Origin of the sequence: Enterococcus sp. HMSC078F03, from assembly GCF_001811595.1 — a bacterium.
GTDB classification, from domain to species: domain Bacteria; phylum Bacillota; class Bacilli; order Lactobacillales; family Enterococcaceae; genus Enterococcus; species Enterococcus faecalis.
This window is the reverse complement of record NZ_KV805529.1, coordinates 57,672-111,093: the sequence shown is the minus strand read 5'-3', so window position 1 is coordinate 111,093 and position 53,422 is coordinate 57,672. Positions and strand designations below refer to the sequence as shown.

General features: G+C 39.2%; 64 protein-coding genes and 1 riboswitch (1 of these 65 running past the window's edge). Of the genes, 7 read left to right on the top strand and 57 right to left on the bottom strand.

The window, feature by feature from the left end; translation table 11 throughout:
* Positions 1-202: 202 nt before the first annotated feature.
* The 12 genes from lysS to pth form a co-directional block, all read right to left on the bottom strand.
* Positions 203-1,699 carry a lysine--tRNA ligase gene (gene lysS, locus HMPREF2810_RS00885; protein WP_002359372.1) on the bottom strand — a complete coding sequence of 499 codons (1,497 nt, stop codon included), beginning with the start codon at positions 1,697-1,699 and terminating at the stop codon, positions 203-205.
* A 93-nt stretch (positions 1,700-1,792) separates the two neighbouring features.
* A complete protein-coding gene (gene dusB, locus HMPREF2810_RS00880) occupies positions 1,793-2,791 on the bottom strand; it encodes a tRNA dihydrouridine synthase DusB (RefSeq protein WP_002356263.1) in 999 nt (332 codons plus the stop codon).
* A gap of 11 nt (positions 2,792-2,802) precedes the next feature.
* The gene (hslO, locus tag HMPREF2810_RS00875; protein WP_002383883.1) at positions 2,803-3,699 is read right to left on the bottom strand and encodes an Hsp33 family molecular chaperone HslO; all 897 of its coding nucleotides are present in this window, start codon (positions 3,697-3,699) and stop codon (positions 2,803-2,805) included.
* 161 nt (positions 3,700-3,860) lie between these two features.
* A complete protein-coding gene (ftsH, locus tag HMPREF2810_RS00870; RefSeq protein ID WP_002363441.1) occupies positions 3,861-6,017 on the bottom strand; it encodes an ATP-dependent zinc metalloprotease FtsH in 2,157 nt (718 codons plus the stop codon).
* A gap of 93 nt (positions 6,018-6,110) precedes the next feature.
* On the bottom strand, positions 6,111-6,656 hold the full coding sequence (gene hpt / locus HMPREF2810_RS00865; RefSeq protein ID WP_002356260.1) for a hypoxanthine phosphoribosyltransferase: 546 nt from the start codon (positions 6,654-6,656) through the stop codon (positions 6,111-6,113).
* An 18-nt stretch (positions 6,657-6,674) separates the two neighbouring features.
* The gene (gene tilS, locus HMPREF2810_RS00860; protein WP_080351395.1) at positions 6,675-8,063 is read right to left on the bottom strand and encodes a tRNA lysidine(34) synthetase TilS; all 1,389 of its coding nucleotides are present in this window, start codon (positions 8,061-8,063) and stop codon (positions 6,675-6,677) included.
* A gap of 85 nt (positions 8,064-8,148) precedes the next feature.
* A complete protein-coding gene (locus HMPREF2810_RS00855) occupies positions 8,149-8,628 on the bottom strand; it encodes a S1 domain-containing RNA-binding protein (RefSeq protein ID WP_002383880.1) in 480 nt (159 codons plus the stop codon).
* A 44-nt stretch (positions 8,629-8,672) separates the two neighbouring features.
* Complete coding sequence (locus HMPREF2810_RS00850) at positions 8,673-9,152, bottom strand: FtsB family cell division protein (RefSeq protein WP_002356257.1); 480 nt, start codon at positions 9,150-9,152, stop codon at positions 8,673-8,675.
* A 253-nt stretch (positions 9,153-9,405) separates the two neighbouring features.
* Positions 9,406-9,669 carry an RNA-binding S4 domain-containing protein gene (locus HMPREF2810_RS00840; protein WP_002356255.1) on the bottom strand — a complete coding sequence of 88 codons (264 nt, stop codon included), beginning with the start codon at positions 9,667-9,669 and terminating at the stop codon, positions 9,406-9,408.
* A gap of 14 nt (positions 9,670-9,683) precedes the next feature.
* Positions 9,684-11,273, bottom strand: a complete 1,590-nt coding sequence (locus HMPREF2810_RS00835) for a putative polysaccharide biosynthesis protein (RefSeq protein WP_002383878.1) — start codon at positions 11,271-11,273, stop codon at positions 9,684-9,686.
* 15 nt (positions 11,274-11,288) lie between these two features.
* Positions 11,289-14,828, bottom strand: coding sequence for a transcription-repair coupling factor (gene mfd, locus HMPREF2810_RS00830; RefSeq protein WP_010714993.1), 3,540 nt, complete (start codon positions 14,826-14,828; stop codon positions 11,289-11,291).
* A 19-nt stretch (positions 14,829-14,847) separates the two neighbouring features.
* Positions 14,848-15,414: an aminoacyl-tRNA hydrolase gene (gene pth / locus HMPREF2810_RS00825; RefSeq protein WP_002361556.1), complete on the bottom strand. Its 567-nt coding sequence runs from the start codon at positions 15,412-15,414 to the stop codon at positions 14,848-14,850.
* Between the two features lie 335 nt (positions 15,415-15,749).
* Between pth and HMPREF2810_RS00820 the strand changes: the two genes are divergently transcribed.
* Entirely contained in the window at positions 15,750-16,733 is a 984-nt protein-coding gene (locus HMPREF2810_RS00820; RefSeq protein WP_002356251.1) for an L-lactate dehydrogenase, read from the top strand.
* A gap of 233 nt (positions 16,734-16,966) precedes the next feature.
* Here the strand turns inward: HMPREF2810_RS00820 and HMPREF2810_RS00815 are convergent, their stop codons facing one another.
* The 5 genes from HMPREF2810_RS00815 to HMPREF2810_RS00795 all read right to left on the bottom strand — a co-directional run bounded on the left by HMPREF2810_RS00815 (position 16,967) and on the right by HMPREF2810_RS00795 (position 22,559).
* A complete protein-coding gene (locus HMPREF2810_RS00815) occupies positions 16,967-18,457 on the bottom strand; it encodes an aldehyde dehydrogenase family protein (protein WP_002383875.1) in 1,491 nt (496 codons plus the stop codon).
* 276 nt (positions 18,458-18,733) lie between these two features.
* A complete protein-coding gene (locus HMPREF2810_RS00810) occupies positions 18,734-20,245 on the bottom strand; it encodes a glucosaminidase domain-containing protein (RefSeq protein WP_002383874.1) in 1,512 nt (503 codons plus the stop codon).
* Positions 20,246-20,472: 227 nt separating this feature from the next.
* Positions 20,473-20,985, bottom strand: coding sequence for a transcription repressor NadR (locus HMPREF2810_RS00805; RefSeq protein ID WP_002356248.1), 513 nt, complete (start codon positions 20,983-20,985; stop codon positions 20,473-20,475).
* Between the two features lie 10 nt (positions 20,986-20,995).
* On the bottom strand, positions 20,996-21,841 hold the full coding sequence (locus tag HMPREF2810_RS00800) for a chorismate mutase (RefSeq protein WP_002383873.1): 846 nt from the start codon (positions 21,839-21,841) through the stop codon (positions 20,996-20,998).
* Positions 21,842-21,845: 4 nt separating this feature from the next.
* Positions 21,846-22,559 (bottom strand): NAD-dependent protein deacylase, encoded by a 714-nt coding sequence (locus HMPREF2810_RS00795; protein ID WP_002383872.1) that lies wholly within the window; start codon positions 22,557-22,559, stop codon positions 21,846-21,848.
* 172 nt (positions 22,560-22,731) lie between these two features.
* Between HMPREF2810_RS00795 and HMPREF2810_RS00790 the strand changes: the two genes are divergently transcribed.
* From HMPREF2810_RS00790 to HMPREF2810_RS00780, 3 genes are all read left to right on the top strand, one after another.
* A complete protein-coding gene (locus tag HMPREF2810_RS00790) occupies positions 22,732-23,028 on the top strand; it encodes a hypothetical protein (protein WP_002356244.1) in 297 nt (98 codons plus the stop codon).
* Between the two features lie 189 nt (positions 23,029-23,217).
* A riboswitch (Lysine riboswitch) is annotated at positions 23,218-23,392 on the top strand.
* A gap of 194 nt (positions 23,393-23,586) precedes the next feature.
* On the top strand, positions 23,587-25,170 hold the full coding sequence (locus tag HMPREF2810_RS00785; RefSeq protein ID WP_002381368.1) for an ABC transporter substrate-binding protein/permease: 1,584 nt from the start codon (positions 23,587-23,589) through the stop codon (positions 25,168-25,170).
* A gap of 11 nt (positions 25,171-25,181) precedes the next feature.
* The gene (locus HMPREF2810_RS00780; RefSeq protein ID WP_002376401.1) at positions 25,182-25,922 is read left to right on the top strand and encodes an amino acid ABC transporter ATP-binding protein; all 741 of its coding nucleotides are present in this window, start codon (positions 25,182-25,184) and stop codon (positions 25,920-25,922) included.
* Between the two features lie 44 nt (positions 25,923-25,966).
* Here HMPREF2810_RS00780 and HMPREF2810_RS00775 read toward each other — a convergent pair whose 3' ends face one another.
* Positions 25,967-26,551: an LOG family protein gene (locus HMPREF2810_RS00775; RefSeq protein ID WP_002383869.1), complete on the bottom strand. Its 585-nt coding sequence runs from the start codon at positions 26,549-26,551 to the stop codon at positions 25,967-25,969.
* A gap of 173 nt (positions 26,552-26,724) precedes the next feature.
* Between HMPREF2810_RS00775 and HMPREF2810_RS00770 the strand changes: the two genes are divergently transcribed.
* The 3 genes from HMPREF2810_RS00770 to HMPREF2810_RS00760 all read left to right on the top strand — a co-directional run bounded on the left by HMPREF2810_RS00770 (position 26,725) and on the right by HMPREF2810_RS00760 (position 29,105).
* Positions 26,725-27,216 carry a GNAT family N-acetyltransferase gene (locus HMPREF2810_RS00770; RefSeq protein WP_002376398.1) on the top strand — a complete coding sequence of 164 codons (492 nt, stop codon included), beginning with the start codon at positions 26,725-26,727 and terminating at the stop codon, positions 27,214-27,216.
* A gap of 90 nt (positions 27,217-27,306) precedes the next feature.
* Positions 27,307-28,662, top strand: a complete 1,356-nt coding sequence (gene brnQ, locus HMPREF2810_RS00765; protein WP_002383868.1) for a branched-chain amino acid transport system II carrier protein — start codon at positions 27,307-27,309, stop codon at positions 28,660-28,662.
* Positions 28,663-28,793: 131 nt separating this feature from the next.
* Positions 28,794-29,105 (top strand): heavy metal-binding domain-containing protein, encoded by a 312-nt coding sequence (locus tag HMPREF2810_RS00760; protein ID WP_002381365.1) that lies wholly within the window; start codon positions 28,794-28,796, stop codon positions 29,103-29,105.
* Positions 29,106-29,155: 50 nt separating this feature from the next.
* Here the strand turns inward: HMPREF2810_RS00760 and truA are convergent, their stop codons facing one another.
* From truA to tuf, 39 genes are all read right to left on the bottom strand, one after another.
* Positions 29,156-29,905: a tRNA pseudouridine(38-40) synthase TruA gene (truA, locus tag HMPREF2810_RS00755; RefSeq protein ID WP_002383866.1), complete on the bottom strand. Its 750-nt coding sequence runs from the start codon at positions 29,903-29,905 to the stop codon at positions 29,156-29,158.
* An 18-nt stretch (positions 29,906-29,923) separates the two neighbouring features.
* Entirely contained in the window at positions 29,924-30,721 is a 798-nt protein-coding gene (locus HMPREF2810_RS00750) for an energy-coupling factor transporter transmembrane component T family protein (RefSeq protein ID WP_002373841.1), read from the bottom strand.
* Positions 30,718-31,587 (bottom strand): energy-coupling factor ABC transporter ATP-binding protein, encoded by an 870-nt coding sequence (locus HMPREF2810_RS00745; RefSeq protein WP_002381364.1) that lies wholly within the window; start codon positions 31,585-31,587, stop codon positions 30,718-30,720. The genes HMPREF2810_RS00750 and HMPREF2810_RS00745 overlap by 4 nt, the downstream gene beginning before the upstream one ends.
* Positions 31,563-32,402, bottom strand: a complete 840-nt coding sequence (locus tag HMPREF2810_RS00740) for an energy-coupling factor ABC transporter ATP-binding protein (RefSeq protein WP_002359354.1) — start codon at positions 32,400-32,402, stop codon at positions 31,563-31,565. Before HMPREF2810_RS00740 ends, HMPREF2810_RS00745 begins: the two co-directional genes overlap by 25 nt.
* A gap of 201 nt (positions 32,403-32,603) precedes the next feature.
* Entirely contained in the window at positions 32,604-33,779 is a 1,176-nt protein-coding gene (locus tag HMPREF2810_RS00735) for an amidohydrolase (protein ID WP_002383864.1), read from the bottom strand.
* A gap of 15 nt (positions 33,780-33,794) precedes the next feature.
* Positions 33,795-34,994, bottom strand: a complete 1,200-nt coding sequence (locus HMPREF2810_RS00730; protein WP_002356229.1) for a DUF819 family protein — start codon at positions 34,992-34,994, stop codon at positions 33,795-33,797.
* A gap of 26 nt (positions 34,995-35,020) precedes the next feature.
* The gene (locus HMPREF2810_RS16180; protein ID WP_002383863.1) at positions 35,021-35,224 is read right to left on the bottom strand and encodes a hypothetical protein; all 204 of its coding nucleotides are present in this window, start codon (positions 35,222-35,224) and stop codon (positions 35,021-35,023) included.
* 45 nt (positions 35,225-35,269) lie between these two features.
* Positions 35,270-35,653, bottom strand: a complete 384-nt coding sequence (rplQ, locus tag HMPREF2810_RS00720) for a 50S ribosomal protein L17 (protein WP_002356228.1) — start codon at positions 35,651-35,653, stop codon at positions 35,270-35,272.
* A 73-nt stretch (positions 35,654-35,726) separates the two neighbouring features.
* Positions 35,727-36,665 carry a DNA-directed RNA polymerase subunit alpha gene (locus tag HMPREF2810_RS00715; RefSeq protein WP_002356227.1) on the bottom strand — a complete coding sequence of 313 codons (939 nt, stop codon included), beginning with the start codon at positions 36,663-36,665 and terminating at the stop codon, positions 35,727-35,729.
* Positions 36,666-36,745: 80 nt separating this feature from the next.
* The gene (gene rpsK / locus HMPREF2810_RS00710) at positions 36,746-37,135 is read right to left on the bottom strand and encodes a 30S ribosomal protein S11 (protein WP_002356226.1); all 390 of its coding nucleotides are present in this window, start codon (positions 37,133-37,135) and stop codon (positions 36,746-36,748) included.
* Positions 37,136-37,162: 27 nt separating this feature from the next.
* Positions 37,163-37,528 (bottom strand): 30S ribosomal protein S13, encoded by a 366-nt coding sequence (gene rpsM / locus HMPREF2810_RS00705; RefSeq protein WP_002356225.1) that lies wholly within the window; start codon positions 37,526-37,528, stop codon positions 37,163-37,165.
* 19 nt (positions 37,529-37,547) lie between these two features.
* Positions 37,548-37,664, bottom strand: a complete 117-nt coding sequence (gene rpmJ, locus HMPREF2810_RS00700; protein ID WP_002288710.1) for a 50S ribosomal protein L36 — start codon at positions 37,662-37,664, stop codon at positions 37,548-37,550.
* A gap of 32 nt (positions 37,665-37,696) precedes the next feature.
* Complete coding sequence (infA, locus tag HMPREF2810_RS00695; protein WP_002356224.1) at positions 37,697-37,915, bottom strand: translation initiation factor IF-1; 219 nt, start codon at positions 37,913-37,915, stop codon at positions 37,697-37,699.
* A 210-nt stretch (positions 37,916-38,125) separates the two neighbouring features.
* Positions 38,126-38,776, bottom strand: coding sequence for an adenylate kinase (locus HMPREF2810_RS00690; protein ID WP_002356223.1), 651 nt, complete (start codon positions 38,774-38,776; stop codon positions 38,126-38,128).
* A gap of 86 nt (positions 38,777-38,862) precedes the next feature.
* Positions 38,863-40,161, bottom strand: a complete 1,299-nt coding sequence (secY, locus tag HMPREF2810_RS00685; RefSeq protein WP_002383860.1) for a preprotein translocase subunit SecY — start codon at positions 40,159-40,161, stop codon at positions 38,863-38,865.
* Positions 40,162-40,602, bottom strand: a complete 441-nt coding sequence (gene rplO, locus HMPREF2810_RS00680) for a 50S ribosomal protein L15 (protein WP_002356221.1) — start codon at positions 40,600-40,602, stop codon at positions 40,162-40,164.
* 47 nt (positions 40,603-40,649) lie between these two features.
* Positions 40,650-40,829, bottom strand: coding sequence for a 50S ribosomal protein L30 (rpmD, locus tag HMPREF2810_RS00675; RefSeq protein ID WP_002356220.1), 180 nt, complete (start codon positions 40,827-40,829; stop codon positions 40,650-40,652).
* Positions 40,830-40,843: 14 nt separating this feature from the next.
* Positions 40,844-41,344: a 30S ribosomal protein S5 gene (gene rpsE / locus HMPREF2810_RS00670; protein WP_002356219.1), complete on the bottom strand. Its 501-nt coding sequence runs from the start codon at positions 41,342-41,344 to the stop codon at positions 40,844-40,846.
* Between the two features lie 20 nt (positions 41,345-41,364).
* A complete protein-coding gene (gene rplR / locus HMPREF2810_RS00665) occupies positions 41,365-41,721 on the bottom strand; it encodes a 50S ribosomal protein L18 (protein WP_002356218.1) in 357 nt (118 codons plus the stop codon).
* Between the two features lie 160 nt (positions 41,722-41,881).
* A complete protein-coding gene (rplF, locus tag HMPREF2810_RS00660; RefSeq protein ID WP_002356217.1) occupies positions 41,882-42,418 on the bottom strand; it encodes a 50S ribosomal protein L6 in 537 nt (178 codons plus the stop codon).
* 31 nt (positions 42,419-42,449) lie between these two features.
* The gene (gene rpsH, locus HMPREF2810_RS00655; protein ID WP_002356215.1) at positions 42,450-42,848 is read right to left on the bottom strand and encodes a 30S ribosomal protein S8; all 399 of its coding nucleotides are present in this window, start codon (positions 42,846-42,848) and stop codon (positions 42,450-42,452) included.
* 35 nt (positions 42,849-42,883) lie between these two features.
* Entirely contained in the window at positions 42,884-43,069 is a 186-nt protein-coding gene (locus HMPREF2810_RS00650; protein ID WP_002356214.1) for a type Z 30S ribosomal protein S14, read from the bottom strand.
* An 18-nt stretch (positions 43,070-43,087) separates the two neighbouring features.
* Positions 43,088-43,627 carry a 50S ribosomal protein L5 gene (rplE, locus tag HMPREF2810_RS00645; protein ID WP_002356213.1) on the bottom strand — a complete coding sequence of 180 codons (540 nt, stop codon included), beginning with the start codon at positions 43,625-43,627 and terminating at the stop codon, positions 43,088-43,090.
* 25 nt (positions 43,628-43,652) lie between these two features.
* Entirely contained in the window at positions 43,653-43,964 is a 312-nt protein-coding gene (gene rplX, locus HMPREF2810_RS00640; protein WP_002356212.1) for a 50S ribosomal protein L24, read from the bottom strand.
* 35 nt (positions 43,965-43,999) lie between these two features.
* On the bottom strand, positions 44,000-44,368 hold the full coding sequence (rplN, locus tag HMPREF2810_RS00635) for a 50S ribosomal protein L14 (protein WP_002356211.1): 369 nt from the start codon (positions 44,366-44,368) through the stop codon (positions 44,000-44,002).
* A gap of 57 nt (positions 44,369-44,425) precedes the next feature.
* Positions 44,426-44,692, bottom strand: coding sequence for a 30S ribosomal protein S17 (gene rpsQ, locus HMPREF2810_RS00630; RefSeq protein WP_002359348.1), 267 nt, complete (start codon positions 44,690-44,692; stop codon positions 44,426-44,428).
* Positions 44,693-44,715: 23 nt separating this feature from the next.
* Complete coding sequence (rpmC, locus tag HMPREF2810_RS00625; RefSeq protein WP_002383858.1) at positions 44,716-44,904, bottom strand: 50S ribosomal protein L29; 189 nt, start codon at positions 44,902-44,904, stop codon at positions 44,716-44,718.
* Positions 44,894-45,328: a 50S ribosomal protein L16 gene (gene rplP, locus HMPREF2810_RS00620; RefSeq protein ID WP_002356208.1), complete on the bottom strand. Its 435-nt coding sequence runs from the start codon at positions 45,326-45,328 to the stop codon at positions 44,894-44,896. The genes rpmC and rplP overlap by 11 nt, the downstream gene beginning before the upstream one ends.
* Before the next feature lie 2 nt (positions 45,329-45,330).
* Positions 45,331-45,987, bottom strand: coding sequence for a 30S ribosomal protein S3 (gene rpsC / locus HMPREF2810_RS00615; RefSeq protein WP_002356207.1), 657 nt, complete (start codon positions 45,985-45,987; stop codon positions 45,331-45,333).
* 66 nt (positions 45,988-46,053) lie between these two features.
* The gene (rplV, locus tag HMPREF2810_RS00610; protein WP_002356206.1) at positions 46,054-46,401 is read right to left on the bottom strand and encodes a 50S ribosomal protein L22; all 348 of its coding nucleotides are present in this window, start codon (positions 46,399-46,401) and stop codon (positions 46,054-46,056) included.
* Positions 46,402-46,422: 21 nt separating this feature from the next.
* Positions 46,423-46,701, bottom strand: a complete 279-nt coding sequence (rpsS, locus tag HMPREF2810_RS00605; protein WP_002356205.1) for a 30S ribosomal protein S19 — start codon at positions 46,699-46,701, stop codon at positions 46,423-46,425.
* Positions 46,702-46,743: 42 nt separating this feature from the next.
* Positions 46,744-47,574, bottom strand: a complete 831-nt coding sequence (gene rplB / locus HMPREF2810_RS00600) for a 50S ribosomal protein L2 (protein ID WP_002356204.1) — start codon at positions 47,572-47,574, stop codon at positions 46,744-46,746.
* Between the two features lie 39 nt (positions 47,575-47,613).
* Entirely contained in the window at positions 47,614-47,904 is a 291-nt protein-coding gene (locus tag HMPREF2810_RS00595) for a 50S ribosomal protein L23 (protein WP_002356203.1), read from the bottom strand.
* Positions 47,904-48,527, bottom strand: coding sequence for a 50S ribosomal protein L4 (gene rplD, locus HMPREF2810_RS00590; RefSeq protein ID WP_002356200.1), 624 nt, complete (start codon positions 48,525-48,527; stop codon positions 47,904-47,906). The genes HMPREF2810_RS00595 and rplD overlap by 1 nt, the downstream gene beginning before the upstream one ends.
* 25 nt (positions 48,528-48,552) lie before the next feature.
* Positions 48,553-49,182 carry a 50S ribosomal protein L3 gene (gene rplC / locus HMPREF2810_RS00585; protein ID WP_002356199.1) on the bottom strand — a complete coding sequence of 210 codons (630 nt, stop codon included), beginning with the start codon at positions 49,180-49,182 and terminating at the stop codon, positions 48,553-48,555.
* A 21-nt stretch (positions 49,183-49,203) separates the two neighbouring features.
* Complete coding sequence (rpsJ, locus tag HMPREF2810_RS00580; protein WP_002389727.1) at positions 49,204-49,512, bottom strand: 30S ribosomal protein S10; 309 nt, start codon at positions 49,510-49,512, stop codon at positions 49,204-49,206.
* Between the two features lie 349 nt (positions 49,513-49,861).
* Positions 49,862-51,028: an SAM-dependent methyltransferase gene (locus tag HMPREF2810_RS00575; RefSeq protein WP_002391607.1), complete on the bottom strand. Its 1,167-nt coding sequence runs from the start codon at positions 51,026-51,028 to the stop codon at positions 49,862-49,864.
* 300 nt (positions 51,029-51,328) lie between these two features.
* Positions 51,329-52,153: a bifunctional hydroxymethylpyrimidine kinase/phosphomethylpyrimidine kinase gene (gene thiD / locus HMPREF2810_RS00570; protein WP_002383853.1), complete on the bottom strand. Its 825-nt coding sequence runs from the start codon at positions 52,151-52,153 to the stop codon at positions 51,329-51,331.
* A 180-nt stretch (positions 52,154-52,333) separates the two neighbouring features.
* A protein-coding gene (tuf, locus tag HMPREF2810_RS00565; protein ID WP_002356194.1) for an elongation factor Tu crosses the window boundary here: on the bottom strand, positions 52,334-53,422 show its 3' portion. It continues 99 nt past the right edge of the window; only the last 1,089 of its 1,188 coding nucleotides appear in the window; its start codon lies off the right edge, out of view — the gene reads right to left on this strand; the stop codon is at positions 52,334-52,336.

Here is a 53,422-nt window from a genome sequence, read left to right as displayed (position 1 = left end):
ACTTTTTTTAAACTTTTTTTCAATACCGATTATTCTTTCTTATCCGATTAGATAAAGTTCGTTTTTTTATCAGATTACCCATTCTTTTTATTACTCATCTTCGATTTTTTTAGAAAAAAAGAATTGGTTTCAATTGTTTTTCTATTCTTTTTTATTTAATTTTTTGCGAATACAAAAAAAGATGCCCTTAAGGCATCTTTTTTTATCTCATTGTTGGGAATAATAATACATCACGAATTGATTGTGCATCGGTTAATAACATAACTAGTCGATCAATCCCAATACCTAATCCTCCGGTTGGTGGCAAGCCATATTCTAAGGCTTCGATGAAATCTTCATCTACTCCGTGTGCTTCATCATTTCCTTGTTCCCGTTCTTTTTCTTGTTCTTCAAAACGTTCACGTTGGTCAATCGGATCATTTAATTCTGTAAATGCATTAGCAAACTCTTTTCCGATAATAAATAGTTCAAAGCGGTCAGTGAAACGACCATCTTCTGGATTTTTCTTCGCTAATGGTGAAACAGCGACTGGGTGACCATAAATAAATGTTGGTTGTTGCAATGTATCTTCTACAAATGTTTCGAAAAATTCATTAATGATATGACCGACTGTCATCGCATCTGTAATTTCAACATTATGTTCTTTAGCCAACGCACGGGCTTCTTCTATCGTCATCTCTTGCCAAAAATCTACGCCCGTTTGTTCTTTGACCGCATCTACCATGTGTAGACGTTTGAAAGGACTTCCTAAGTCAACAGCTTGACCATCGTACGTGATATCAGTAGTTCCTAAGACTTTTTCCGCAGCATTACGAATAATTCCCTCTGTTAAATCCATCACATCTTGATAATCAGTATAAGCGGTATAAGCTTCTAGCATTGTAAATTCTGGGTTATGAGTGGTATCGATTCCTTCATTACGAAAGACACGACCAATTTCATATACTTTTTCCATGCCACCGACAATTAAACGTTTTAAATGTAACTCTAGGGCAATGCGTAAGTATAAGTCCATATCTAATGCATTATGGTGTGTGATAAACGGACGAGCAGCAGCTCCTCCTGCTTCGTTATGCAAGACAGGCGTTTCTACTTCGACATAGCCATTGCCATCTAGATAACGACGGATTTCGCTAATAATTTGACTGCGTTTCATGAAACGATCAAAACTTTCTTTGTTACTGATTAAATCCAAATAGCGTTGACGATAGCGTTGTTCCACATTCGTTAATCCATGGTATTTATCTGGCAATGGACGCAAAGCTTTAGTTAATAACGTAATTGTTTGAGCTTTAACAGTAACTTCCCCCGTATTGGTTTTCATTACTTGACCTGTCACACCAAAGAAGTCGCCTAAGTCAGCATGTTTAAATAGTTCATAGGCTTCGTCTCCAACTTGGTCCTTCCGAACATAAATTTGAATTTGGCCTTCACGGTCTTGCAAATGGGCGAAACCAGCTTTTCCTTTACCACGTTTTGTCATCATACGTCCAGCAACGCTGACTTCTGTATTCATTTCACTAAGTTCTTCTTTTGTATGATTATCATATTGTTCATGAAGTTCTGCTGAATTATGAGTGCGATCGAAACGTTTACCGAAAGGATCAATCCCTTCTTCACGTAAAGCTTCCATTTTTTCGCGGCGCACGAGCATTTGATCATTTAAATCCTCTAAATGCGCTTGTTGTTCTTCTGCCACTGTTGTTCCTCCATTCTTGATTTTAACCTATCCTAATAATGCCACAGTAATTCGAAAAAAAGCAAGCCGAATTTTACTTTCGGCTTGAATTTTTTATTCTTCTATAGTAGTTACAGCAACTTTGGAAATTTTCTCTACAAAGGCATCCAGTAAATCGACAACTGCTTGTTGTGTTTCGACTTGGTTAATCGCAACTTTCACTTTGGCTGCTCGCGAGATTCCTTTTAGATAGTAAGAAGCATGTTGGCGAAACTCACGGACCGCAATTTTTTCGCCTTTTAAATCCACTAATCGTTGTAAATGAACTTTTGCAATATTGATTTTTTCAGCTGGTGAAGGCTCAGGCATCAATTCGCCCGTTTCCAAGTATTCTTTCGTCCGTTGAATCATCCAAGGATTGCCCAAAGCAGCTCGACCAATCATCACACCATCCGCTCCAACATATTCTAACATGCGTTTAGCATCTTCAGGCGTTTTGACATCGCCATTTCCCATAAAAGGAATGGTTAAATGCTTTTTCACTTCCTTTAAAACGTCCCAGTTGGCTGTCCCTTCATACATTTGGACACGTGTTCGACCATGCATAGCAATTGCCGAAGCACCTGCTTGTTCGGCAGCCAAAGCGTTGTCTACAGCATATAGATGATCTTCATCCCAGCCTGTTCGCATTTTTACAGTGACAGGCAAAGAAACTGCCGAAGAGACTGCGTGAACCATCTCATGCACTTTATTCGGATCCAGCAACCATTTCGCACCAGCTTCAGCTTTAATTATTTTATTGACAGGGCAACCCATGTTAATATCAATAATCGCCGCTTGCGTATTTTCTTCCACAAACTTAGCAGCTTCCACTAATGTTTCTTTATCTCCACCAAAAATTTGTACACTTAAAGGATATTCTCGCTCATCAATATATAGCATTTCTAAGGTTTTTTTGTTTCTTAATTTAATCCCTTTATCACTAATCATTTCACAAACGACTAATCCTGCGCCAAATTCTTTTACAGTCACACGAAAAGCGGCGTTACTAATACCCGCCATCGGAGCTACGACAACACGGTTGGGGATTTCAACGTCTCCAATTTTCCACATAGTCTTTCCTCCTACTTTTGTTTCGTATTGCGAATCGCTTCATCGCGAAGTTCAATTAATTCTTCTTCACTATAGTGATATTTATTGTTACAGAATTGACAAACTGCTTCTGCTCCATGATCTTCATCAATCATCGCATTTAATTCATCGATCCCAACGGCAATCAAAGCGGTCGCAAATTTTTCTTTGGAACAGTCACATTTAAATTGTACAGGCATTTTTTCTAAAATTTCTACTTCGTCTTCTCCCAATAAGCGATACAAGACTTGTTCAGGTGTTTCTCCATTTTCTAGTAATTGTGAAATCGGTGGCACTTCCGCTAGACGCTGTTCAATAAAATCAATGATACTTTCATCGGCACCTGGCATTACTTGAATCATAAAACCACCGGCTGCTTTCACAGATTCATCCGTGTCCACCAATACACCTAAACCGATAGCTGAAGGAACTTGTTCAGAGACCGCCATAAAATATGTAAAGTCTTCACCGATTTCACCAGAAACAATAGGTGTTTGTCCAGAAAAGGTTTCTTTTAATCCTAAATCTTTAATGACTGTGAAAATTCCTTCGTTACCGACAGCGCCACGTACATCAATTTTACCTGTTGCATTCAACTTTAAGCTGACATGTGGATTTTTAATGTAGCCTTTTGTTTCTCCACGGCCATTACTATCGACAATAATAGCGCCAGCTGGGCCATTCCCTTGTACTTTTACAGTTAATTTATCGTCACCTTTTAAAGTCGCTCCTAGTAAAAGGGCTCCAATCAATGTGCGCCCTAACGCTGCGGTAGAAGAACTCCATGTATCATGTCTTCTTTGCGCTTCGCTAACAGTTTCAGTGGCACTGATGGCATATGCTCGAATTGAACCTTTATAACAAAGGGCTTTTACTAAATAATCTTCCATTCTTTTTCCTCTTCTCTTGGTGCTTTTTTGTCCATTAGTCAGATAATACTAGGAATCAGGTGTTTTTTCAACCAAATAATCTTCCTTCTATAGAATATCTTAATATTATAGAAGGTGCAGTATTCGTCATCTCGACAAATACTGCACCTTCTACTAATTGGTTATTTATAACGATCTTCGTAGTTATTGCGATCATATTCAGAATTGGAATCTGAATCTTTTTTCTCTTCAGATTGGACTTCTTTTTCTGTTTGTTCGCTTTCTACTTTGACTTCTTCTGCTTCATCATGTAATTCTTTTTTCGCTTCTTCAAAGTCTTGCTTTTCTTCAACTTGTTTTTGCGCTTCTTTTTCTTCTAAAGCACGTTTTGCTTCTTCGAATGTTTGCGCTTCTTTTTCACTAGGATAGTCGCTGTCAGCACCTTCAGGCATTTTACCTGTTTCAAATAATGATTTGATTGCTTTTGCATCTAATGTTTCATATTCTAATAGTTTTTCAGCGATTAGTTTATGTTGTTCACGGTGCGCTTCGATAATTTCATGCGCTTTTGTATGAGCATCCATTAAGATACGACGAACTTCCTGATCGATTTCAAACGCCACTTGTTCTGAGTAAGCTTTTGTTTGACCATAATCACGACCGACAAAGACTTGATGGTTCCCTTCATATTGAACAGGTCCTAATTTGTCGCTCATTCCATATTCAGTTACCATGCTACGGGCAATCCCTGTTGCTTGTTCAAAGTCATTTGAAGCCCCTGTTGATTGAACGCCAAAGATAATTTCTTCTGCTGTACGTCCACCAAGTAAGCCAACGATTTGTTCAAACATATCTTCTTTAGTCATTAAGAATTGATCTTCTTTTGGTAAAGCAATCATATAACCGCCTGCGCGACCACGAGGGATAATTGTTACTTTATGGACAACACGGGCACGGCTTAAGACTAAACCAACGATTGTGTGTCCCGCTTCATGGTAAGCCACCATTTCGCGTTCTTTTTTATTAATCACGCGATCTTTTTTAGCTGGACCAGCAATTACGCGGTCTTCGGCTTCATCCACATCAGAAGCATCAATTTTTTTCTTGTTACGACGAGCGGCAACTAAGGCTGCTTCGTTTAAGACATTTTCTAAATCAGCACCAGCAAAACCTGGTGTTTGTTGTGCAACAACTTTCAAATCAACGTCATCAGCTAACGGTTTGTTTTTCGCATGAACACGTAAAATCGCTTCACGACCTTTGACATCTGGACGTCCTACCAAGATTTGGCGGTCAAAACGACCTGGACGTAACAACGCTGGGTCTAACACGTCTGAACGGTTCGTTGCAGCAATTACGATAACTCCTTCATTGCCATCAAAACCATCCATCTCAACTAATAATTGGTTAAGGGTTTGTTCACGTTCGTCGTGTCCGCCACCCATACCAGCACCACGTTGACGACCAACTGCATCGATTTCATCGATAAAGATAATCGCAGGTGCGTTTTTCTTCGCTGTTTCAAATAAATCCCGGACACGGCTAGCACCGACCCCGACAAACATTTCAACGAAATCTGAACCTGAGATTGAGTAAAATGGCACACCTGCTTCACCTGCTACAGCTTTAGCAAGTAACGTTTTACCAGTCCCTGGAGGTCCTTCTAATAATACGCCCGCAGGAATCCGTGCGCCTAATTCAGCGAAACGACGTGGATCTTTTAAGAATTCCACTACTTCAACTAATTCTTGTTTTTCTTCTTCCGCACCAGCTACATCTGAGAAGCGGACACGGTTGGCTTTTTTATCGGCTTCTTTGGCTTTGGATTTACCGAAGTTCATCACACGGCCACCGCCGCCACCGCCACCGCCTTGTTGGCTCATCATCATGTAGAAGAAGAAGAAAATAATCACTAATGGTAAGAAACTAAACAACAGTGACAACCAAGCACCACTTGTTGATTGTTCTTTGACAACTAGCTTCACCTTGTTATTTTGTGCCGCATCTTGAATGCCAGCTAAGGTTGTATCACTAGGTAAAACGGTTGTTGTGAAGCCTTTTGACGACGCTTGCGTTGAGCCCCACAATGACAGACCACCTGTGTCTTTCACTTCTTGTTTTTCTTTATACTGACCTTCAATCCGGTAAACCCCATTGGTTGGTTGAATGGTCATGTCTTTGACTTTTCCGTCTTCCAATTGTTGTTGGAAGGTTGAGTAATCGATGTCTGGCGATTGTTGGTTGTTATTTCCAAAAATGAAATAGACAACCATGACCATGGCAAGTACTACTAAGACGTAGTATAAACCATTTTTCATGCCATTATTCTTTTTGTTCATGCCTGTCCTCCTTATGCTCATCATTACAATTCATGTTATTCTTTTATCAATCCTGACCTTTACATTGTAACACAATTAATTCCTTGATAGATATTAATTTGATTCGTAAACTTCAGGTTTTAAAACGCCAATATAAGGCAAGTTGCGGTACGTTTCTGCATAGTCTAATCCGTAACCGACCACAAACTCATTGGGCACATCAAACCCTACGTAGTCAGCTTTAATGTCTACTACACGGCCTTCTGGTTTATCTAATAAGGTAACAATTTTCACAGATGCAGCTTTACGGTATCTAAACAAATCTACTAAATACGCTAATGTACGACCACTATCGATGATATCTTCTACGATTAAAATATGTCTACCTTCGACATTTGTGTCCAAGTCTTTGACAATTTTTACTTCGCCTGAAGAAACTGTCGCGTTGCCGTAGCTAGATACATCCATAAAGTCCAATTCTAAATAAGTATTGATTTCACGAGTCAAATCAGCCATAAATGGTACTGCACCTTTTAAAATACCGACCACTAAAGGATTTTTCCCTTGATATTCTTCTGTCAGTTGCTTGCCAAGCTCTGCAGACTTCGCAAGAATTTCTTCTTTGGAGATTAGGACTTTCTCAATATCTTTTTCTATCATAGTGCGCTCCTTTCAGCATTACTCCTTTGTCTTAAAAAGGAGTCTGTAGTGTATTTTATCAGTTTCTAAAGGAATACTCAAATAGGAATTTGCAAATTTTGGTACCCAAATGATTTCCTCTTGCTCATCCGTAATGACCCAAGCACTCTCTCTCGCTTCATTTGGCACTTTTTGATCAATAAAAACTCTGCTTAATTTTTTCGTAAACCCTGGTTTTAATGTAATCCGATCACCACTTTGGCGATGACGAACGGTCAAAGGTGTGGCTGTGGTCAACGGGATTGCCAACAACTGGCCCGTCCATTGATTAATCTCTTCAGGAAGAGGAAACGGTTTGTCTGTCGCAATTAATCCTAGCCACTCGGTTTCCGATAAATAAATCCCCGCACCAGGTACTAATAAATGTGTAACTTCTTCTCGCAGTGCAGCCTGTTTTTGTTCTAAGCATAGCCAATCATAACTTTTAGCTAGTTGCCATTGCTGTTCTAACATAACCGAGCCTTGCGGTTGCCGTTCATCATTCAAAACTTTTAAAATTTGTGTCATCTGGCGTTGGTTTAACGAAACCCCTAACGGCACTAATGTTTTTTGGAAAAACGCGGTTAAAAAGAAGTGCTGGTACGCAGGCGTTTCTTTTAATAATCTCTTCAAAGGAATGCGCCAGCCTTGTTTGGTCGGTTCTACGGCTTCAGATAATTGAGGCTCAATTTGTTCCTGAATAAATTCTTGGGCAAAACGTTGTTCATTACTAAAAGAAGCAATCTGATCTAAGAATTGCGGATTTTCCTGCTTTAATAGCGGCAAAACCTGATTACGGAGCCGATTTCTCAAATATTCATTGGTTTGGTTCGTTTCATCCTCAAAATAAACGAATGCTTGGCGCTGTGCAAATTGATACAATTCTTCTTTTGGATAAATGAGTAACGGACGAATCAATTCCCCTGTCGCAAAAAGACGTCTCTCTTTAATGCCCGCGGAATGGGAAAAATTAGTCCCTCGAATCAGCTTCATTAAAATCGTTTCCGCTTGATCGTCTAGATGATGTGCCGTCATTAAGACTGCCGCGCCTTCAATTTCCATGACTTCTTTAAAAAATTCATAACGAAATGTGCGCGCTTTCGCTTCTAAATTCCGTTGCTTTTCAGGGTCTTCCCAACGTGTTTCATAATACGTTAGCTCTCGCTGCTGACAATAGGTAGCGAGATATTGCGCTTCCTGTGCCGACGCTTCTCGCAATTGATGATTGACATGTGCAACAACCAATTGTAATTGTTCTTTTTCTGCCACCTGTTCCATTAACGTCAAAAGGGCCATGGAGTCTACACCACCAGAAACGGCGACCACGATTGTTTGATGCGGTTGCCAAAATCCTTGTTCTTTTCCTCGTTTATAAAACTGCCAAAACATTGTTCGCCCTTCTTTCTTCCTTAGAATAAAAGAGGAACCGAGAAATAACCCATTCGTTATCCCCAGTCCCCCTATTTGTTTGTGCTTAGCCGCGACGTCCGCCACGTCCGCCACGTTTGCCTTCAGTATTACGTTTTAATGAAGATAAACGGTCATCACTATCTTTCAAGAAAGAGCTCATCAATGAGTCAAAATCTTGTTTATTGTTATTGTTATTTGCTTGTGGTTTATTGAAAGGCTTTTTGCCACCTGCGCGTGGATTACGGTCACGATTCTCATAATTGTTTTCACGACGTTGAAATTCACGTTTTGGTTGTTGCCCTTCTGCTGGCTCTTGTGCTTTACGGATCGATAAGCCAATTTTGCCGTCGTCACCAACTGAGGTTACTTTCACTGTTACTTGGTCACCTACTGTTAATACATCATGAATATCTTTAACGAATCCATTAGACACTTCACTGATGTGTACTAACCCAGTTTTTCCTTCTCCTAAATCAATAAATGCACCAAAGTTAGTAATCCCTGACACTTTTCCTGGCAATTTAGCTCCTACTTCGATTGACATAAAAAAATTGTTCCTCCTATTTTTTCCCTAATTATAATTGCAGTTTATTCAGCTGAAGACTTAGTTGTTTCAGTTGAAGACTGTGATTGACTATTTTTTTCTGAACTGCTCTTGCTTTCTTCCGCTCCAGAAGTCTGTGTTTTTTTCATTTGTTCTGGTGTGGGATAAATCTGTTCGCCTTCTTTTGAGAGAAGGAAACGGCTACGTGCTAATTTTGCCACATAATCATCATCTTTTAACAAAGCAACGTCTTTTTTTAAATCCTTGACCTTCTTATCAACTGCTACGGATTCAGCAATTGCATCTGCTCGTTCTTGTTTGAAAGCACCTAAGCGATGATAATCTTTCATCAATTGGATGCCAGAAAAGGCAAAAATAATGAAGGCCACGAGAAAAATCGCTGCCAAGCGTCTGCGTCTAAAAATCAATTGTTTCTGTTGTTTTTGGAATTCGACATACTGTTCTTTCGTGTAGTCATTTTCCAATGCCGCAACTTTCTTCGAGTTTTTTTCATTCTTTCCCATCGTCTCGCTCCACTCGCTTTGGATTGTCCGTTTTATTATACCAACATCTAAGAACCTTGTCTAATGTTAATTTCAGAGAAGTTAAAGAAAATCAAGCTTTTTTCTAAAATATTCTTTGCTTTTGAAATAACAGCGGTTGATTTATTAATTTTTTCAAAAGCGGCGCGTCTGTTTCATTAAAACGCTGAAAGGATGAAGCGCTTGGAATATTCATCTTTTCAATGAACTTGCCAAGCGCTCCATCCTCACCTGTTTATTCTTCAGAGACACGTGTTTCTGATTTTATTTCATACATTTTTGTGGCATCTTCTTTTTTCGTAGAGTCATTTAGTTGCAGGACTTCTACTTCTAAAATTCTGTTCCCAAATTGAATTTTGACAAGGTCACCAATCTTCACAGTACTAGAAGATTTGGCTAAGACTCCGTTGATTTGAATCCGGCCTTTATCAGCGACTTCTTTGGCAACTGTTCTTCTTTTAATAATGCGAGAAACTTTTAAAAATTTATCTAACCGCATCACATTCACCTCTTTTATTTTTTTTGTCTCATCCGTAAAATTTTTGCGCCATACGGTAAACTTAACCATTCACGTATCGTAAATAATTCTAACTTAATGATGGTGCTAATAAAAACTGTACCACCCACTGCAACACCTAAAACTGTAACGAAAAACGCTTGACTTCGGTGATGCACACCTTGGAACAAGATGGAGATAATTCCTTGATAGACCAGTAATGACAGCATCATGATTGCTAAACTAAGCAACAATTTTTTCAAAAAGCTTCGTTCTCGAACAAAACAATTAATCGCTGCATCCGATTGTCGGACTAAAACGAATAACGTCGCTAGTAACCCAAGAATAGTAGACCAACTAGCACCTAATGTTCCCCAACGAATGGTGAAAAAGCCCGTTGTCAGTAACTTCACTAATAAGCCCACACCAGCTGCCACTAAAGGACCTTTAAAACGATTGCGACTTTGTTCAATACTTTGGTAGGCCTGAATAATGGCCATAAAAGCGATGGATAAAACATACACCCCTAAAACATCGTTGCCTTTATAATCTTTAAAAAGCGTAAAGTTCATGTACGGCAATAACATCATCAGACCAATCGAAGCCGCCGATGCCAAGGTTGTGGTAAGACGCAAAAAGATTTTTGCAACTTGTAAAAATTGTTGACGGTCTTTTTTCATAAAATATTTTGTCAAACCTGGTAAAAAGGTCGAGCTTAAAGCTAAAGCAATTACCAACCCTAATTGAACTAGTGGTTGTCCTCTATCATAGACCCCTTTGTCCACTTTCGCAGCTAAATCAGAGAGCCCGAAAAGCATGAGGGCATTTTTTACTTTAAAGGAATCAATTAATTGAAATAGAATCAGAAAAGCACTATATAAAGAGACCAAACCACCCTCAATCATTAAACGTTTAAATAGTCCTGTGGTTTGAGGCATAATCTTCCATTGATGCAAGTATTCCGTACTTCCACTAAGAATTTTTCGATTGTAGTACCATAAGACAAGTACCGCTAAGATACCGCCAGCCAACGCACCACTCATGGCCACCGTCCCCGTTTGGTAAATGGAGCCACCAAAGTAATGATAGGACAACGCAGCTACTAGAATAACCCCGACACGCACAAACTGTTCCATCACCTGTGAAATACCACTAGGCACCATCAACAAATGACCTTGAAAATTCCCACGATAGAAAGAAAGAATTGGAACGAGTAAAAAGGTAAAGGAAACAACTTCCATTAATGGTTGGAGTGCAGCATCCCCCATACTAATAGCAATTTCTTGACTACCAAAGAAAAAGAAGGCCCAACAAGCAATCGCTAACCATAACACATAGGGATATAGTTGGCGCAACACTTGTTTTTGACTCCGAATATCTGGTTGTTCAGCAACAATTTTGGAAATAAATTGCGGTAAGCCTGACAATGCTAATGTCATCGCAATCCCATAGATTGGATAAACTTGCTGATACACGTAAAATCCTTCATCCCCTACAAAGTTCTGAAAAGGAACACGATAAAACGCACTCAACACTTTTGCAATGAAGGAAGCAATGGTTAACACAACGGCACCTTGCATCATTCGTTGCATTTCTTTTTGTGCCATCTTCTAGGCCTCCTTTTAAAGGGAATCCGTTTCTTGCGAATGTTTGTATTTTTCTTGTCGCAATGCGGTTGTAAAAGTAGCAATTTCTTGAATCCAAACAGCTTCTTTACAATCTTTCGGCAACTTCAAGGAAATAGTCATTTGTTCTTTCTCAACTGCTAGATCCGCTTTTAAGCTGGTTGCCGATAACGCTTCAAACAACTGCTCCACAGAGTATGTTTTTGTGCCAATTTTACTTAACACAAACTTGACTTTTTGGTCGCGTTTACGAATACTTTCTAACAAGGCACGGTCGCCATCCATTTTGATACGGCCAGTGGTTAATAAATGCGCCACTTCGTCAGGATACTCTCCAAAGCGGTCTAACAAGTCCGCTTCTAATTCTTCGTACATATCCATATTTTCTAATTGACGAATCCGTTTATAAATTTCAATTTTTTGTCGTTCGTCTGTAATGTACGTTCCTGGAATATAAGCATCAATGCCCAAATCAATCTCAACAGACGTTTTTTGGTCTTGGATATTTTTCCCTTGTTTACGAGCAACTGCCTCAGATAACATCTGCGAGTACATATCAAACCCAACCGAATCAATGAAGCCGTGTTGTTGGGCACCAAGAAGGTTCCCGGCCCCTCGAATGGAAAGGTCACGCATCGCAATTTTGAACCCAGAACCTAATTCCGTAAAGTCTTTAATTGCTTCTAAACGTTTCTCACTAACTTCGTTTAGGATTTTTTGCTGTTCGTACATAAAATAAGCATAGGCCACTCGATTGCTACGCCCCACACGACCACGTAATTGATACAACGTAGATAAGCCCATGTAGTCCGCATTTTCTACAAACAAGGTATTAGCATTAGGAATATCTACTCCTGTTTCAATAATCGTTGTAGTAACTAATATATCATATTGTCCTTCAATAAAATCAAACAAAGTATTCTCGAGTTGTACTTCTGTCATTTGACCATGTGCATACGCAATTCGTGCATCTGGAACTAGTGCTTGTAACTCTTCAACTTTTCGTTCAATCGTATCTACTCGATTGTATAAATAAAAGACTTGACCATCTCGGGCCATTTCTCGCTCAATCGCTTCCCGAATCGCCCCAGGATTATTTTCCATGACATACGTTTGGATCGGATAACGATTCTCTGGTGGGGTTTCGATGACGGATAAATCACGGACACCTAACATCGACATATGAAGGGTCCTTGGGATTGGCGTTGCTGTTAACGTCAAGACATCCACTTGTGAACGCAATTGTTTTAGTCGTTCTTTATGTTTCACTCCAAACCGTTGTTCCTCATCAATAATCAACAAGCCTAAATCACTAAAGTTAATATCTTGCGACAATAAACGATGGGTACCAATCACAATATCTACTTGGCCATGTTTAATTTTTTCAATTGTTTCATTTTGCTGTTTTTTCGTGCGGAAACGACTTAATAAACCAATTTCTACAGGAAAGCCCTCAAACCGCTCTTGAATCGTTTCGTAATGTTGTTGCGCTAAAATAGTTGTTGGCACTAAAAAGGCAACCTGTTTATTGTTGCTAACAGCTTTGAAGGCCGCTCGTAAAGCCACTTCTGTTTTACCAAACCCTACATCGCCAACTAACAAACGATCCATTGGTCGAGATTTTTCCATGTCGTGTTTAATTTCGGCAGCACTACGTAATTGATCATCTGTTTCAGAATACGGAAAAGCCTCTTCAAATTCTTTTTGATACGCATCATCTGGCGGAAAAGCATAACCTTTTTCCGATTCTCTTGTCGCATAAAGTAAGATTAAATCATCCGCGATATCTTCAATTTTCGAAGCAACTTTTCGTTTGGTTTTCGTCCACTCACTGCCGCCTAGCTTGTTAATTTTCGGCGTTTTAGACTCGGAAGCAACGAACTTTTGAATCAAGTTCAATTGTGTGACTGGAATAAATAACTTGTCATCATTTTGGTACAAGATAGTCATGTAATCTTGATGGACCCCATCAACTTCTAAGGTTTCCATACCAATATATTTACCAATCCCGTGATTCGCATGAACGACATAATCGCCCGTTTTTAAGTCGCTATAACTTTTCAAACGTTCCGCATTAGAGATTGTTTGACGACGTGCCCGTTTTTTGGTCGTTGTATGAAAAATTTCTTTTTCCGTAATCGCCACGAGCTTGTTTTTAGGTAATTCAAACCCTGTTTGTAATGCACCTTGGACAATTTGGACATGCCCATCTAACAGCTGATCCCAATTGCTTACTACGCTAGGTATATCAAAGTCCTGAAATAGCTCTTCGACTTTTTGAATCCGTTCTTTCGTAGGAACAAAAACAACGACCGTTTGGTTTTGCTTTTGCCAACGGTCCACTTCCGCTTTTAGCAACGGCATTTGACCGAAGAATTGTTGCATTGAACGATATTGAAAATTATGGACTTCTTGGAAACGAAGATTCCCCATTCCTTTTTGAAAAAGTGAAAAGAAGGTCGTATTTCGTGCAGTTTTTCGCAATTGATCATGAAAGTCTACGCCAAAAGTTTGTTCAGAAAACACGCGCATTTCTTCAATTTTCAGGGTTTGCCATTCCGCTTCCTCTCTAGCAATCTCTCGCTCCGTTTCCATCATACGAGAATAATCATCCACAAAAAGCAAACTATTTTCTGGTAAATAATCTAACAGCGTAGTTTTTTGTTGGTACAGAAAATCTGTATAATAGTGAGCATTTTCTGTAGGAATTCCTTGTTCCCAAGAAGACAGCAACTGACCAAAATATTCTTCTAAAAAATCGGTCTCCGTTTGATCTTTAGCTGTCGCTAAACGTTTTTCTAGAGCATCTTGTAACCTCATCATGCCATGATTCATATCTGACTTTGAGAACACTAAATCAGTCATTGGTGAAATCGTTACTTCTTCAAGATTTTCTAATGAACGTTGGGTATCCGCTTCAAAATAACGGATTGAGTCGATTTCAACATCAAACAGTTCCACACGAACAGGGTATTCGGCATTTAGCGGATAGACATCAATAATGCTTCCACGAATACTAAATTCGCCGGGTTTTCCGACCATCGATTGGCGTTCATAGCCCATTAACACTAAGCGTTGCGCGAGGATTTCAGGTTCTACTTCTGTCCCGATTTCCCAATGGAGTTGCGCATTTTGCCACGTTTCTTTCGTTGGCAAATATTTTCGTAGTCCAGCTACTGGCACGACCACAATTCCTGCATTCGCTGTCATCAGGAAATTTAACGCACTCACTCGATCTGCGCGCGCTTCTGGTGAAGAAAAGGCCATTTCGGCGGATAACACTTCATCTACTGGAAATAGATGAACTTGTTCTGAAGGTAAAATATTTAAAAAATCATCTACTAATTGATTGGCATAGTATAGGTTTGGGACCGCAATAACAATTTTTTGATGCGTCTTTTGTAAAGCGCCTGCCATCAGTAATGTTTTAGCAGAGCCTGATAACCCAGTAATTAGTTGGCGCGTTCCTGTTGTCATTAGTTGACTGCGCCATGATTTAGCAATTTCTGTTTGGCTAATTCGTTCGATAATATTCAAACAAGGGCCCTCCTTTCTGCTATTTTCCATTAAATTGATTCATTGTTTCAACAAACGTATGTCCTTCGCATGCATATAAAGCGGCATCGGCTGCTTTTTTTACAGCAAGTAACATCTCTTCGTGTGTTTCTTTGGGAAAAGTACTTAGTACATGGTGGATAACTGTATCATTTTTTGAGGGCCGACCAATGCCAATTTTAATTCTAGGAAAGACATTAGTTCCTAAATGGGCAATCAGACTTTTTATCCCATTGTGGCCGCCAGCACTACCTTTTTGCCGTAAACGAATTTTACCGACCTCTAAGTCTAAGTCATCATAAATAACAATCAAGTCTTCCTCATCTACCCCAAAGTAGGTCAACAACGGACCAACAGAGCGACCTGATTCATTCATAAATGTTAATGGTTTCACTAACAATACTTTCTCAGTCCCTATAAAAAACTCTGCAATATCTGCTTCAAAATTACTATTATTAAACGAAACATTTTGCCGATACGCAATTTCATCTAGCGTAATAAAGCCAATGTTGTGTTTTGTTTCTTTGTATTTACTACCGGGATTTCCCAGTCCTACGATTACTTTCATCTTTCATTCTCCTTGGATTATAAGCTTGCCAACACAAAATGGCTGGGAAGCGTATGCGCTACCCAGTTTTATTCATTATACCATAGAAATAAAAAAACTCGCAGTCTTTGAAGATTAAGAAAGATGTAAAAAAATTTTTTAGAAATTTAAATATGCGTAAGATAGTGAAGTTACGCACATGTAAGAGCTACCATTTTGAAACAGGTCTGAAAACTGTATCATTTTTACAATCAAAGTTCGTGACATTTTTTACAAACCATGTTACTATCACTTTAGCAACAGGAAATAAAAACTCGTTGCTCACGAAAAAGAATGTAGAGGAAGGAATGGTACACATGACTGCAGCCGCAGGGAATAAAGATCACCAAAAAGTAATTTTAGTCGGGGACGGTGCCGTAGGTTCTAGCTATGCCTTTGCTTTAGTAACTCAGAATATTGCTCAAGAAGTTGGGATTATTGATATTAATGTACCAAAAACTGAAGGAGACGCGTTGGACTTATCTCACGCATTAGCATTTACTTCTCCTAAAAAAATCTATGCTGCTACTTATGACGATTGCCATGATGCAGACTTAGTTGTCTTAACAGCTGGCGCGCCTCAAAAACCAGGCGAAACTCGTTTAGACTTAGTTCATAAAAACTTGAAAATTAATAAAGAAATCGTTACAACAATTGTTGATTCTGGTTTCAACGGTATCTTCTTAGTTGCCGCAAACCCAGTTGATATTTTGACTTATTCAACTTGGAAATTCTCTGGCTTCCCGAAAGAACGAGTAATCGGTTCAGGAACTTCACTAGATTCTGCTCGTTTCCGTCAAGCAATTGCCGAATTAGTTGACGTTGATGCACGAAATGTCCATGCCTACATCTTAGGGGAACACGGAGATACAGAATTCCCAGTTTGGTCACATGCGAATGTCGCTGGCTTACAAATTTACGAATGGGTGAAAAATAATCCTGACGTCGATGAAGAAGCAATGGTTAATTTATTCTTCAACGTACGCGACGCTGCTTACACAATCATCGAGAAAAAAGGAGCTACTTTCTATGGAATCGCGGTTGCACTAGCGCGTATCACTAAAGCTATCCTAAACGATGAAAACTCTGTGTTACCACTATCTGTTTATTTAGAAGGTGAATATGGTCAAAACGATATTTATATCGGTGCACCAGCGATCATCAACCGCCAAGGAGTTAAACAAGTCATTGAAATTCCATTAACAGATGCTGAACAAGAAAAAATGGAAGCTTCTGCTTCTGCATTAAAAGAAGTTATTGAAACAGCTTTTGCTAAATTTGAAGCAGAAGAAGCAAAATAACTCCTTCTATAATATTCAATAGTCGAAAATTAAAAACAACCAAGAGTGAACACTATTGTTACTCCGCTTTAAAGCCTGGTACAAAAATCCAAAGTGATTTTTGCACCAGGCTTTACTTTTAATTTGTTTTACTTTACTCATCACCCAATTTTTTCAAAAAATTATTGTTTTGTTTAGCTCTAAAAATAACAATAACCAAAAATAAGTTTATTATCTAAAATTCACTACACTACTTAATACAGTCCATCTGCTTCTTCTTTTGTCACAATGTAAATATTTTTCATTTGCGTATAAGCATCTAGCATTGATTTATGCGTTTCTCGACCAATTCCTGATTTTTTATAACCGCCAAATGGCGCGCCCGCAGGCAATTGATTGTATGTGTTGACCCACATCCGACCTGTCCGCACACCACGAGCAACCCGTAATGCCACATTGATATCTTGAGAAAAGACGGCGCCACCTAGGCCATATTCAGAATCATTAGCTAAACGAATGACTTCTTCTTCCGTTTCAAATTTAATCACTGTTGCAACAGGACCAAAGATTTCTTCTTGGGCCACACACATTGTATTCGTGCCGTTTGCTAATAACGTAGGAGCTAAAAATGCCCCCTTGTCTAGCCCATTTTCTGTTAAACGTTGCCCTCCAGTAATCAGCGTAGCTCCTTCCTTCACACCAATTTCGACATATTTTAAAATTTCTTCCAATTGATGCTCATTGATCTGAGCGCCCATTTCAACATCTTTTTCCCACGGGAATCCAACGTTCACTTGTTCAAATTTTTCCTTTAAAGCTTCTACAAATTGATCATAAATACCTGACTGAACGAACACACGAGACCCAGCACAACAAACTTGCCCTTGATTGAATAAAATCCCTAACTGCACGCCTTCTAATGCACGTTCCCAATTGGCATCTTCAAAAATAATGTTGGCTGATTTTCCGCCAAGTTCTAAAGTGGCTGGAATTAGGCGGTCGGCAGCCGCTTTAGCGACAGTGTACCCCACCTCTGTTGAGCCTGTAAAAGCTAGCTTATCAAATCCTGGATGTGCCAACATATAATTTCCTGAATCAGAACCACGACCGGTGATTAAATTCACTACTCCTTTCGGCAAGACTTGATCAAAAATTTTAAACAATTCCAACAGACTTAATGATGTGCTCGAGGATGGATGAATCACAACAGTATTACCTGCTGCCAACGCTGGCGCTAATTTCCAAGCGCCCATTAATAAGGGGAAATTCCACGGAATAATTTGACCCACAACACCGATGGGTTCTTTCACAACAATGGATAACGTATCCTTATCAAATTCTTTGACAGACCCTTCTTCTGCACGAATCACACTAGCAAAATACCGAAAATGGTCTGCACTGGCAGGAACATCAATCGATTGCGTTTCCCGAAGCGGTTTTCCATTATCTAAAGTCTCCACCATAGCCAAATGTTCTTGATTTTCTTCAATCAAATCAGCAATTTTCAATAAAAGATTGCTTCTTGTTACAACATCAACATCTTTCCATGTCTGAAACGCTTCTTGAGCTGCTTCTACAGCTCGATCCACATCTTCATTTGTGGCATCAACAAATTCTGCTAATTTTTCGCCATTACTAGGATTGTAACTAGCAATCATTTTGTTACCACTACCTGTTGTCCACTCTCCATTAATATACAATTGATAGCTACTGGCAACTACTTGATTTATTTCTTTTTTACTCATTTACCCACCTCTTTTTTTATATTTGTATCCGCTTACAATTATAAGGCATCTTTCACCTAAAAGTAAATGATTCTACCTGAAAAAAATATAGCTCTCGGCGACTGTTGCTAACTTATCCCGACCTGAAATCTCCTGGCAATAACTGAATGTATCAAACTTTATTGGAGAAACCTTTTGCCACAAAAAAAGCTAGCACTGAAGAATTAAAATTGCTTCTTCAGTGCTAGCTTTGATTTTTACAACTCATTCGTTCTTATTGACAAAGAGCTGATTTTTTTATTTATCTTTTGGAACGATATAGTTCATTAAATGTGTTTCATCGGCTGAGATTGTACGTGTCGAAACAACGTTTAATCCCTTCACGTTCATTTCAGAAATTAAGATGCTACCATCTTTAAAGACTTTTTCCACAAATGCGACATGACCATAAGTATTGTCTGCGCCTAAAACACCAGCTGGGAAGGAAACCGCTGCGCCTGCTTTTGGTGTACGACTTACTTTGTACCCGCGTGCACGACCTGTTTCGCCCCAATCTTGACCATTCCCCATTGTTAAGTCCACACGTTTACCTAATTGCGTAATACGGTTGTAGACATATTGTGTACAGTTGCCCCAAGCATAACTATTAAAGGTGTCATAGTTTTTGCCATTATAGGCTGGGAAATTTGATTCCATTGGTTCAACGGTTGCTTTTTCTTTATCATAATAAGTTAAATCGTATGTTTTAATTAACGCATTTAATTTCTTATGATAATCTTTGTCCGTTGCGTATTTTCCTGTTAGGAAACGTGTCGCTTCTTTGTATGTTTTGGCTTCCGTTTTCCAGACACCATGATAGAAATCTTTATTGGAATCTAAACCATTTTTCAATAATTTCGCATAATCTTCCATTGATTCTTTATACGTTGGATATTGACGGAATTTTGCTTCTACTGTGTATAGGTTACCGAAACCATTGTCTTCATAGGTAATAAAAGAAACAGATTGACCTTTGTAATCGCCTTTAATACCAAACAAATTGTAGTTTGGTTTCTGGCTTAACTTACTATTGCCGCTGCCACTTTCTAAAATTGCTTGAGCAATCATCACACTAGCATATAAGTTTTTGTCCTTGGCCACTTTCCGAGCAGATTCACCGATTTCTTGAATAAACTCTTCTGTCTTCTTCGTTTTGCTGACCGTAAACGTCTCATCGTCTTCCACTAACCCAACCGTTTCATTTGTAACTGGTGGGACTATTTCAGGTTGCGGTGTTGACGCTGCTGGTTGCTCTACTGGCTTTTCAGCTGGTGCTGTTGGTGTCACTGGTTTCGCCGGCTGTTTTGATTCAGAAGTACTCGTGCCAGGTTTTGGCTGTTCTTTAGAAGAACTTGGTGTGGTCGTTGGCGTGGTACTTGATTCAGTTGTACTTGTTGACGTAGAATCTGTGGTTGACTCTGTTGTACTCGTCGAGGTGGAGTCAGTAGTCGATTCTGTCGTACTTGTGGATGTAGAATCCGTTGTGGAATCTGTCGTTTCGGTTCCTGACGTTTCCGTGGACTCCGTGGTTGCAGATTCACTTGATTCGGTTGAACTTTCTGTTTCAGTTGTTGATTCTTCTGTCGCTTCTGTTGTTTCACTAGTCGCTGTCGTTTCAGTGGCTTCAGCAGTTGTTGCTTCTGCGGTTGTTTCTGCGACAGAACTATTTTCAGCTACCAAGTTATTACCTTCTGCAAATGCACCTACTGGCATTGATGAACCTAAAAGTAATAAGGTAGAGAACAGGGCAAATTGTTTTTTCATACTCATTCTCCTTTTTTATTTTTCTCCATTTATTTTTATGTACCAACATAATAATTGACATAGTTATTGTTTAAATGGCTCCTTTTTTAATAGTATACTGTTTCATAAAAAATTTCTAGCAAAAAGTTAAAAAAATAGAAGAAAATTCACAAATTCTTCTATCTTTTTTTGGTAATTTTCTAAGAAAAAAAAGAAAGGGCTTGAACAAACATCAATGTCCTCTCTTTTTCTCGTTATCCTTCAAACAAAATACTTTTTTTTCGAAGCGCCTCTTTGATTTCTTGGAAAGTTTCTTCGTCTGCACAGCGAATAGTATGCAGATGGACGCCTCCTGTTAAAACTGATAGTAATGTAGCATGCTCTTTTTGATACTTGTCCATAAATTTATCAATATCTTTCTCTGATTGAATGCGCAAACTGCCGATTAATTCCCCATAAAGCGGATGTGCAATACTCACATCTACCACTTCTCCACCTTTGGCAACAATGACTGACAATTCTTCTCTCGTTTGTTCAGGCGTATGTTGACAAGCAATTTTCCGCTCAATTCCTTCTAAAGGTTGTTCCAACATATACCCTCGAGCTGTTGCGACAATTTCGACCCCTGTCGCCCGTAATAGAGCGACATCCCCTACAATAATTTGTCTGCTGACATCAAAAGCTTTTGCAAAACGAGTGGCACTAATTGGCTTTTCGGTCTCTCTTAATCTTTTAACAATCTCTCTTCTTCTGATTTCTCCATCCACAACCTTCGCCTCACTCTCCTAAATGTTTTTCTTGGAAACGTTTAGAGGCGTCCATAATTCCCTGGAAAGTCTCAGATAATGTTTCTTCATAATCGGCATTTTCAACATGATTCAGAATAGTTTCTAATACTTGTTGTTCTCTTTCAGAATCAAAAACCGCATGACCTGCTTTCTTTTTCACTGCAGCAATCTCTGCGACGACATCCATCCGCTGTTCTAATAAACGGACCAGTTCCTTATCGATTTGGTTAATCTTTGCTCGTTGTTGTTCTAAAGAAGTTGTTGGGGCGTCATCTTCAGTCAATTCTTTAATTATCCGTGCTGGATTACCTGCGATCACACAGTTTTCTGGGAACGATTTGGTCACAACAGCACCTGCTGCCACCACTACATTATCACCTAATGTTACGCCAGGAAGGACAATCGCTCCACCGCCAATCCAAACATTGTTGCCAATGATAATTCGTTTCCCTGATTCCATTCCGCTATTACGCTTGGCCGCTTGTAATGGATGCTCGGCTGTATAGAGTTGCACATTGGGGCCAAACATACAGTTATCGCCAATTTCAATTGGACAAACATCTAAAAAAACGTTATTAAAATTGGCATAGAAATTTTTCCCCACAGAAATGTTGTAGCCGTAATCAAATTGAATCATCGGTTCGATGTACGTCCCGACACCCACTTTTCCAAATGTTTCTTCTATTAATTGACGACGAATATAAGTGTCTGGTTGTTGGTTAATTAACGCCATTTGTTCACGGGCTTTTTTGCGATCAGCCACTAATTCAGGATCTGAGGCAAAATATAGTGTACCTGCGATCATTTTTTCTTTTTCTGATTTAAATTCTTCCATTCCGTTACTCCTTTATCGTTAATTCTGCAAATATCGTTTCGGCTTTCGCTTCTAAAAAATAATAAGGTTGTTGTAAAAATAGCGGCGTTTGATTAATGGCTAAAATAGCTGCCGTTGGTTGTTTATAATGAATCAAATCGCAAAATGGATGCACTTGAAAACTCGTGCCGACAATCACGATTAAGTCGGCAGAAGCAACGGCCTGAATGGCTTTTTCGATTGCCTCTTCGGATAAGCCTTCTTCATACAAAGTAATAGCTGGACGGATTTGTCCATGACAGTCTGCGTGCCGATCACTAAGTAAATAGTCTTGCCAAGGAACCGTTGTACCACAAGTTTGGCAATAACATTCATATAAATTACCATGAAAGTCCACCACTTCTTGGCTACCTGCTTTTCGATGAAGCCCATCAATATTTTGTGAAACAATTTTTCCCCGTTTCATTTGCTCTAATTGTGCCATTTTCTGGTGAATGATATTAGGTTGTGCGTCTGGATGATAGAGCGTTTTAACGAATTGATAAAACTTTTCTGGCTCTGTTTTTAAGCAAGTCCGGCTCAATAAGTATTCCGGTTGCTGGATTCCTTGATAGACACCTTTTAAGGAACGATAATCTGGCACACCTGAGGCTGTCGAGATACCCGCACCTGTTAAAAATGTGAGTTTTTGTTGGGTTGCCAACCAATGAATTGCCTCGGCTTGCGTGATATCTTGCATATCGATTCAGCTCCTAATCTTCTATATTATAACGTATTTTAACATTAGCACCAAAAGTTTTTCCACTTTTTGAAAACTTCTTACCTATATATTGATTTATCTTGAAAGAGTTTGTGACAAATTTCTCAACTCGTGGTAAAATATGCATGAGTAAAAGTGAGGTGAAACAACAATGGTCGCATTTATTATTTATTGGGCTGCAATTATTGCCTGCATCGCTTGGGGCGTTTTAAGCATTTGGTTCTCTGTTTTTTATCTTTCTCGTAAAGAAAACGGAAATCTTTGGGCTTTTGCGTTCTTCAACGTTATCGCTATTATCGCCTTAGCAATTGTTTTATTAGTTTACAAAACTTGGGATTTCGGTATCTTAACTTACTCAAGTCTAATTTATACAATTTTAGCTTCTTTAGGTGTATTGACTGTTCTTCAAGCTATTTTAGGTCGTGAACCAAAAGCTGTCAAAGCTTAAGTAAAAAGCAACTGTTCCTTTAGGAATGGTTGCTTTTTTCGTATTAGTTTCTATTTCGTAGGGAAAATGTTACGCTAATTTCATGGTGTTTGTGTCCTCTTGATAAATTCCTTTGCTGGAACATATTGACTTTCTTCTGGATTTATCCTAAAATTAATAACTGAATTTAATAACTGAATAGTGCCTCAAAAAAGAGGTAGAGGTCGCGGTTTTTATTACGCTTGTGGAGTGAGAGGACACTGGGAAGCAAGTTTAGGATCAATCGCCGAAATGCATAACGGAGCCTCTTCTGTTGTGTGTTGGGACGTAAGTTAAGAGCTTGCGGACTGTCTTAGTAGTGATGCTAAGTTGTGCTATGTTTCGTTGAGGAATTTTTTTCGACATTACCTAGCAACCTTACATCTGTTTGGTTGTTTTTTTGTATTCAAAAATAGGTTGTGACAGAAGTATTCTCCTTTAAAAAGACAGAATCGCTTTTGCTCAGCTGATTATCAAAGCTTGTTGATTGAAAAAAGACAAAACGATCAATCAGACAAGAAATTTAAAGGAGAGAAAAAGATGAACAAAAAAGTTTTTTCATTCAGTCTACTACTTGTCACGCTATTTTCGTTACTTGGCATGACAACCAACGCTTCGGCGGAGGAAAATGGTGAATTTCGTGTCGGCATGGAAGCTGGCTACGCCCCTTTTAACTGGTCACAGAAAAATGACGCACATGGCGCAGTGCCTATTCAAGGCAACTCTTATGCAGGCGGCTATGATGTTCAAATTTCTAAAAAAATTGCCGATGGTTTAGGTCGTAAATTAGTAATTGTCCAAACCAAATGGGACGGCTTGGCGCCCGCCTTACAATCTGGAAAAATTGATGCCATTATCGCCGGAATGAGCCCAACCGCTGAACGAAAAAAAGAAATTGCTTTTACAAACCCTTATTATGAATCACAATTTGTCGTAATTGTAAAAAAAGATGGCAAATACGCTAATGCAAAAAGCTTGAAAGATTTAGCTGATGCTAAAATTACAGCTCAACTAAATACATTCCACTACGGATTAATTGATCAAATTCCAAATGTCAATAAACAGCAAGCAATGGATAACTTTTCAGCTATGCGAACAGCACTTGCTTCTGGCATGATTGATGGGTATGTTAGTGAACGCCCTGAAGGCATAACAGCAACTAGTGTCAATAAAGAATTAAAAATGTTAGAATTTCCAAAAGAAAATGGCTTTGATGCTAGCGCTGAAGACTCGCAAGTAGCAGTCGGCATGCGTAAAGGCGATCCAGACATTGAAAAAGTAAACAAAATTTTAGCAGGTATTTCTCAAGATGAACGGACAAAAATTATGGACCAAGCAATCAAGGATCAACCTGCAGCAACAGATAGTGATGAACAAAAAACAGGACTTATTAACGATTTCAAAAATATTTGGAATCAATATGGCGACATGTTTTTACGTGGTGCTGGTTTAACGCTATTTATCGCGTTAATTGGGACGGTCGTCGGAACAACCCTTGGTTTACTAATTGGTGTCTTCCGTACAATTCCAGATTCTGAAAACCCAGTCGCTCGTTTCTTCCAAAAATTAGGAAATTTAATTCTTTCTATTTATATTGAAGTTTTCCGTGGTACACCAATGATGGTTCAAGCAATGGTTATTTTCTATGGTTTAGCTCTAGCTTTTGGCATCTCTTTAGACCGAACAGTGGCCGCACTATTTATCGTTTCTGTGAATACTGGTGCCTATATGTCTGAAATTGTTCGCGGAGGTATTTTCGCAGTAGATAAAGGACAATTCGAGGCAGCACAAGCGATTGGGATGACCCATGGACAAACAATGCGTAAAGTCGTTATTCCCCAAGTATTACGTAATATTTTACCTGCAACAGGGAATGAATTTGTCATTAATATCAAAGATACGGCCGTGTTAAGTGTTATCGGTGTCGCAGATTTATTCTTCCAAGGGAATGCTGCTTCTGGCGCAAACTTCCAGTTCTTCCAAACCTTTACAATTGTCGGCATCATGTACTTGGTAATGACTTTTGTGATTACACGAATCTTACGTGTTGTGGAACGTAAAATGGATGGCCCTTCTGCTTACGTTAAAGTAGAAGAATTAACTGAAGAAGGAAAAGAAAGCTAGGAGGCAAACAAATGAGTGCAATTATTGAAATTGAACATTTACGAAAAAGCTTTGGCGAAAACGAAGTATTAAAAGATATCAATATGAACGTCAATAAAGGAGAAGTTGTCACCATTATCGGTTCTTCTGGTTCTGGTAAATCAACGTTACTACGTTGTATTAATTTGTTAGAAAAACCAACAGATGGCAAAATCATCTATAATGGTAAAAATGTTTTAGAACGTGGTTATAGTTTGCCCAAATATCGGACCCATTTAGGTATGGTTTTCCAATCATTCAATTTATTTAATAATATGAATGTCTTAGAAAATTGTACTTCTGGTCAGATGACTGTCCTAAAAAGAAACAAAGAAGAAGCCAAAAAAATTGCCTTAGAAAATTTAGAAAAAGTTGGCATGGCTCGTTTTATTGATGCCAAACCTGCTCAATTGTCTGGTGGACAAAAGCAACGGGTAGCCATTGCTCGAGCATTATCAATGGATCCAGATGTTTTACTTTTCGATGAACCAACTTCTGCATTGGATCCTGAAATGGTTGGCGAAGTGCTAAAAACGATGAAAAATCTTGCCCATACAGGGCTAACAATGGTGATTGTAACACATGAAATGGAATTTGCGCGGGACGTATCCGATCGTGTTATTTTCATGGATAAAGGTGTCATTGCCGAAGAAGGGACCGCTGAAGATATTTTTATCCATCCAAAAGAAGCTCGGACAAAAGAGTTCTTACATCGGATTTTAACGAAAAACTAGTAAAAAAGAGGCAGTCATTCTGGTTAGAGTGACTGCCTCTTTTGTTATTTTTTGTATTGACGAATCATTGGCGGTTCATAGGAATCAATAAATGCACCAATTTCTTCTAAGGAATCTGAAATGAAAATTTTAGCTCGATCCGCTTCTGTTAAGAAACTAGTTTCTACCATTTTATCAAAAAAGGCAGCTAATAAATCATAGTAACCATTCACGTTGTATAAAATACAAGGATTCATATGTTCACCGACTCGGCCCCAAGAGATCACCTCGCTAATTTCTTCGAGTGTACCTGGACCACCGGGCAAAGCTAAATACACATCTGCCAATTCAATCATCTTTTTCTTACGCGCATGCATATCGCTAACTGTATGCATCTTTGTAATGCCATTATGTGCAATCTCCCGCTCCATTAAAAAAGTGGGCATAACACCAATTACCTCTCCACCTTCTGCTAAAAGCGTGTCAGCCACCGTACCCATTAGACCAACATTGCCACCGCCATAAACTAGATCATAGTGATTTTCTTTCATCCAAGCGGCTAACGCTACTGCAGCTTGCTGATAGATTGGCTCATTCCCCAGACTGGCGCCACAATATACTGCCATTTTTTTCACAAACATACCCTCCATTTAGATAGATTCTTTTTTACCATCTATCCTCTGGTAGCTATGGTAGCATATTTTGATTTTCTCGAAAAGGTGCAGCCATTTTTCTTTTCGTTTTAAAAGTATTTGAATTTTCAGACAATAAATGCTATAGTCTTTTTATATTTTAAAATTTCAGAAAAAGGAGCCCTATTATCTTGTCTACCTCACTCACTATTCGCTTAGTTGCCGAAGCCGATTGGCCCGCATTACATGCCTTGGACCAAATCATTTGGACAAAAAAGAATACCCCTGCCGAGATACAACCACTCTCGCTTGCGGCATATCAGGAAAAAATGAAAGATGAAACGATTTTTGTTGCCATTAGCGGACAACAACTCGCTGGATTTATTGAAGTCCATCCGCCCACTTCGTTAGCAGCTCATCAAAAACAATGGCTACTAAGTATTGGCGTTTCGCCAGATTTCCAAGGCCAAGGGATTGGTGGTTCTTTGTTGTCGTATGTCAAAGAGATGGCCCAGATAAGCGGGATTCATAAGCTGAGTTTGCGAGTAATGGCTACCAATCAAGAAGCCATTCGATTCTATGAAAAACATGGTTTTGTGCAGGAAGCACATTTTAAAGAAGAATTTTATATAAATGGACACTATTGTGATGATTATCAGTATGCTTATTTCATAGAAAAATAAGAAAACCAATGTTTTCTATAAAAACTGGTTGCTCTCTGTTTCTTCTTCTGTTATTTTAAATAATAAGACAATATTAAGGAGTGTGAATCTATGCAAAAAAAGTTAGTTTGGCGTGATTATCTATACGTTGGTTCAATGTTATTCGGTTTGTTTTTCGGTGCTGGAAATTTAATTTTCCCTGTACATATGGGACAAGAAGCGGGGGCTTCCGTCTTTTTAGCAAACTTGGGCTTCTTAGCCACTGGAATTGGCTTACCTTTTCTTGGTGTCATTGCTATGGGTGTTTCTAAAAGTTCAGGTGTTTTTGACTTAGCTTCTCGGATTAATCGTCGTTATGCTCTTATTTTTACCTTACTATTATATTTAACGATTGGTCCTTTCTTTGCTTTACCAAGGTTAGCAACTACTTCTTTTGAGATTGGTCTTGCACCATTTGTCCCTAAAGACTTGCAATGGCTGGTTCTTGCTGGTTTTTCCGCATTATTTTTCTTAGCTGTTTGGCTCTTCTCTAGAAAGCCAAGTAAAATCTTAGATTATGTGGGTAAATTTTTAAATCCGTTATTTTTAGCATTGCTAGGAATTTTGATTGTTTTAGCCTTTGTAAAACCATTAGGTCATGTGGCCAGTGCCGCTGTTGGTGAAAATTATATTTCAAGTCCTTTTTTTAAAGGATTTACAGAAGGTTATAATACGTTGGATGCTTTAGCTTCATTAGCTTTTGGGATTGTTGTCGTTTCCACTTTACGAAATATGGGCGTCGAAAAACCAGGAGATATCGCTAAAGGAATGATTAAATCAGGTGCTTTCAGTGTTGTATTGATGGGGATTATCTATACCTTACTTGCTTATATGGGAACAATGAGTATCGGGGCTTTTCCAATCAGTGAAAACGGCGGGATTGCCTTAGCCCAAATTGCTAATTACTATTTAGGCCTACCAGGGAGTATTTTACTGGCTTTTATCGTAGTTCTTGCTTGTTTAAAAACTGGTATCGGCTTAAGCACAGCCTTTTCTGAGACTTTTGAAGAAATGTTTCCGAAAGTTTCCTATCAAAAATTCTTGGCAATTGTTGTTATTTTACCAGCTATTTTTGCAAATGTCGGCTTAACCAACATCATTCAATTTGCCGTTCCAGTCTTGATGTTCCTTTATCCATTGGCGATTACTTTAATGCTTTTGGTAATCATCAGTCCTATTTTCAAACATCGACGGGAAGTCTATCAAGCAACGACCTATATCACATTGATTGCTGCTGTTTTAGATGCATTAAATAGCGCGCCTACCTTTATCAAAGATACGGCGTTTGTAACAACGCTTTTAGAAAAAGCCGGCCAATACTTACCATTATTCACTATTGGCATGGGCTGGGTCGTTCCAGCAACGGTTGCTTTTCTAATTAGTTGGGTTTGGGTCATGATTTCTAAAAAAGATCCTATTCTTGATTAATTATTACTAAAACGGCACTAGAAAAATGTGGAAGCGCATCTTTTCTAGTGTCGTTTTTATGTATATTCGTTGTACCAAACTCTTGACTATGGTAAATTGAAGTTACCAACAAGTACTGGAGGAAATTGCCCATGTTAGTTACAACAACCGAGAGAATTAGCGGTCAAGAATATGAAATTATTGGAGAAGTTTTCGGGTTAACCACACGTTCTAAAAATATGTTTAAAGATTTAGGTGCTGGACTAAAAAGCGTAGTTGGCGGTGAAATCAAAGGTTACACTGATATGCAACGAGAAGCACGCGACCAAGCAATCGAACGTTTAAAAGCAGAAGCCTCTAAATTAGGTGCAGATGCCGTTGTGATGATGCGTTTTGATTCTGGCACAATTGGCACAGACATGCAATCTGTCGTGGCTTACGGAACAGCTGTTAAATACATCTAAATTTTGCAACTAAAAAGACGCAGACCTTTTCTTGTAAGGTCTACGTCTTTTTATTTTTCATATTTCACTTCTGCTAAATACAATCCTTCTGGATGAGCAGTCGGACCTGCTAAATTTCGATCTTTGGCTGCGATAATTGCTGGAATCGCGGTTGGTTCCAGCCGCCCATTGCCGATTTTCAATAGCGTACCAACTAAAATCCGAATCATTTTGTACAAGAAACCATCGCCCCGAAAAGTGAATGTTAATTCATCCCCCGTTTCATTGACATGAACACTGGCTTCATGAATAGTTCGGACTTTATCTTCTACTGAACTTCCTGAGGCACAGAAAGAGGTAAAATCATGGGTACCTAATAAATCAGGTAAAGCTTGTTGGATTTTTTCGAGATCAATGGGATACGGAAAATAACTGGCATAAAAACGTCGAAATGGACTTCGTGGTTTGCCAATGTCCACTTTAAATTGATAGGTTTTTTCGATCACGTGATAACGTGCATGAAAGTCTTCTGAAACACGTTCCACGCTTCGCACAGCAATGTCTTCGGGTGTTTGTGTGTCTAACGCAAAGCGCATTTTTTCCAACGGACGTTCCTGCGGATAATCAAAGTGAATCACTTGGCCTATTGCATGAACACCTGCATCTGTTCGTCCTGAACCAAAAACCGTCACGGAGCGTCCGTTATTCATGCGTGCTAACGTTTTTTCTATTTCTTCTTGAACGGTACGCTCATTAGGCTGCTTTTGAAAGCCATGAAAATGAGTGCCATCATAGGCAATGATTGCTTTATAGCGGGGCATAATTTTTCTTCACCTTTTCTAAGTTCTTAATACAAATAAGCCAATGGTTAACAAGACAAAGCCAAACATTACTATTGTATCTCGTAGGTGCCAATGAAGAATGCGGTATTTCGTCCGTCCTTCACCGCCTTGATAACCTCTTGCTTCCATGGCAGTCGCTAAGTCTTCCGCACGATTAAAACTACTTACGAAAAGCGGAATCAAAAGTGGAACAATAGCTTTCATTTTTTGAAGTAAGTTTCCTTCACCAAAATCAACACCACGGGCACGTTGGGCATTCATAATCTTTTCCGTTTCATCCATTAATGTTGGGACAAAACGTAAGGCAATTGATAACATCAATGAAACTTCATGAACTGGAAATTTCACCACACGAAGTGGGCGTAACAAATATTCAATCGCATCTGATAACTCTAATGGTGCCGTCGTTAAAGTTAATAACGTTGACATGAAAATAATTAAAACAAAACGACAGAAAATAAATAGCCCATTCGTCACACCAAACTGGGTAATGGAAATAATTCCCCACTGAAAGTACACCTCTCCCCCTTGTGTAAACAAGGTTTGAAGAGCCACAGTAAACAGAATTAGCCATAATAATGGCCGAACACCGCGGATAAAGAAGCGGGCGCTGATTTTTGATAATGAAATAGCAAAAGCAGTAAAGGCTGCTATTAAAACATAACTCTGCCAATTATTTGCTAAAAAGATAATTCCAATAAAATAAAAACTAGCTAATAATTTTGCACGCGGATCTAAACGATGGATAAAAGAATCGCCTGGAATATAACGCCCAAAAATCAATTTATTCATCATTTTGCCTCACCTGCTTCCTGCATTTTTTTCAGAAGCTGATCGGCTAATTGATCGGCCGTTAATGGTAATTGCTCAAAAGAAAAGCCTTTTGCCACTAATTTTTCAGCAAATTCGGCTGCAGTTGGCACGCCTAATTGTTTTTCTTTCAGCCATTGTGTCTCTTGAAACACTTCTTGTGGTGCTCCCGCTCGGACGATTTGTCCTTTTTCTAAAACAATCACATGATCTGCGTAATTAGCCACGTCATCCATCAAATGTGTCACTAAAACGATGGTCATATTATGTTCCTTATGCAGACGACTAAACATCTCCATCATTTCTTTACGACCCTTAGGATCCAAACCAGCGGTCGGTTCGTCTAATACTAAGACTTCTGGTTCCATCGCTAGCACACCAGCAATTGCGACACGGCGCATTTGGCCACCTGATAACTCAAACGGAGAATGTTGTAAGTATTTTTCATCTAAGCCGACTAAATCAAGCATTTTCTTAGCTAACTTTTTCGCTTCTTCGTCTGAAACACCAAAATTTTTCGGTCCGAAAGCGATGTCTCGCTCCACTGTTTCTTCAAACAATTGTGCTTCTGGAAATTGAAAAACGATCCCAACTTTTTTACGAATTGGTTTTAAATTCTTATTATCAGTTTCTGGCGTAATCACACGCTCTCCAATTGTCACTTGGCCTTTAGTTGGTTTCACCAAAGCATTCAAATGTTGTAATAACGTTGATTTGCCACTGCCAGTATGTCCGACAATCGCTGTATAAGAGCCGTCTTGAATCGTTAAATTAATATCGAATAATGCCCGTTGCTCAAAAGGAGTATTGGGTTGGTAAGTAAAATCTACTTGTTTAAAACGGATGTCCATAACCAATCCACCATCCCTTCTTCTGTTAAATAATTCGTTGGCACAACAACGCCACGCTCTTTCAAAGCTACTTTTAATTTTTCAGGAAACGGTAAATCCAAGCCCATTTCAACAAGCGCTTCTCCTGCAGAAAAAATCTTTTCTGGTGTTCCTTCGTTTGTCAATTGTCCTTGGCGCATCACTAAAATACGATTCGCATTAGCCGCTTCATCAATATCGTGGGTAATAGAAATAACTGTTAAATTGCTTTCTTCTTTAATCTTTTGAATGGTAGCAATCACTTCTGCACGACCTTCTGGATCTAACATACTTGTCGCTTCGTCTAAAATAATAATATCTGGTCGCAAAGCAACCACACCAGCGATAGCTACTCGTTGTTTTTGGCCGCCAGATAGCCGAGCAGGTTCTCGCTTGGCAAAATCTAACATACGAACCCGTTCTAATGCATCGTGAACACGTTCGACCATTTCATCACGCGGAATACCTTGATTTTCTAAACCAAAAGCCACATCGTCTTCGACTGTTGAACCGACAAATTGGTTATCTGGATTCTGAAAAACCATTCCTACCATACGCCGGATATCCCAGACGTTTGCTTCATTTAATTCTTTGCCGCCAACTTTGATAGTCCCAGCAGCTGGCAGTAACAGCCCATTGATCGTTTTGGCTAACGTTGATTTACCAGAACCATTATGGCCAATAATAGCGACCCATTCGCCTTGTTGAATGGAAAAAGACACATCTTTTAAAGCGGGAGAAGCATCTTCTGGTTGATAATTAAATTGGATATTATTTAGTTCAATGATTGGTTGCATCGCGTACTCCCTCAATCTATTTATTCTTTCTAACACTACCAAAAAAGTAGCGTTTTTTCAATCATCTGTTCTGATTCTTCACACTATTTTTTATTATACCAAAAGAACGGTCATTATGGGAGCTCTTATCTGTCTTGACAGGTCTATTTTTCATAAAAATAACTTCTTGTTCTCATAAAACAAGAAGTTACTGATTTTCTTTTAAAAATGCGTCTTCAAATATTCAAACGCATATTGGGCATATAACTCAGCACCCATTGCCATCGCATCTTCATCAATATTGAAACGACCATGGTGATGTGCCCATTCCGTATCTTTCTCTGGATTACCACTTCCCACTAAGGCAAAACAACCAGAAGCATGTTCAGTATAATAACTGAAGTCTTCACCACCGGTTGTCGGCTCTTCTTGTCTTAAGGCCGCTTCACCAAAATTTTCCTTAATTAGTGTTTGAGCAAACAAGGCATCTTGCTCATCATTAATCACTGGCAACGTTCCATATTGATAATCTAACGAAGCCGTCCCACCGTAAATAGCGGCTGTTTGTTCCGCATAGCGTTGCAGCGCCTGTTCTACTCGATTACGCGTTGCTACACTAAAGCAACGAGCCGTTCCTTCTAAACGTGCATTCTCAGCAATCACATTAAAACGGGTCCCCACATCCATCCGTCCAATCGTGACAACTACTGGATCTAAAGGATCTGTCTCCCGAGAAACAATCGTTTGCAGATTCATCACGAAAGAAGAAGCTATAACTGCCGCATCAATACAAGCGTTTGGCATGGCACCATGGCCACCACGGCCTTTAAAATCAACAGAAAAAATATCTGCGGATGCGAAACTTGAGCCCGCTCGACACGAAGCGGTTCCTACAGGCATTTGTGACCAGATATGTAAGCCAAATACATCATCAACACCGGTCATTGCGCCTTGCGCAACCATTGCTTTAGCACCTTGCGCATTTTCTTCAGATGGTTGAAAAATTAACCTTACTGTTCCCTGAAGTTCTTCTTGGATTTCTTTTAATACTTTAGCTGCTGTTACTAACATCGCGGTATGGGAATCATGCCCACATGCATGCATCTTGCCAGCTTCTAAAGATTTATAAGCTAAATCTTCATTTAATTCCTGTACAGGTAAGGCATCCATATCCGCCCGCAGCGCAACCACTCGGCCTGGTTTGCCGCCCACAATTTCAGCAATTAAACCCGTCGGTTCTGTTTTGCGATAAGTAATTCCTAATTGATCAAGAACTGCCGCGACTTTTTCTGTCGTTCGAAATTCTTCAAATTGTAATTCTGGATGTTGGTGTAAATCCCGTCGAAAAGCAATCATTTCTTGTGCATGCTGCTTGACTAGTGCTTTGATTTTTTTCATACTTACGCCCCGTTTCTACAAACTTAATAAAATACTTGAAAAAATACCCGCTAAAATAACCGAAACAATGGTGACTGTTACGAAACCTGCCACTAACATCGGTGGCATTAAATGGCTCGTTAAAGCCGCCTGTTCTTGTTCATCTTCTGTCAATGATTGAATCACTTCATTCGTAATAATATAATCGGCTGGAAAGCCATATAAAGCTGTCAACGAAACAGCGAATGCCATCTCTTTACTCACACCTAATACACGACCAACAATTGCTGAAAAGATGTACATCCCGATAACACCAATCACAATAATCCCAATCATTGGTAAAAATAAATCCATCAACATTTCAGGTGTGGCTTGTTTTAAGCCATCAAAGACAAAAAGCATTAACCCTAAAATCGCAAAACCAAAGCTATTTGCTTTCTGTAATGGTTGCTTTTCTAAAAAGCCTAAAGACGTTGCAATCACGCCAAAACATAAACACAGCACAAAAGGACTAATCGTCACAAACGGTGCCGTCCACACAGAAACATAATAAGCGAGTGTGGCAACTAAGGCTAAACGTAAAATTCGTGAATAATCTGTATGATATCGTTTGGGTACTTTTTCAAATAGTTTAGGCACATCTGGTTCTGCTCCTGTTTCTTGCCCCTCTTGTTCATGAACTGGCTGCCATGTCCCTGCTCGATATTCTTGAAGCTTCCGCTTTCCTTCTTTTTTTAGAACAATTGAAGTTAAGGGATAACCAGCAAACCCTTGAATGACATAAATTAAAATTGCCAAAACTGAAAGTGAGGCTAAACCAGCTGATTGAGCCGCTTCTGACATTACTAATGAAGAAACTAAACCTCCTACTAACGGCGGGATTGCAACTAAAACTGTTTTTAAGTCAAAAACAAAAGTCCCTACAGCTAATAACAAGGCAATAATGCCCAGAATACCTGACAAAGCAATCACAATCGTTTTCCATTGATTAACCAATTCTTTAACAGAGAGCAGAGTGCCCATATTAGTAATCAACAGATACATTAATAAAGTGGCAACCACTGTAGGAATCCCTGCCACTTCCACAATATTTTGTGGAAAAATAGTCCAATAACCAAGAATAAATAAAACACCACAAACAAAAACAGATGGAATCCAAGCTTTTGTTTTGATAGAAACTACATCACCAATGTATAAAATAACCATCAGCAACGAAAAAGCAAACATTTGCGACATATAATTCCCCCTTCTACTAACTCAAATTATTTAATTATCTGAAAATTCCAATTAATAACCAGTATAACAAACCGCAAAAGCTTCCGCAATGCTTTTAAGAAACAAAAAAGCTTTGAGAAAACAGCGTTTTCCCAAAGCAAAAAAAAATCACCTTTATATGATGAGTGCTCCCCTGCTAAAGCCATCTTTAGCAGGGAAAGCAGAGCTAGACTCGGAGTCGCCTCCAACATCATAACACTCTAAAAGAAACATCTATAAAGTGATCGGTTTATTAATTATTTAACAAATTCGATAACTACCATTGGTGCTGCATCGCCGCGTCTTGGTTCTGTCTTCAAGATACGAGTGTAACCACCTTGGCGTTCCGCGAAACGAGGTCCTAAATCGTTAAATAGCTTTTGTAAAGCTGATTCAACAACGATAGACTCATCTTCTTCACGAACACTAGCAACTTCATTACGAACGAAAGTAGCTGCTTGACGACGTGCATGAAGATCTCCACGTTTACCTAAAGTAATCATTTTTTCTACAGTTGAACGTACTTCTTTCGCACGAGCTTCAGTAGTTACGATGCGTTCGTTGATGATTAAATCAGTTGTAATATCACGTAGCATAGCTTTACGTTGGCTTGATGTGCGTCCTAATTTACGGTAACTCACGTTGGGTTCCCTCCTTCGTTTCTGTTCTCACGAGCCACTGCTGTTAAGCAGGACTGGAAACTTCGTAAAAGTCTTAATCGTCCTTACGTAATCCTAATCCTAGATCATGCAATTTAAGTTTTACTTCTTCAAGAGATTTACGACCTAAATTACGTACTTTGATCATTTCTGGTTCAGATTTGTTTGTAAGTTCTTGTACAGTATTAATGCCTGCACGTTTTAAACAGTTATATGAACGAACTGATAAATCAAGTTCTTCAATCGTCATTTCTAGCATTTTCTCTTTTTGAGTTTCTTCTTTTTCCACCATGATTTCAGCGTTTTTCGCTTCGTCAGTAAGGTTTACAAAGATATCTAAATGCTCAGTCATGATTTTCGCAGCTAAACTTAGTGCTTCTTGAGGAATGATTGAACCATCTGTCCATATTTCCATTGTTAATTTGTCGAAATCATCACGACGACCAACACGTGTATTTTCTACTTGGTAGTTAACACGACGAACGGGTGTGTAGATGGAATCAACTGGAAGTACACCGATTGGCATATCTTCTTTTTTGTTTTCGTCTGCTTGAACATAGCCACGACCAGGTTTCACTGTTAAGCGAGCATGGAAAGTAGCTCCTTCAGCAACACTACAGATAACTAAATCTTTATTTAGGATCTCAACATCACTGTCCACGATAATGTCGCCGGCAGTCACGGTAGCGGGTCCTGTAATATCGATCTCAAGGGTTTTCTCTTCTTCAGCATATAATTTCAATGCTAAGCCTTTAATATTCAAAATAATTTGTGTTACGTCTTCTCGTACACCTGGAATGGTTGAGAATTCGTGTAAAACACCATCGATTTGAATATTCGTAATTGCAGCTCCTGGTAAAGAAGACAATAAAATACGACGTAGAGAGTTACCTAAAGTAGTTCCGTAACCGCGTTCTAATGGTTCAACGACGAACTTACCATAATCTCTATTTTCATCAATTTTTTCGATTCTTGGTTTTTCAAATTCAATCATTCTTATCTATACCCCTTTCAAAACGAAAAGTGTCTTGTTCAATGACGTTCCTAATTCAAACTCAGAATGAGTGGCGCTCATTAAACACGACGGCGTTTTGGAGGGCGGCATCCATTATGAGGAACTGGAGTCACGTCACGAATTGCAGTCACTTCTAAACCTGTTGCTTGTAATGAACGAATTGCTGCTTCACGTCCAGAACCAGGTCCTTTAACTGTTACGTCTACAGTTTTAAGTCCATGTTCCATTGCCACTTTAGTTGCGGCTTCTGCAGCCATTTGAGCGGCAAAAGGAGTTGATTTTTTGCTTCCTTTAAAGCCTAATGATCCTGCTGATGACCATGCTAATGCATTACCATGTGTATCAGTAATCATTACGATTGTATTGTTGAATGTAGAATGGATATGTGCTACACCTGATTCTATATTCTTTTTGACACGGCGTTTACGACTAACTTTTTTTGCTGCCATGAAGTTCTAACCTCCTTCACTTAGGAATTATTTTTTCTTGCCTGCTACTGTTTTAGTAGGGCCTTTACGAGTACGTGCATTATTTTTCGTGTTTTGTCCACGAGTTGGTAATCCACGACGGTGACGGATTCCACGGTATGAACCGATTTCCATCAAGCGTTTGATGTTTAAGTTCACTTCACGACGAAGATCCCCTTCAACTTTTAACTTATCAATTTCCGCACGAATCGCATCTGTTTGTTCGTTTGTTAAATCACGTACACGAACATCTTCAGATACGCCAACGTTTGCTAAAACTTTTTTAGCTGTAGTGTTACCAATACCATAAATGTAAGTAAGAGAAACTACTACACGTTTGTCACGAGGGATGTCTACTCCTGCAATACGAGCCATTATTCGTTACACCTCCTAATTATCCTTGACGTTGTTTATGTTTTGGATTTGCTGGGCAAATAACCATAACACGTCCTTTACGGCGAATTACTTTACAATGTTCACACATTGGTTTTACTGATGGTCTTACTTTCATGATAATACCTCCTGTGGTTTTACGGAGTACAATTATTTAAAGCGATAAGTAATACGGCCACGCGTTAAATCATACGGTGATAATTCAACTGTTACTTTGTCACCAGGTAAGATACGGATGTAGTGCATACGGATTTTACCTGAAACAGTAGCAAGAACTTGGTGTCCATTTTCTAGTTCGACTTTAAACATTGCATTCGGCAAAGTTTCGACGACTGTACCTTCGACTTCAATCATATCTTCTTTTGCCACGCACAGTACCTCCTTGTACTTGTTTCGCGTTTTCACACGATAAAACGGCGGAAACTCCAGCTCCCACCTAGAAATTCTCAACTAACTTCGTTATTCATTTTGATGTCACAAAACTGTAGAAGTCGGACTGATATATTCTACCATATTTAGTTATGTTTTGGCAAGAGAAACTGAATACAACAACAGGGTTAAACTGCGGGCAATTGGAAATTAGTTTTCGTCAATGATTTTTTTCACATCAGAAAAAACAGTATCGATTTCGCGATTGCCATCGATTGTATGCATCAAGCCTTGTTCTTTATAGAAAGCCAAGATTGGTGCGCTACTTTCAATGTTGACTGCCAAACGATTTTTAACCGTTTCGGGCTTATCATCTTCTCTTTGGTAGAATTCATGTCCGCCACAGCGATCACAAGTGCCTTCAACTTTTGGCGGGTTGAATAATTTATGATACGTTGCGCCACATGTGCGACAGATGAATCGTCCAGCTAAACGCTCGATTAATACATCTTCTTCTACATGGATGTCAATGACAGCATCAATTTTTTTGTTTAATTCTTTAAGCATTGTATCTAATGCTTTTGCTTGATCCAGTGTACGTGGGAAACCATCTAATAGGAATCCTTTGTCTGTGTCTGGTTCAGCAAGGCGTTCTTTAACAATTCCGTTTGTTACTTCGTCAGGAACCAGTTCACCTTTATCGATATAAGATTTCGCTTCTAGGCCCAAGGCAGTTTCATTTTTCATTGCTGCACGGAACATATCTCCAGTAGAAATATGTGGAATGCCATACGTATCAATGATTTTTTCTGCTTGGGTGCCTTTACCTGCTCCAGGTAATCCCATTAAAATGAGGTTCATATATTCTCCTCCTAATTTTAAAGACCGGCTTATGAAGCTAGCCATATGTGAGAATGGTGCTGAGGTAAAACCTCAACACTCGATTCTTACTTATTGATAAAGCCGACATATTGACGTTTCATCATTAATCCTTCTAATTGTTTCGTTGTTTCTAATGCAACCCCGATAACGATTAGTAAACTTGTTCCACCTAAACCGATTGATTGAGGTAAGTTCCAAACCATTTGCGCAATGATTGGAAGTAAAGCAACAAGTCCTAGGAAAATTGAGCCGACAACACTTAATCTCATTAACACGCCAGATACATATTCTTCTGTACCTTTACCTGGTCGCACGCTTGGAATGTAGCTTCCTTGTTTTTGTAAGTTTTCCGCTAATTTCTCAGGGTTTACTTGAACAAATGCATAGAAGAACGTAAACGCAACGATTAGGACAGTATAGATGATTGCCCCTGGAACTGTGTTATAACTGAAGATTTTTGTCATAATGTCATACCAATTTTCACCAGCGAATTTTGATGAGAAAGCTTGTAAAATGGCATTTGGTGTTGCAATTAACGAGCTGGCAAAGATAACTGGAATAACCCCAGCAGCATTTACTTTTAACGGTAAATAACTACTTGTTGGTGCACCAGAAACACGTTTTGTATATTGGATTGGAATCTTACGTTCTGCTTGTTGGAAGAACGTTACGACTGTAACAATCACCAAAATAGCAATAACTAAGATTGCAATGAAAATAACAGATTGCCAAATGCGAGAAGGCTCGATATTGACGAAGTAATCTTCATAGATTTCTTTGACTGCTCCTGGCAAACGAGAAATAATCCCGGCAAAGATAATCATTGAAACACCATTTCCGATTCCTTTTTCTGTAATTTGTTCACCCATCCAAGTCACAAACATCGTCCCAGCAGTTAAAATAACTGCAATCATCACAAAGGTACCTAAGGTTGGATTGTTGACAATCCCAGTTTGACTTAAGCTATTAAAACCAGCAGTAATCCCCATTGACTGAGCCACACCCAAGACAATCGTTAGATATCTTGTTGCTTGATTTAATTTCTTACGCCCAACTTCCCCTTGTTTTGACCATTCTACAAATCTAGGTACAATATCCATTTGCAATAGTTGAATAATAATAGAGGCTGTAATGTATGGCGAAACCCCCATCGAGAAGATAGAGAAGTTTTGCATGGCACTACCACTCACCATATTCAACATATTCAAAAAGGGTAAGCTACTTAAATCAGACAATCCCTTTGCATTCACCCCGGGCACAGTAATGTGCGCACCTAGGCGAAATACAAACAAGATTAAAACTGTAAATAAGATTTTTGATCTAATGTCTTTGACTTTAAAGGCGTTCTTTAATAGCTTGAACAATTAGATCACCTCGATTGAACCACCAGCAGCTTCGATAGCTTCTTGTGCTGATTTCGAGAATTTAGCTGCTTTCACAGTTAATTTTTTCGTTAACTCACCATCTGCAAGAACTTTGATTCCCGCTTTTTCGTTTTTAACGATTCCTGCTTCTTTTAGGACAACAGGAGTTACTTCTGTTCCATCTTCAAAACGGTTTAAAGTATCTAAGTTCACAACAGCGTAATCTTTACGATTGATGTTTGTAAACCCACGTTTTGGTAAACGACGGAATAATGGAGTTTGACCCCCTTCAAATCCTAAACGAACACCACCGCCTGAACGGGCTTTTTGCCCTTTTTGTCCACGGCCAGCTGTTTTACCATTACCAGATGAAGTACCACGTCCAACACGGTTACGTACTTGGCGTGAGCCCTCAGCAGGTTTTAATTCATGAAGTTTCATAGGTTTGGCACCTCCTTAAGCAATCTTCTATTACAAATCTATAAATCTTAAACTTCTTCTACGTCCACTAAATGTGAAATAGTGTTAACCATACCTTTGATTGCTTCATTGGCAGGTTTTGTAACAGTACTATTCACTTTACCTAAACCTAACGCTTTAACTGTAGCACGTTGGTTTTGAGGACGTCCGATAACACTGCGTTTTAAAGTAATTTTTAATTCAGCCATTATTTTTGTCCTCCTTAACCGATAATTTCTTCTACAGATTTACCGCGAAGTGCTGCCACTTCTTCGGCACGTTTTAATTGTTTTAGACCTTCAACAGTTGCGCGAACAACGTTAATAGGTGTGTTTGAACCTAGTGATTTAGATGTAATATCTGCTACACCAGCTAATTCCAATACGGCACGAACTGGTCCACCAGCAGCTACCCCAGAACCTTCTACTGCAGGTTTCATAAGGATACGGCCGCCACCGAATACGCCAATTACTTCGTGCGGGATAGTAGAACCAACCATAGGCACTTCAACTAAGTTTTTCTTCGCGTCTTCGATTGCTTTACGGATAGCTTCAGGTACTTCTTGTGCTTTACCAGTACCGAAACCAACGTGTCCGTTTTTGTCACCGACAACAACTAAAGCTGCGAAACGTAAACGACGTCCACCTTTAACAACTTTTGTTACACGGTTGATCGCTACAACGCGGTCTTCTAATTCCAAATGTTTTGGATCAATATAAACCATGAATGGTGTTCCTCCTTCTCCTAAAATTCTAGTCCATTTTCACGAGCAGCTTCAGCTAAAGCTTGCACGCGGCCATGGTAAAGGTATCCACCACGGTCGAAGACTACTTTTTTGATGCCTTTTTCAGCGGCACGTTCAGCAACTAGTTTACCAACAGCTGCAGCTGTTTCTGTTTTTGTTCCACCTGAAATTTCTTTATCCAAGGCAGAGGCACTTGCTAGCGTCACACCCGCTACGTCATCAATGACTTGCGCGTAGATGTTTTTGTTAGAACGGAAAATGTTCAAGCGTGGGCACTCAGCAGTACCAGAGATTTTGTTACGTACACGACGATGTCTCTTTTGACGTGTTTTGTTTTTATCTGGTTTTGTAATCACAATTTTCACCTCTTTGATTTAATGTTTACTACTAATATTTCAAGCAGTCAGCAGATTACGGAAAAGAGAAGCTGGCAGACAAGACAAAAGCATTTTATTGGAAAAATCCCATAAAATGACAGTTGCTTGTTGTTGACTTCTGTTTTCTACACAGCTGTTATTATTTACCAGTTTTACCTTCTTTACGGCGTACAAATTCACCAACATAGCGAATCCCTTTGCCTTTATAAGGTTCTGGAGGACGAACGCCACGGATGTTAGCAGCTAATTCACCAACAACTTCTTTGTTGATGCCTTTAACGATAACTTGTGTGTTCGCAGGTACTTCAAATGTTACGCCTTCTGGTGCTGTCATTTCGACAGGATGAGAATAACCAACGTTTAAAGTTAATTTGTTGCCTTGTACTTGGGCACGGTATCCGACCCCGATAAGTTCAAGTGCTTTTTGGAAACCTTCAGAAACACCAACAACCATGTTGTTGAAGTTTGCACGAGTTGTTCCGTGGATTGTTTTCATTTCTTTTGAATCGTTTGGACGAGTGAATGTCACTTCGTTTCCTTCGATGTTCATTTTGATATCAGAAGAAAATTCGCGTGTTAATTCACCTTTAGGTCCTTTAACTGTAATGTTGTTTCCGTCTTGCTTGATTTCAACACCAGCAGGAAGAACAACAACTTTATTACCAATACGGCTCACTTAGAGACACCTCCTTGTGTATTTTTTAGAATTACCATACGTAGGCGATTACTTCGCCGCCGATATTTTTCGCTCTAGCTTCTTTGTCAGTAATTACACCCTCTGATGTAGAGATGATTGCAATTCCTAGACCGTTTAATACTTTTGGTACTTCGTCAGCTTTTACGTATGCACGTAAACCTGGTTTAGAAATACGTTTTAAGTTTGTGATAACACGTTCTTCGTTTTTACCATATTTTAGGAAAACACGGATTACGCCTTGTTTGTCATCTTCGATGTATTCTACGTCGCGGATAAATCCTTCACGTTTCAGGATTTCTGCGATATCACGTTTGATTTTTGAAGCAGGTACTTCTAAAGTTTCATGTTTAACCATGTTCGCATTACGAATGCGAGTTAGAAAATCTGCAATTGGATCTGTCATGACCATTGAACTATTTACCTCCTTTATGCGAGTTTACTTGTTTACCAGCTAGCTTTCTTCACGCCGGGAATTTGACCTTTATAGGCAAGTTCGCGGAAGCAAATACGGCAAAGATGAAATTTACGATAAACTGAATGTGGACGTCCACAACGTTCACAACGAGTATAAGCTTGTGTTGAATGTTTAGCAGGACGTTTGTTTTTAGCAATCATTGATTTTTTAGCCACGTAGTTCGCCTCCTTATATTATTTTTGGAATGGCATACCTAATTGTGCCAACAATTCGCGAGACTCTTCGTCAGTGTTCGCTGTTGTAACAATTACGATGTCCATACCGCGTACTTTATCTACTAAATCATAATCAACTTCTGGGAAGATTAATTGTTCTTTAATACCTAAAGTATAGTTACCACGACCATCGAAAGCTTTTTTGCTGACACCGTGGAAGTCACGTACACGAGGTAAAGAAACTGTTACTAATTTATCTAAAAATTCGTACATTCTTTCGCCGCGTAGCGTTACTTTCGCACCGATTGGCATTCCTTCACGTAAACGGAATCCAGCGATAGATTTTTTAGCTTTTGTGATAAGTGGTTTTTGACCAGTGATTAATGCTAATTCTTCAACAGCTTTGTCTAAGTTTTTAGCATTTGATACTGCATCACCCACACCCATGTTGATAACGATTTTATCAACTTTAGGTGTTTGCATAACTGAGCTGTAATTAAATTTTTCCACCAATGATGGTGTTACTTCTTTAATATATTTTTCTTTCAGGCGGTTCATTCAGTAAGCCCTCCTTCCGCAATTTTTATTTATCTAAAACTTCACCTGTTTTTTTAGAAACGCGGACTTTTTTGCCGTCGACTTCTTTAAACGCAACTTTAGTAGCTTCTCCGTTTGAAGGATCAATCACCATTACATTAGAAACATGAATTGGCGCTTCCACTTCAAGGATTCCACCTTGTGGGGCTGCTTGGTTTGGTTTTTGGTGTTTTTTAACGACGTTGACACCTTCAACGATAACTTTATCTTGTTTAGGAAACGCTGCTAAGACAACGCCTTCTTTGTTTTTATCTTTACCAGTGATAACTTTTACTTTATCGCCTTTTTTAACAAACATTACTGTTTCGCACCTCCTTTAACGTGGGCTCGAGATTATAATACTTCTGGTGCTAGAGAAACGATCTTCATGAAGTTGTTTTCACGTAATTCACGTGCAACTGGTCCGAAGATACGTGTTCCGCGTGGGCTTTTATCGTCACGGATAATTACCGCAGCATTTTCATCAAATTTGATGTAAGAACCGTCAGCACGACGAGCGCCAGATTTTGTACGAACGATAACGGCTTTAACTACTTCACCTTTTTTAACAACCCCACCTGGCGTTGCTTGTTTGACAGTAGCAACAATAACGTCACCGATGTTAGCAGTTTTACGACCAGATCCGCCTAGGACTTTGATCGTTAAAATTTCACGTGCGCCAGAATTGTCAGCGACTCTTAAACGACTTTCTTGTTGGATCACGATGTGTATCCCCCTTTCAGATTTTGTGCTTCAATCTATTAGGAAATTCTCGTTTTATTAGATAATAACTGCTTCTTCGACTACCTCTAGTAAACGGAAACGTTTTGTAGCTGATAATGGACGAGTTTCCATGATTTTTACGATGTCTCCAACTTTCGCTGTGTTGTTTTCATCATGCGCTTTATATTTTTTAGAATATTTCATACGTTTGCCATAGATAGGGTGGTTTTTCTTTGTTTCAACGACAACTGTGATTGTTTTATCCATTTTGTCTGATACCACGCGACCTTGGTAAACTTTACGTTGATTTCTTTCTTCAGTCATACGCGTTTGGCCTCCTTCCACTATTAGTTAGCTTGTTCACGCAATACTGTTTTGATGCGTGCAATCGATTGACGTACTTCTTTAATACGTGCAGTGTTTTCTAATTGACCTGTTGCTAATTGGAATCTTAAGTTGAACAATTCTTCTTTTAATTGTTTTTCTTTATCTAGCATTTCGGCAGTGGTTAATTCTCTGATTTCTTTAACCTTCATTCGATTCACCACCCATTTCCTCACGTTTTACGATCTTAGTTTTTACCGGCAATTTGTGAGATGCAAGACGAAGAGCTTCACGAGCTACTTCTTCAGGAACGCCTGCTATTTCAAACATGATTTTACCACGTTTAACTGGTGATACCCAGCCTTCTGGTGCCCCTTTACCTTTACCCATACGTACGCCGATAGCTTTACTTGTGTAAGACTTGTGAGGGAAAATTTTAATCCATACTTTCCCGCCACGTTTCATGTAACGAGTCATTGCAATACGGGCTGCTTCGATTTGACGGTTAGTAATCCAGTGAGATTCAGTTGCTTGTAAACCCCATTCACCAAATGCTACTTCTTTTCCGCCTTTAGCTTCACCGCGCATTTTTCCGCGGAATTCACGACGGTGTTTTACACGTTTAGGTACTAACATGATTATTTCCCTCCTTTCTCAGTGTTTTTTTTCGTTGGAAGAATTTCTCCACGATAGATCCACACTTTAACTCCTAGTTTTCCGTAAGTAGTGTCCGCTTCTTCCCATGCGTAATCAATGTCCGCACGTAATGTGTGAAGTGGTACAGTTCCTTCAGAGTATCCTTCTGAACGAGCGATATCCGCACCGTTTAGACGACCTGATACTTGAGTTTTGATTCCTTTAGCGCCAGCACGCATTGCGCGTTGGATGGCTTGTTTTTGAGCACGACGGAAAGCAACACGGTTTTCTAATTGACGTGCAATTCCTTCGCCTACTAATTTTGCATCTAAATCTGGTTTTTTGATTTCAACGATGTTGATGTGAACTCGTTTGCCAGTTAATTTGTTTAATTCTTTTCTTAGGTTTTCGACTTCAGATCCGCCTTTACCGATAACCATACCTGGTTTAGCTGTGTGAATTGAAATGTTAACACGGTTTGCAGCGCGTTCGATTTCAATTGTAGATACAGCAGCATCAGCAAGTTTTGTTGCGATAAATTTACGGATTCTTAAATCTTCGTGTAAGAATTCAGCATACTCTTTTTCAGCATACCATTTCGCATCCCAGTCGCGGATGATGCCTACACGCATTCCAATTGGATGTACTTTTTGACCCACTGATTGTCCCTCCTCTTAAATGTTTAAGCTCTGTTTTCATAAAGAAAACAGCCTATTTCATGAGACTTATTTCTCTGTTACAACTACTGTGATGTGACTAGTACGTTTGTTGATTGGTGAAGCTGAACCTTTTGCACGAGGACGGAAACGTTTCATTGTTGGTCCTTCGTTAACAAATGCTTCAGATACGACTAAGCTTTCAACGTCTAAGTCAAAGTTGTTTTCTGCGTTAGCAACTGCTGACATTAAAACTTTTTCAATGATTCCAGCAGACTTGTTCGGTGTGAATTTCAAGATTGAAATTGCATCCGCAACGCTTTTCCCTCTGATAAGATCGATTACTAAACGTGCTTTACGAGGTGAAGTGCGAACTGTTTTTGCAGTTGCTTTAGCTGATGTAATTTGTTCTGACATTTGCATATCCTCCCCTCAAAATTAGCGTTTAGTTTTTTTATCGTCAGCAACGTGGCCACGATAAGTTCTAGTTGGTGCAAATTCACCTAATTTATGTCCTACCATGTCTTCTTGAATGTAAACAGGGACATGTTTCCGTCCATCATATACAGCGATTGTGAAACCTACGAATGATGGAAAAATTGTAGAGCGGCGAGACCAAGTTTTAATTACTTTTTTCTTTTCGGCACCTTGTTGTGCTTCGACCTTTTTCATCAAATGATCATCGACGAAAGGTCCTTTTTTTAAACTACGACCCATGGTGAACCTCCTCTCAAAATGTACGACACATGGTCAAAAAAATTATTTAGTACGACGACGAACGATAAGTTTGTCTGATTTAGCTTTTTTATTACGTGTTTTGTATCCAATTGCTGGTTGACCCCATGGAGATACTGGCGCTTTACGTCCAATTGGTGTTTTACCTTCACCACCACCGTGTGGGTGATCGTTAGGGTTCATTACGCTACCACGAACAGTTGGGCGTTTACGCATCCAACGAGAGCGGCCAGCTTTACCAATGTTGATTAATTCGTGTTGTTCGTTACCAACTGAACCGATTGTTGCACGGCAAGTTGCTAAGATCATACGAACTTCGCCAGAGTTTAAGCGGATTAATACGTATTTGCCTTCTTTACCAAGTACTTGCGCGCTTGTTCCAGCTGAACGGATTAATTGTCCACCTTTACCAGGTTTCATTTCAATGTTGTGGATAACTGTACCAACTGGAATGTTTTCCAATGGTAATGCGTTACCTACTTTAATATCTGCTTCTGGACCAGATACTAGGCGCATGCCTACTTCTAATCCTTTTGGTGCTAAGATGTATGCCTTAACCCCGTCTTCGTAATGAACTAACGCGATGTTAGCAGAACGGTTTGGATCGTACTCGATCGTTTTAACAACCGCTGCGACGTTATCTTTATTACGTTTGAAGTCAATCACACGGTATTGACGTTTGTGACCGCCACCTTGGTGACGAACCGTAATGCGACCGTTGTTGTTACGACCGGCATTGTTTTTTAATGGCTGTAACAATGATTTTTCTGGTGTTGAAGTTGTGATTTCAGCGAAATCAGAACTTGTCATGTTACGACGGCCATTTGTGGTAGGTTTGTACTTTTTAATCGCCACGTCTTATTTCCCTCCTACGTTGATATTGTTCAGGACTGCTTATTCAGCAGCTTCGAATAATTGAATTTCTTTTGAATCTTCAGTTAATGTAACGATCGCTTTGCGACGTTTTTTTGTATAACCTGCATATTTACCCATGCGTTTGAATTTTGGACGCACGTTTAAGATGTTTACGTTTGCTACTTTAACATCGAATGCTGATTCAACAGCTTGTTTTACTAAAGTTTTGTTTGCGCGAGTGTCCACTTCGAAAGTATATTTCTTTTCGTCCATAGCTAACATGGATTTTTCAGTGATCACTGGGCGTTTGATTACGTCTAGTAATTCCATTATGCAAGCACCTCCTCAATTTGAGTAAGAGCTGTTTGTGTTGCCAAGACTTTGTTAGCTGACACAACATCTAACACACTAACGTTATCAGAAGTTACTACAGAAACGTTTGGTAAGTTACGAGCTGATAAAGCTGCAAAGTCGTTACCATTTTCTAAAACAACTAATACTTTAGTATCGATAGACAAGTTAGCAAGAACTTGTTTGAATTCTTTTGTTTTTGGTGCATCGAAGCTTAAACCTTCTACTGCTACCAAGTTATTTTCAGCAACTTTGTCTGATAATACAGATTTCATTGCTAAGCGACGAACTTTTTTAGGAAGTTTGTAGCTGTATGAACGCGGTGTTGGTCCAAAGACTACGCCACCTCCACGCCATTGTGGTGAACGGATTGAACCTTGACGAGCACGACCAGTTCCTTTTTGACGCCATGGTTTGCGGCCACCGCCACGAACAGCGCTACGGTTTTTAACTGCGTGTGTTCCTTGTCTTAATGAAGCACGTTGCATGATGATTGCATCATAGACAACACTTTCATTAGGTTCGATTCCGAAGATTTCTTCATTTAAAGTGATTTCACCGTTTTGAGTTCCATCTTGTTTGAATAATGCTACATTCGGCATTCCTTAGTTCCTCCTTTCCCTACACTTATTTAGCTTTCACAGCTGATTTGATTGTGATTAAAGATTTTTTCGCTCCAGGAATGTTTCCTTTGATTAAGATAACATTTCTTTCTACGTCCACTTTAACAACTTCAAGGTTTTGAATTGTTACGCGGTCGCCACCCATACGGCCGGCTAGTCGTTTATTTTTAAATACACGGTTAGGCGCTACTGGACCCATTGACCCAGGACGACGGTGATAACGAGAACCATGAGACATAGGTCCGCGGCTTTGGCCGTGACGTTTAATTGCCCCTTGGAATCCTTTACCTTTCGTAGTACCTGTAACATCAACAACGTCTCCTGCTTGGAAAACATCTACTTTGATTTCTTTACCTACTTCATATTCTCCTAGCTCAACATTCTTGAATTCTTTAATGAAGCGCTTAGGAGCCGTGTTTGCTTTTGCAACATGACCTTTCGCAGGTTTGTTTGATAAAACTTCACGTTTGTCTTGGTAACCAACTTGGATAGCTTCGTATCCGTCAGTTTCAACAGTTTTCACTTGTAAAACTACGTTTGGCGTAGCTTCAACTACTGTTACTGGAATTAATTCACCAGACTCAGTAAAGATTTGTGTCATTCCCACTTTTTTCCCTAAGATTCCTTTGGTCATGAGTACACCTCCATCTTAATTTTATAGTTTGATTTCAATATTAACACCAGACGGTAAGTCAAGCTTCATTAGAGCGTCAACTGTTTTTGGTGTTGGGTTCACAATGTCAATTAGACGTTTGTGAGTACGCATTTCGAATTGTTCGCGAGAATCTTTGTATTTATGAGTCGCACGAATAACTGTGTAAAGTGAGCGTTCTGTTGGTAATGGAATCGGACCTGATACGTCAGCTCCAGTTCTTTTTGCTGTTTCCACAATTTTATCCGCTGATTGATCTAAAATACGGTGTTCATACGCTTTTAAACGGATACGAATTTTTTGTTTTGCCATCTTGTTCCCTCCTTCGCCTATTTTAAAAGTAGACATAGCTCCACGAAAATTTATCCGGCATGCTCGTTCATGGCAAAGCGTCCGAGCGTGTCGCAACCTCTCGCTTCACAGCCGGCAAATCAAATCGTTGATCTACCAATGCTTTTTACACTCCTGTAAACAGCACCTTTTTGATTATACTATGAAAGGATAGTGTTAGCAAGGATTTTCTGCGTTTTTTTGAAAGAATTTTTTCTTGTTTTGAAAAGCATTTGTTTTGTTTTTCAATTCTTTTCATTCTATTTTTATAAAAAAAAGAATTTGGGATTCCTTTTTTACCAGAATCTCAAATTCTTTCTTTTTTATTCTATTAACCAATCCGGCGCATTGGAATATCATTGTTATCTGGATGAACCAATAAATATTGAATAACATCAATATTGCTTGCTTGGAATGAGGCTGCACATGCTTGCAAATATAAGTCCCACATTCGATAGAAGCGCTCCCCTTTTTCGTCAACAATTTCTGCTTCTATATTATGGAAGTTTTTTGTCCAATGTTCCAACGTCAATTGATAATCTCTGCGCAAACTTTCCAAGTCAATCACTTGCAAGTCATTTTCTGTCATATGACCGACTAGCTCAGTGACACCAGGAATATAGCCACCAGGGAAAATATAACGATTAATCCAAGCATTTTTAGCCCCACCTTGTTGGCGACTGATCCCATGAATCAACGCCGTACCTTTAGGCGCTAAGTTTCGTTGAACGACGTCAAAATATTCATGTAGATTTTCTGCACCGACATGTTCAAACATCCCAACACTCGTAATATGGTCAAAAGACTCTCCTTTTAAATCACGATAATCCATCAATTTGACAGTCATTCGATCTTGTAGGCCTTCTTTTTCTATAATATGGCGAATATGATGAAATTGCTCTTCACTTAATGTAATCCCAGTTGCTTTGGCTCCATATTCTTTCACCGCAGTTAAAATTAACGTGCCCCAGCCGCAGCCAATATCCAGTAAAGTGTCGCCCTCTTTGATAAACAATTTATCTAAAATATGATGCACTTTATTCACTTGCGCTTGTTCTAATGTATCTTCAGGCGTTTTAAAATAAGCACATGAATATGTCATTGTTTGGTCAAGCCATTTTTTGTAAAAATCATTTCCTAGATCGTAATGGCTGTGAATATCCTCTTGCGAGCGTTTTTTTGAATGACTTTCTTTAGGAAGCCATTTAATAAATTTAGCATTGTGTAAAAAGCTATCCTTTTGGTTATACACATCATAAATCAGTGCTTGGATATCGCCTTCGATTTCAATTTTGCGATCCATGTAGGCTTCCCCTAAAGTTAACGAAGCGTTATTCAGTAAATCCTTCACAGGAATTTTTTCATTGAATACAATTTTAAAAACCGGATCCCCCGACCCTTGCCCATACTCTTTGACGGTACCATCCCAGTATGTGACTTGTGTCTTTTTTGAAAAAGACCATTTAAACAGTTGACTGTACGTTTCTTTTTCTAACATTGCATACCCTCCATTTCTTTTTCTAACATTGCATACCCTCCATTAAATACCATTTGAAGCCAAAACAAAAAGAAGTCGCTTTCCGGTAGTTCGTCAAAACAAACACCACAGTCCGTTCTAAACTGAAGCACAGAAAAGTTAACACCCCTTCTATGTTCCGCTTCTTTTTTTTCAATTACAGTTCTATTCTACTCCTCTTTTAAAAATTTGAACATTCTTTTAACGTAATACCTACTATTGTTATTCTTTATCACAAAAAAACTAGAGCCAGTCCTTGACAGACTCCTCTAGTTCTAAACATTATGCTTTCTTACGCATCCGTTGTTCCGCATGGGTGTATGCACCATGCCACACGTGCCCCACATAAGGATTAACTTGAATACCGTGTTTAATCGCCGCTGCTACAAATTTTTTTGCTAAAGTTACTGCTTCTAACACCGAATAACCTTTCGCCAAGCCAGCTGTGATCGCCGCTGAAAAAGTACAACCTGCACCATGATTATAATCAGTAGGATATAATTCATTTTCCAAAAGATGCGCGGTGTGACCATCGTAAAACAAGTCCAGTGCTTTTTCACCAGCTAAGCGATGTCCCCCTTTAACCACGACATGTTTGGCTCCCATTTGTACAATTCGTTTTGCCGCTTCTTCCATCTCCGCCACGGAAGAAATTTCGCCTAAACCAGATAAGATGCCCGCTTCAATTAAATTAGGCGTAGCAACTAATGCTAATGGCAGTAAATCTTTTTTTAGGCCTTCCACACTTTTGGGTTGCAGAATTTGTGCCGTTCCCTTACAAGCAATGACTGGGTCAATCACGACTTTTTGAATTTTTTCTTGTTTAATGTATTTGCTAGCCATTTTAATATTTTGTTCATTGCCCATCATCCCTGTTTTCAAGGCCGCTACTGGACCGCCTGCAAAAACCGAAATCAATTGTTTTTCTAAGAGCGTTTCTGGCAATTCAGTTACTTCATGTGACCAGCCTGTCGTAGGATCCATCGTCACAATCGAGGTTAAACTTGAAAATCCAAAAACTCCATACTCTTCAAATGTTTTTAAATCTGCTTGAATCCCTGCCCCTCCAGTTGAATCGGAGCCTGCAATCGACAATACTTTTTCCATTAAATCACCTAACCTTTTTCTCCAAGTATACGGAAGAAACAAGTCTGCTAAAACAGCCAATTGGCTTATTTTTTAGCCAGCCAATTTCTAAACAAAAAAAGACCAGAGAATAAATTCTCTGGTCTTACGTCCGAATACCCCAGTTTTTTACGCTGGTTAAAACTATAGTTAAAAAGTTAATTATTTAACGATTTCAGTAACAACGCCTGAACCTACAGTACGTCCGCCTTCACGAATAGAGAAACGAGTTCCGTCTTCGATAGCGATTGGGTGAATTAATTCAACGTCCATAGCAACGTTATCACCAGGCATTACCATTTCAGTACCTTCTGGCAATTCTACAACACCAGTAACGTCTGTTGTACGGAAGTAGAATTGAGGACGGTAGTTAGTGAAGAATGGAGTGTGACGTCCGCCTTCTTCTTTTGATAATACGTATACTTCAGCTTTGAATTTTGTGTGTGGAGTGATTGTAGCTGGTTTAGCTAATACTTGTCCACGTTCGATATCTTCACGTGCTACACCACGTAATAAAGCACCGATGTTGTCGCCTGCTTCAGCGTAGTCTAATAATTTACGGAACATTTCAACACCTGTAACAGTTGTTTTAGATGTTTCGTCTTTAATACCAACGATTTCAACTTCGTCACCAACGCGAACTTCACCACGTTCAACACGGCCTGTAGCAACAGTACCACGTCCAGTGATTGAGAATACGTCTTCGACTGGCATCATGAATGGTTTGTCAGTATCACGTTCTGGAGTTGGGATATATTCGTCAACTGCAGCCATTAATTCTAAGATTTTTTCTTCATAAGACTCGTCGCCTTCTAAAGCTTTCAAAGCAGAACCTGCGATAACTGGAACATCATCGCCTGGGAAATCGTATTCTGATAATAAGTCACGAACTTCCATTTCTACTAATTCTAATAATTCTTCGTCATCAACCATATCCATTTTGTTTAAGAATACAACGATGTATGGTACACCAACGTTACGTGATAATAAGATATGTTCACGTGTTTGAGGCATAGGACCATCAGCAGCAGAAACTACTAAGATAGCTCCGTCCATTTGAGCAGCACCAGTGATCATGTTTTTAACGTAGTCCGCGTGTCCTGGGCAGTCAACGTGTGCATAGTGACGAGTTTCAGTTTCATATTCGATATGAGAAGTGTTGATTGTGATTCCACGTTCTTTTTCTTCTGGAGCGTTATCGATAGAATCGTAGCTTTGTGCTTCCCCGCCACCGTGTTTTGATAATACAGT

What these genes read in the sequence shown, in the direction of transcription:
- dusB (WP_002356263.1), bottom strand. Translation starts at nt 2,791, where the DNA reads ATGTGGAAAATTGGAGACGTTGAAATCCCCAACCGTGTTGTCGTAGCT.
- hslO (WP_002383883.1), bottom strand. Translation starts at nt 3,699, where the DNA reads ATGGAAGATTATTTAGTAAAAGCCCTTTGTTATAAAGGTTCAATTCGA.
- ftsH (WP_002363441.1), bottom strand. Translation starts at nt 6,017, where the DNA reads ATGAACAAAAAGAATAATGGCATGAAAAATGGTTTATACTACGTCTTA.
- hpt (WP_002356260.1), bottom strand. Translation starts at nt 6,656, where the DNA reads ATGATAGAAAAAGATATTGAGAAAGTCCTAATCTCCAAAGAAGAAATT.
- tilS (WP_080351395.1), bottom strand. Translation starts at nt 8,063, where the DNA reads ATGTTTTGGCAGTTTTATAAACGAGGAAAAGAACAAGGATTTTGGCAA.
- HMPREF2810_RS00855 (WP_002383880.1), bottom strand. Translation starts at nt 8,628, where the DNA reads ATGTCAATCGAAGTAGGAGCTAAATTGCCAGGAAAAGTGTCAGGGATT.
- HMPREF2810_RS00850 (WP_002356257.1), bottom strand. Translation starts at nt 9,152, where the DNA reads ATGGGAAAGAATGAAAAAAACTCGAAGAAAGTTGCGGCATTGGAAAAT.
- HMPREF2810_RS00840 (WP_002356255.1), bottom strand. Translation starts at nt 9,669, where the DNA reads ATGCGGTTAGATAAATTTTTAAAAGTTTCTCGCATTATTAAAAGAAGA.
- HMPREF2810_RS00835 (WP_002383878.1), bottom strand. Translation starts at nt 11,273, where the DNA reads ATGGCACAAAAAGAAATGCAACGAATGATGCAAGGTGCCGTTGTGTTA.
- pth (WP_002361556.1), bottom strand. Translation starts at nt 15,414, where the DNA reads ATGAAAGTAATCGTAGGACTGGGAAATCCCGGTAGTAAATACAAAGAA.
- HMPREF2810_RS00820 (WP_002356251.1), top strand. Translation starts at nt 15,750, where the DNA reads ATGACTGCAGCCGCAGGGAATAAAGATCACCAAAAAGTAATTTTAGTC.
- HMPREF2810_RS00815 (WP_002383875.1), bottom strand. Translation starts at nt 18,457, where the DNA reads ATGAGTAAAAAAGAAATAAATCAAGTAGTTGCCAGTAGCTATCAATTG.
- HMPREF2810_RS00810 (WP_002383874.1), bottom strand. Translation starts at nt 20,245, where the DNA reads ATGAGTATGAAAAAACAATTTGCCCTGTTCTCTACCTTATTACTTTTA.
- HMPREF2810_RS00800 (WP_002383873.1), bottom strand. Translation starts at nt 21,841, where the DNA reads ATGGAAGAATTTAAATCAGAAAAAGAAAAAATGATCGCAGGTACACTA.
- HMPREF2810_RS00795 (WP_002383872.1), bottom strand. Translation starts at nt 22,559, where the DNA reads ATGCAAGATATCACGCAAGCCGAGGCAATTCATTGGTTGGCAACCCAA.
- HMPREF2810_RS00790 (WP_002356244.1), top strand. Translation starts at nt 22,732, where the DNA reads ATGGTCGCATTTATTATTTATTGGGCTGCAATTATTGCCTGCATCGCT.
- HMPREF2810_RS00785 (WP_002381368.1), top strand. Translation starts at nt 23,587, where the DNA reads ATGAACAAAAAAGTTTTTTCATTCAGTCTACTACTTGTCACGCTATTT.
- HMPREF2810_RS00780 (WP_002376401.1), top strand. Translation starts at nt 25,182, where the DNA reads ATGAGTGCAATTATTGAAATTGAACATTTACGAAAAAGCTTTGGCGAA.
- HMPREF2810_RS00775 (WP_002383869.1), bottom strand. Translation starts at nt 26,551, where the DNA reads ATGGAGGGTATGTTTGTGAAAAAAATGGCAGTATATTGTGGCGCCAGT.
- brnQ (WP_002383868.1), top strand. Translation starts at nt 27,307, where the DNA reads ATGCAAAAAAAGTTAGTTTGGCGTGATTATCTATACGTTGGTTCAATG.
- HMPREF2810_RS00760 (WP_002381365.1), top strand. Translation starts at nt 28,794, where the DNA reads ATGTTAGTTACAACAACCGAGAGAATTAGCGGTCAAGAATATGAAATT.
- truA (WP_002383866.1), bottom strand. Translation starts at nt 29,905, where the DNA reads ATGCCCCGCTATAAAGCAATCATTGCCTATGATGGCACTCATTTTCAT.
- HMPREF2810_RS00750 (WP_002373841.1), bottom strand. Translation starts at nt 30,721, where the DNA reads ATGATGAATAAATTGATTTTTGGGCGTTATATTCCAGGCGATTCTTTT.
- HMPREF2810_RS00745 (WP_002381364.1), bottom strand. Translation starts at nt 31,587, where the DNA reads ATGGACATCCGTTTTAAACAAGTAGATTTTACTTACCAACCCAATACT.
- HMPREF2810_RS00740 (WP_002359354.1), bottom strand. Translation starts at nt 32,402, where the DNA reads ATGCAACCAATCATTGAACTAAATAATATCCAATTTAATTATCAACCA.
- HMPREF2810_RS00735 (WP_002383864.1), bottom strand. Translation starts at nt 33,779, where the DNA reads ATGAAAAAAATCAAAGCACTAGTCAAGCAGCATGCACAAGAAATGATT.
- HMPREF2810_RS00730 (WP_002356229.1), bottom strand. Translation starts at nt 34,994, where the DNA reads ATGTCGCAAATGTTTGCTTTTTCGTTGCTGATGGTTATTTTATACATT.
- HMPREF2810_RS16180 (WP_002383863.1), bottom strand. Translation starts at nt 35,224, where the DNA reads ATGTTGGAGGCGACTCCGAGTCTAGCTCTGCTTTCCCTGCTAAAGATG.
- HMPREF2810_RS00715 (WP_002356227.1), bottom strand. Translation starts at nt 36,665, where the DNA reads ATGATTGAATTTGAAAAACCAAGAATCGAAAAAATTGATGAAAATAGA.
- rpsK (WP_002356226.1), bottom strand. Translation starts at nt 37,135, where the DNA reads ATGGCAGCAAAAAAAGTTAGTCGTAAACGCCGTGTCAAAAAGAATATA.
- rpsM (WP_002356225.1), bottom strand. Translation starts at nt 37,528, where the DNA reads ATGGCTCGTATTGCAGGAGTAGACATCCCTCGTGACAAACGTGTAGTA.
- rpmJ (WP_002288710.1), bottom strand. Translation starts at nt 37,664, where the DNA reads ATGAAAGTAAGACCATCAGTAAAACCAATGTGTGAACATTGTAAAGTA.
- HMPREF2810_RS00690 (WP_002356223.1), bottom strand. Translation starts at nt 38,776, where the DNA reads ATGAACCTCATTTTAATGGGATTACCTGGAGCAGGTAAAGGCACCCAA.
- rplO (WP_002356221.1), bottom strand. Translation starts at nt 40,602, where the DNA reads ATGAAACTTCATGAATTAAAACCTGCTGAGGGCTCACGCCAAGTACGT.
- rpmD (WP_002356220.1), bottom strand. Translation starts at nt 40,829, where the DNA reads ATGGCTGAATTAAAAATTACTTTAAAACGCAGTGTTATCGGACGTCCT.
- rpsE (WP_002356219.1), bottom strand. Translation starts at nt 41,344, where the DNA reads ATGGTTTATATTGATCCAAAACATTTGGAATTAGAAGACCGCGTTGTA.
- rpsH (WP_002356215.1), bottom strand. Translation starts at nt 42,848, where the DNA reads ATGGTCATGACAGATCCAATTGCAGATTTTCTAACTCGCATTCGTAAT.
- rplE (WP_002356213.1), bottom strand. Translation starts at nt 43,627, where the DNA reads ATGAACCGCCTGAAAGAAAAATATATTAAAGAAGTAACACCATCATTG.
- rplX (WP_002356212.1), bottom strand. Translation starts at nt 43,964, where the DNA reads ATGTTTGTTAAAAAAGGCGATAAAGTAAAAGTTATCACTGGTAAAGAT.
- rpsQ (WP_002359348.1), bottom strand. Translation starts at nt 44,692, where the DNA reads ATGACTGAAGAAAGAAATCAACGTAAAGTTTACCAAGGTCGCGTGGTA.
- rpmC (WP_002383858.1), bottom strand. Translation starts at nt 44,904, where the DNA reads ATGAAGGTTAAAGAAATCAGAGAATTAACCACTGCCGAAATGCTAGAT.
- rplP (WP_002356208.1), bottom strand. Translation starts at nt 45,328, where the DNA reads ATGTTAGTACCTAAACGTGTAAAACACCGTCGTGAATTCCGCGGAAAA.
- rplV (WP_002356206.1), bottom strand. Translation starts at nt 46,401, where the DNA reads ATGTCAGAACAAATTACATCAGCTAAAGCAACTGCAAAAACAGTTCGC.
- rpsS (WP_002356205.1), bottom strand. Translation starts at nt 46,701, where the DNA reads ATGGGTCGTAGTTTAAAAAAAGGACCTTTCGTCGATGATCATTTGATG.
- HMPREF2810_RS00595 (WP_002356203.1), bottom strand. Translation starts at nt 47,904, where the DNA reads ATGGAATTACTAGACGTAATCAAACGCCCAGTGATCACTGAAAAATCC.
- rplD (WP_002356200.1), bottom strand. Translation starts at nt 48,527, where the DNA reads ATGCCGAATGTAGCATTATTCAAACAAGATGGAACTCAAAACGGTGAA.
- rplC (WP_002356199.1), bottom strand. Translation starts at nt 49,182, where the DNA reads ATGACCAAAGGAATCTTAGGGAAAAAAGTGGGAATGACACAAATCTTT.
- rpsJ (WP_002389727.1), bottom strand. Translation starts at nt 49,512, where the DNA reads ATGGCAAAACAAAAAATTCGTATCCGTTTAAAAGCGTATGAACACCGT.
- HMPREF2810_RS00575 (WP_002391607.1), bottom strand. Translation starts at nt 51,028, where the DNA reads ATGTTAGAAAAAGAAACGTACAGTCAACTGTTTAAATGGTCTTTTTCA.
- thiD (WP_002383853.1), bottom strand. Translation starts at nt 52,153, where the DNA reads ATGGAAAAAGTATTGTCGATTGCAGGCTCCGATTCAACTGGAGGGGCA.